The following is a 57,671-nucleotide window of genomic DNA, read 5'->3' as shown; positions in this document are numbered from 1 at the left end:
CCGCCGAGGTCGGTGACGGTGAATTCCGAGCCGGCCGGGGTGAAGTGGAACGAGCCGCAGTTGTTCACCCCGACCGCCCCCACGTTGCGGGCCTTCACATTGGCGAAGGACGCGGAGCCGGCCGTGCGCGCGCTCACCACCGAGGTGCCGGTCCCGTCGACCCGGATGTCGCGGAAGTGCACGTTGTTGATCGAGTACGTGTCCTTCACCGGCCAGTCGCTGACCAGCATGATCGCGTTGTACGTGTTGTCGAGGAAGGCGTCGCCGACCACCTGGATGTCGGCGTCGATGCTGCGGTCCAGCGCGTAGAACCAGATCGCGCCGAGGCCGATGTTCCAGTTCAGCTCGTAGGTGCCGGCGCGGACGGTGGTGTTGTCGGTGATCCACAGGTGCCCGGTGAACGGCTCGGCGCCGAACCGGGAGCCGACCTGGATGGCGCTGCCCTCGCGTACCGGGTCGGCGACCAGGTTGTTGGAGATCGTGTTGTCGGTGCCGCCGTACAGGGCGATGCCGTTTGCCAGGACCGGCGACTGCACGGTGTTGTGGTCGAAGGTGTTGTGCGCGTTGCCGGTCCCCTCCGACCACATGGCCAGGCCGTCGTCGCCCGTGTTGCGGACGAAGGTGTGCGAGACGGAGGAGCGGGTGACGCCGGTGTGGAAGTTGACGCCGTCGGCGATCTGGTCGGCGATGACGGTGTTGGTGACCCGCAGGTCGGTCATCGGCCCGTCGAACCACATCCCGACCTTGGTGTGGTGCAGGTAGAGGCCGTCGATGGTGGAGTGGTTCAGCGCCCCGCCGATGGCGTTGACCTGGTCGGTGTCGATGCGTTCCCGCACGTCGCCCTCGATGGCGAAGCCGGCGAGGTGCACGTTGCTGCTGCCGCCGTCCGCCGCGTCCCGGCCGTAGAAGCCGACGCCGGTGTGCACCGAGCCGTCGGGGGCCGGGGTACGCAGGGTGACCTCGCGACCCCGGACGACGGTGTACCAGCTGCCGGCCCCCGTGATGGTCACGTCGTCGACGATGACGTGCCGGTTCACCTGGTACGTACCGGGCGGCAGGTAGAGCGTGCGGTGTGCCCGGCGGGCGTACGCGACGGCCCGGTCGAAGGCGTCGGCCGACTCCCGCCGCCCGGTCGGGTCGGCGCCGAAGGCGAGCACGTTCACCGCGCCCGGGGCCACCCGTGGTGCGGCGACGAGGTGCGCGTCGAGCAGGTCGATGACCGTCCACGCGGCGCCGCCGCGGGCCGGGGCGGTCAGCCGGACCACCTCGCCGGCCCGGTAGGTGTGGCCCAGCAGCATCCGCTGCTCGTCATAGAAGTGGTGCGGCCGGAAGGGCTTGGCGACGGTCGGCGGCGGGGTGGTGGCGGCCGGCACGCAGGAGCACTCGGTGATCCACCAGTCGGGGTGCAGCAGCCCGGCAGTGGGGTCGTTGGAGAACGGGTACTGGTTGTAGAGCCAGGCGTACTGGGAGGTCAGGGTCATGGTCCGGGTGGGGCCGTGGCCCGCCGTGACCTGCAGGGGCGCGGTGATGCCGCCGCCGCGCGGGGCGTCGGGGATGCTGTAGCGGACGGTGATCGCGTTGGTCGCCCTGGGCAGGGTGAACTCGACGTACTGGCCGGGGGTGAGCCGGACCGCGCGGCGGCCGGACGCCTCCCCGGCGAGGGTGTAGGCGGCCCGGTCCGGTCCGATGACGGTGCCGGTCGTGCGGGCCTGCTCCGCCTCCAACTCGACGAAGTCGACGGTCGCGCCGCGGCCGGCAACCAGTGCCGGGTCGAGGCCGGCCCGGGTCACCACGGGGGCCGGGCCGGCGGGAGTCGACACGCCCACCGCCGCGGCGGCGGTTCCGCCCGGTACGGCGAGTGCGACGGCGGCGACCGTCGCGATGATCCTGGCTATCGGCACGTGCGGGCGCGAGCTTGCCGCGCCGTCGTCCACGCTCCGCTGCATCGGACTACCCACTCTCTGGGGGACGGGGGAGACGGGGTGGTGTCGGCGCGGCTGGACGTGCCCGCCGGAGACCCGGGAGCCACACCCGGCTCCAGGGTGCCTCATGTTATTCCCGTCACTTGTCAATATTCAAGCGCTCCTCTGTTCGAATCTTGCAGAAGGCAACGCGACGGCCGGCGGCGGTGTCGGGGCCAGGGATGCTGTTCGGTCGACCCGCCGGCGTTGCCGTGACCGAGCAGCGGGCGGTTCATTTCTTGCAAGAAGGCGACGTAGGATTGCGGCCGTGACGAAGCGGTTGACGGAGGTGGCCCGCAAGGCGGGCGTCAGTGAGGCGACCGTGAGCCGTGTGCTCAACGGGCGCGGCGGCGTGTCGGAGGCGACCCGGACCGCTGTGCTGACCGCCCTGGACGTGCTGGGCTACGAGCGCCCGACCAAGCTGCGGGGCGAGCGGGCCCGGCTGGTCGGCCTGGTCCTGCCCGAGTTGCAGAACCCGATCTTCCCGGCGCTCGCCGAGGTGGTGACCGGTTCGCTGGCCCAGCGCGGGTTCACCCCCGCGCTCTGCGCCCGCACCATCGGCGGCGTGCCCGAGTCCGACTACGTCGAGATGCTCCTCGACCACCAGGTCTCCGGGGTCATCTTCGCCGGCGGGTCGTACGCCCTCGCCGACGCCTCGCACGAGCACTACCGGCGACTGGTCGATCGGGGGCTGCCCGTGGTGCTGGTCAACGCCGGCGTCGACGAGCTCGGGTTCCCCCGGGTGTCCACCGACGACGCGGTCGCCGTCGAGCAGGCGTACGGGCACCTGCGCTCGCTCGGGCACGACCGGATCGGGATGGTGCTCGGCCCGGAGGGGCACGTGCCGTCCCGGCGCAAGCTGGATGCGATGGTCCAGGCCGCGGGCTGGACCGGCGACACGGAGCGCGTCGAACGCTCCAGCTTCTCCATGGAAGGGGCGCGGGTCGCCGCGACCAAATTGGTCGAGCGGGGCGTGACCGGCATTATCTGCGCCAGCGATGTGCTGGCCCTGGGCACCATCCGGGCGGCCCGGCGGCTCGGTCGGGCGGTGCCGACCGATGTGTCGGTGGTGGGTTTCGACGACTCCGCGTTCATGACCTGCACCGATCCGCCGCTGACCACCGTGCGGCAGCCGATCGAGACGATGGGGCAGGCCGCGGTGGACCTACTGGTCACCCAGATCGAGGGGGCCGGCGTGCTGCATGACGAGTTGCTGTTCGAGCCCGAACTGGTGGTACGCGGCTCCACCGCCCCGGCCCCCAACCGCTGACCGGGCCCAACCGGACAACGCCCCGGCCGCCGACCGCTGCTCGCGGTCGGCGGCCGTTTCGTGTTTGCCGGGTGGCGCGAGCGCGAACGCCGGAAACCGGGACATAGCCGGGCTCTCGTCAAGATACGTCGGCCGAAAGTCGCATCCTTTCAAAACCAGCTCGACATCTTGCCGAAATAAGTCCGCCTCGTTACAGTGACTCCACTCACGCCGGCCCCCGAGGCAGGTTGCGTGGCGGATACAGATCAACAACAGCGCATCCCTGCGGTGGCGATCACGCGATCACCGCAGATCAGCGAAGGCCATGGAGACACCCGTTCCCGAAGGGATGGACAGATGTCCGTACCGCAGTACCGGAAGGCTGCGGCGCTAGCGCTCGTGGCCGGCCTGGGGCTCACCCTTGCGGCTTGCTCCACGAAGAGCGACGACGCGAAGAACGACGCCAGCGGCAAGGTCACCATCACCGTCGACTGCCAGCCGGTCGGCGCCCAGAAAGAGCTGTTGCAGAACTGGAACGAGGACGTCGCCGAGTTCCAGCGGAAGAACCCCGACATCGTCATCAAGAGCGTCAGCGTCGGCGAGCAGTGCAACAACCCGCCGGACTTCACCGCCCGCCTTGCCGGCGGCACCGTGACCGACGTGTTCTACGGATACATGACCGATCTCCAGCAGGTGCTCGACTCCGGTCAGGCGATGGACATCACCCAGTACGCCAACAAGGACACGATCCCCACCTGGGACAGCGTCGACCCGGCACTCAAGGAGGTCTTCACCGACGGCGGCAAGCTCTACGCCGTCCCGGTGAAGAACTACTCGATGGGCCTGGTCTACAACAAGGTCCTGTTCCAGCAGGCCGGGCTCGACGTGAACAACCCGCCCAAGACCTGGCCCGAGGTGCGGGAGGCCGCCAAGAAGATCTCCGCGCTCGGCAACGGCATCGCCGGCTACTCGGAGTACAGCGCCGGCAACACCGGAGGCTGGCACTTCACCTGCCTGCTCTACTCCCAGGGCGGCCAGATCCTCACCGCGGACGGCAAGAAGGCCGACTTCAACAACGCGATGGGCAAGCAGGTCCTGCAGAACCTCAAGGACATGCGGTACGGCGACAACAGCATGGGCGCCCGCCAGCTGCTGCAGTGGGGCGACCTGCTGACCAACGCCGGCGCGGGCAAGGTCGGCATGTTCATCGGCGCGCCGGACGCCACCCAGGCGATCGTGAGCCAGTTCCAGGGCAAGTTCCAGGACTGGGCGATGGGCCCGCTGCCCGGCCAGGACGGCCCGGCGAAGGGGACGCTCGGTGGTGGCGAGGGCTACTTCTTCAAGAAGGGCCTCTCCCCGGAGCAGGTCAAGGCCGGCCTGAAGTGGATCGCCTACCAGAAGCTGACGCCGGGCAAGGGCCAGTTCGACTACGCCCGGGCCAAGCCGCAGAACTACCCGGTGGGCCTGCCCCAGCCGCTGCTCTTCACCTACGGCAGCGACGCCCAGAAGCAGGAACTCGAGCTGCGCAAGGCGAACGCGAACATCGACACCGCCAACTTCGCGGTCTTCGAGGCGAGCCCGGTCCCGATCAAGGGCGAGCCGCGCAACGCGCAGGGGATCTACGCGGTGCTCGACGCCGCGATGTCCGGGGTGCTGACGAACCCGAACGCGAACATCGACGCACTGCTCAAGACGGCCGAGGACAAGGTGAACCAGCTCCTGGCCGCCGGGAGCTGACCCGATGGGGTGGGGGCCGACCCACCGGCCCCCACCCCGCGCGCCGCCACCGTCCGGTCACTGACTTCCGCAGGAGTTGCCTTGGCGATCACCACCGTCCCGGGTGCCACCAGGAAACCGGGTCGCCCCGCGCCGTATCCCGCCGGGTCTCGGCGTACCAGCCTCGGCCGCAAGGTACGGGACAACCTCACCGGGCACACGTTCCTGTTCGGTGCGGTCCTCTGCTTCGCCGTCTTCTCCTGGTACCCGATGATCCGCGGCGTCGTCATGAGCTTCCAGCGCACCCGGCGAGGTGAGACGACCTGGGTCGGCTGGGACAACTACGTCCGCATCCTTCACGAGCCCAGCTTCTGGACCGCCTGGAAGAACACGTTCTACTTCACGATTCTCGCGCTCATCCTCGGGTACGCGGTGCCGTTCTTCGTGGCGATCCTGCTCAACGAGTTCCGCCACGCCAAGGGATACCTGCGGATCCTGGTCTACCTGCCGGTGATGCTGCCGCCCGCGTCGGCGCTGTTCCTCTTCAAGTTCTACGCGTACGACCCCAGCGACGCGGGACTGTTCAACGCCATCCTCAAGGCACTGCACCTGCCGACATCTGAGTGGATGCAGTCGCCCGGGATGACGATGCCGGCGATGGTGCTCGCGTCGACCTGGATGAACATGGGCAGCGCGGTGCTGATCTACCTGGCGGCGCTGCAGAACATCCCCGGCGAACTCTACGAGGCGGCCGAGCTCGACGGCGCCGGGATCTGGCGGCGGATCGTCAACGTGACGATCCCGCAGACCCGGTTGATCCTCGGACTTCTGGCGATGCTGCAGATCGTGGCGACGATGCAACTGTTCATCGAACCACTGATCCTCGCCAACGGAGCGGGCGCGGAGGATGCCGCGACCTCGGTGGCATACCTCATCTACCAGCACGGGTTCTTCCAGAACGACCTCAATGGTGCTGCGGCACTCGGCGTGATCATGCTCGTGGTGCTGGCCGGCTTCTCCGCCGTCTACGTGCGGCTCACCTCGAAACAGGACTAGGACGGGCGAGAAATGGCGCAGGATCCCGGGACCCGGACCCTTATCTCACATGCCCAGCTCCGGCGGGGGCGCGGCCGGATCGTCTACTGGACGCTGCTCGTCGTGGTCGTGCTGGTGTTCACGCTCGTGTTCCTCGGGCCGCTCTACTGGATGGTCACCGGCGCGCTCAAATCCGGGCAGGAAATCGCGCAGACCCCGCCATCGCTGTATCCGAAGAACCCCCAGCTGCAGAACTACGCCGATGCGTGGACCAACCTGGCCCTCGCCAAGCTGCTGTTCAACACGTTCTACTACGCCGCCGGGGCGCTGTTGTTCCAGCTCGTCCTCGACACCGCCGCGGCGTACGCCCTGTCGAAGCTTCGACCGGCGCTCGGCAACGTGATCCTCGGCATGATGCTGGCGACGCTGATGATCCCGGCGATGGTCCTCATCGTCCCGCAGTACGTGACCGTGATCGACCTGCCGATCCTGCACATCAACCTGCTCGACTCGCCGTTCGCGATCTGGCTGCCCCTGGTCGCGAACGCGTTCAACATCTTCCTGCTGAAACGGTTCTTCGACTCGATCCCGGAGGAGCTGATGTCGGCGGCCGTCATGGACGGGGCGACGCCGCTGCGCACGCTGTGGTCGATCATCCTGCCGATGTCGCGCCCCATCCTCGGCGTGGTCTCGATCTTCGCCGTGACCGCGGTCTGGAAGGACTTCCTCTGGCCGAAGTTGGTCATGCCATCGCCGGAGACCCGCACGGTCAGCGTCGGCATCTACGCCTTCGCTGGCGGCACGCCGATGAACGTGGTTATCGCCGCGTCGGTGATCGCCGCGATCCCGACCGTCATCATCTTCCTGATCTTCCAGCGGAACATCATGTCCGGACTGACCGCGGGCAGCCTCAAGGGATAGCCCCGGCCCCCCGACGTCGAACATCGCAGCCGTCTGGCGGGCTCGATGAGCGGCCGACCCCACCTGCGCAACACCAGCGCAACTTACCGCGAACAACGACCGTTCGCGCGACGCACATCCAGGTCCGGCGACCCCGCCGACGTACCGACGCAGAAAGCAGGTGCTCGTGTCCACAGCAGACAATCGTCCGTGGTGGCGTGGAGCGGTGATCTACCAGGTGTACCCACGGAGCTTCGCCGACGGCAACGGCGACGGCATCGGCGACATCGCCGGCATCCGGTCCCGGCTGGACCACCTGTCCGCGCTCGGCGTCGACGCGATCTGGTTCAGCCCCTGGTACCCCTCACCGATGGCCGACGCAGGCTACGACGTTGCCGACTACCGCGACATCGATCCGGTCTTCGGCACCCTGGCCGAGGCGGAGGCGCTGATCGCGGAGGCACGCGCACGCGGCATCCGGACAATCGTCGACGTGGTGCCGAACCACTGCTCTGACGCGCACCCCTGGTTCCAGGCGGCACTCGCCGGCGGACCGGACGCGCCCGAGCGGGAGCTGTTCTGGTTCCGCCCCGGCCGGGGCCCGAACGGCGACCAGCGGCCCACCGACTGGGTCGGCGAGTTCGGCGGCCCGACCTGGACCCGGACCGTGAACCCGGACGGCACCCCCGGCGACTGGTACCTGCACCTGTTCGCCCCCGAGCAGCCGGACTTCAACTGGGACCACCCACGGGTCCGGGCCGAGTTCGAGGACATTCTGCGGTTCTGGTTCGACCGCGGGGTGGACGGCATCCGGATCGACTCGGCCGGGCTGTTGGTCAAGGACGGAACACTGCCCGAGACGCTGCCCGACCGGCCGCACCCGTTCCGCGACCTCGACGGCGTGCACGAGATCTACCGCGACTGGAGGCGGATCGCCGACGAGTACCCCGGCGACCGGGCACTGATCGGCGAGGTGTGGATGCCGGACCGGCGGCGCTTCGCCAACTACCTGCGCCCGGACGAACTGCACGCGGCGTTCAACTTCGACTTCCTCGGCTGCGCCTGGGACCCCTCGGCGCTGCGCGAGAGCATCGACGGGACGCTCAGCGCCCACGCGCCGGTCGGCGCGCCGGCCACCTGGGTGCTGTCCAACCACGACGTCACCCGACAGGTCACCCGCTACGGCCGGGCGGACACCACGTTCAGCTTCGCCGCGAAGCGCGAGGGGATCCCCACCGACCTGGAACTGGGCACCCGTCGAGCCCGGGCCGCCGCGCTGCTCTGCCTCGCGCTGCCCGGCGCGGCCTACGTCTACCAGGGGGAGGAGTTGGGCCTCTGGGAGGTCGAGGACATCCCGTACGAGCTGCGCCAAGACCCGATGTGGGAACGCTCCGGTCGGGTCGACCCCGGCCGGGACGGCTGCCGGGTGCCGCTGCCGTGGACCGGCGACGCATCGCCGTTCGGCTTCAGCCCGGACGGCGCGACGGCCGCACCCTGGCTGCCCCAGCCGGCCGACTGGAAGGACCGCACGGCCCGGGCGCAGACCGGCGACCCGCACTCGATGCTGGAGCTCTACCGGGTCGCCATCGCGCTGCGTCGCAGCGAACCGGCGCTCGGCGACGGCACGTTGACCTGGCTGCCCGCCCCCGACCGGGTGCTCGCCTTCGCCCGTGAACCCGGCTTCGCCTGCCTGGTCAACCTCTCCGACACGCCGGTGCCCCTGCCCGACCACGACCGGCTGCTGCTGTCCAGCGGACCCGTTGACGACCTGCTTCCGCCGGACACCGCCGTCTGGCTGCGAACCCGCTGATCCCTAGCGGTGCCGACGGCCGGGACGGCCGTCGGCACCGCCGCCACGAGGAAGGAGAACCGGAGCGACAGAAGCACGGGGGAACCGGGCCATCTGACGAAAGGGAGCACCCCCCTCATGGCCGAGCAGACCACCCCACACCATCCGAGAAACCGGCTCCGCGCGGGCCTGGCCGCCCTCGCCGCCGCCGCGCTGGCCGCCACCTCCGTCACCGTCGTGGCGCTCACCACCACCGCCACCCCGGCCCGGGCCGCCGGGCTGTCCCCGTTCGACATCGCCGGTCGCGGCGCCACCGTCCCGTTCGTCGAGCAGGAGGCCGAGCGGGCCGCGTACACCGGCACCCGGATCGGCCCCGACCGGCGCTACGGCACCCTGCCGTCAGAGGCGTCCGGCCGGGAAGCGGTCACCCTCAACGCCGTCGGTCAGTACGTCGAGTTCACCCTCACCGCCCCGGCCGACGCGATGACCTTCCGGTACAGCCTGCCGGACAACGCGGCCGGCACCGGCCGGGACGCCACCATCGACCTGCGGGCCAACGGCACCCTGGTCAAGGCCGTCCCGGTCACCTCCCGGTACGGCTGGTTCTACGGCGGGTACCCGTTCAACAACAACCCCGGCGACACCAACCCGCACCACTTCTACGACGAGACCCGCACCCTGTTCGGCACCACCTACCCCGCCGGCACCAAGATCCGCCTGCAGGTCTCCTCGACCGCGCAGTCACCCACCTTCACCATCGACCTGGCCGACTTCGAGCTGGTCGGCGCGCCGATCGCCAAGCCCGCCGGGGTGCTGGACGTGGTGACCGACTTCGGCGCCGACCCGACCGGCGCCACCGACTCCACCGCGAAGTTCCAGTCCGCCGTCGACGCCGGCAAGGCGCAGGGCAAGACGGTGTGGATCCCCACCGGCACCTTCACCCTGTGGGACCACGTGGTGGTCGACGGGGTGACCCTGCGTGGCGCCGGCCCCTGGTACTCGGTGCTCGGCGGCCGACACCCCACCGACCGCAAGCGGGCGGCCGGCATCTACGGCAAGTACGTCGCCGGCGGCGGCTACAGCGGGCAGATCCGGTCGCACGAGGCCGGCGGACCCAGCCGCAACGTCACCCTGCGGGACTTCGCGATCATCGGCGACATCCGGGAACGGGTCGACGAGGACCAGGTCAACGCCCTCGGCGGGGCGATGTCGAACTCGGTGGTCGACAACCTCTGGTTGCAGCACACCAAGGTCGGCGCCTGGATGGACGGGCCGATGGACAACCTGACCATCCGCAACAGCCGGATCCTCGACCAGACCGCCGACGGGGTGAACTTCCACTGGGGCGTCACCAACTCCACGGTCACCAACACGTTCGTCCGCAACACCGGCGACGACGGCCTGGCCATGTGGGCGCAGAGCGTGCCCAACGTCAACAACGCCTTCACCTTCAACACGGTCGGCGTCACCATCCTGGCCAACAACCTGGTCACCTACGGCGGCCGGGACATCCGGATCACCGACAACGTGACCGCCGACTCGGTCACCAACGGCGGCGGCATCCACATCGCCAACCGCTACCCGGGCGTGAACGGCCCGACCGCGGTCGCCGGCACGATCACGGTCGCCCGCAACACCCTGATCCGCAACGGCAACTCCGACTACAACTGGCAGTTCGGGGTCGGCGCGCTCTGGTTCTCCGCGCTCAACGAACCGATCCAGGGCGCCACGATCAACGTCACCGACACCGACATCCTGGACAGCTCGTACGCGGCCCTGCACTGGATCGAGGGGCAGACCAGCGGGATCAACCTGAACAACGTCCGCATCGACGGGGCCGGGACGTTCGCCCTCCAGGTGCAGGCGCCCAGCCAGGTCAGCTTCACCAACGTCCGCGCCACCGGTATCGCCCAGGCCACCCCGATGTACAACTGCGTCGGCGGCAGCTTCCAGATCACCCAGGGCGCCGGCAACTCCGGCTGGTACTCGGCCAACCCGTACTGCGGACCGTGGCCCGAACCGCAGTGGGGCAACGGCCCGTCCACCCCGCCCAGCGCGACGCCGACGAACCCGACCACCAGCCCCACACCGACCGCCAGCCCCACGCCGACCGGGCCGCCGCCGTCGGGCGGCAACCTCGCCCTCGGCCGGCCGGTCACCGCGTCGAGCACCACCCAGACGTACGTGGCGGCCAACGCCGTCGACGGCAACGCCGGCACCTACTGGGAAAGCGCCAACAACTCCTTCCCGCAGACGCTGACCGTGGACCTCGGCACGGCGCGCGCCGTTGATCAGGTGGTGCTGAAACTCCCGCCCGGCTGGGAGCGGCGTACCCAGACCCTGTCCGTGCTCGGCTCCACCGACGGGTCGACGTACGCGACGGTGAAGGCCTCGGCCGGCTACACCTTCGACCCGGCCACCGGCAACACCGTGTCGATCCCGCTGCCGGCGGGGGACCGGCGGTACGTCCGGCTCAGCTTCACCGCCAACACCGGCTGGCCCGCCGGTCAGGTCGCCGAGTTCGAGGTGTACGGCGGGACGACCACCACCCCGACCCCGACTCCGCCGCCGACCACCGCCCCGCCACCCAGCGGGAACCTGGCCGCCGGGCGGCCGGTGACCGAGACCAGCCACGCCGACGTGTACGTGGCGGCCAACGTGGTCGACGGCAACGCCAGCACCTACTGGGAGAGCGCCAACAACGCGTTCCCGCAGTCGCTCACCGTCGACCTCGGCGCGGCCTACCCGGTGTCCCGGATCGTGCTGAAGCTGCCACCGTCGTCGGCCTGGCAGACCCGGACCCAGACCCTCTCCGTGCTCGGCTCCACCGACGGGTCGACGTGGAGCACCGTCAAGGCGTCGGCCGGCTACACCTTCAACCCCGCGACCGGCAACACCGTCACGATCACCTTCTCCGCCACCAGCCAGCGGCACCTGCGGCTGACCTTCACCGGCAACACCGGCTGGCCGGCCGGCCAGCTCAGCGAATTCGAGGCGTACGCCAGCTGACCACCCCGGGGTCCCCGCAACGCGGCGGGGACCCCACCCAACCCCCATCACCCACCTCTCCACCACCCCCGGAAGAAGGTGTTCCTCCACCATGTCCAGATTCCGTACCCGCCTGGTCGCGGTGCTCGCCGCCGTCGGGCTGGCCGTCACGGCCCCACCGCCGTCCCCGGCCGCCGCGGCCGGCGGCCCCAACCTCGCCCTCGGCCGGACCGCCTCGGCCAGCAGCGCCAACGGCCCGTACACGGCGGGCAACCTGACCGACGGCAACGCCGGCAGCTATTGGGAGAGCGCCAACAACAGCTTCCCGCAGTGGGCGCAGGTCGACCTCGGCAGCGCCCAGACCGTCGACCAGGTCGTCCTGAAACTGCCCGCCTCCTGGGAGTCCCGCACCCAGACCCTGTCCGTGCTGGGCAGCACCGACGGCAACAGCTTCACCACCGTCGTCGCCTCGGCCGGCCGCACGTTCAGCCCCGGCAGCGGCAACACCGTCACCCTGTCCTTCACCGCCACCACCACCCGGTACGTCCGCGTCTCGATCACCGCCAACACCGGCTGGTCCGCCGCGCAGCTCGCCGAGCTGGAGGTGTACGGCGTCACCACCTCCACCACCAACCTCGCCCTCGGGCGGCCGATGGCCGAGAGCAGCCACGCCGACGTGTACGGCGCGGGCAACGCCAACGACGGCAACCAGGCCAGCTACTGGGAGAGCGCGAACAACGCCTTCCCGCAGTGGATCCGCGCCGACCTCGGCGGCACCGTGGGGGTCAACAAGCTGGTGCTCAAGCTCCCCGCGAGCTGGGGGGCGCGCACCCAGACGCTCACCGTGGAGGGCAGCACCGACGGCAGCACCTTCAGCACCCTCGTCGCCTCCGCCGGGTACGCGTTCAACCCGACCGGCGGCAACACCGTAACCATCACCTTCGCCACCGCCAGCACCAGGTACGTGCGGTTGTACTTCACCGCCAACTCCGGCTGGCCCGCCGGGCAGCTCAGCGAGCTGGAGATCTACGGCCCGGCCACCGGGGACACCCAGCCGCCCACCGCGCCGGGCAACCTCGCCTTCACCCAGCCGGCCCCCGGCCAGATCAAACTGACCTGGACGGCGTCGACCGACAACGTCGGCGTCACCGCCTACGACATCTACGCCAACGGGACGCTGCGCACCAGCGTCGGCGCCGACACGCTGACCTGGACCGACACCCAGCCGGCCGACGCCACCGTCTCCTACTACGTCCGGGCCCGCGACGCCGCCGGCAACCAGTCCGCCAACAGCAACACCGTCACCCGCACCGGGAGCACCGGCGACACCACCCCGCCCACCGCGCCCGGCAACCTCACGTACACCCAGCCCGGGTCGGGGCAGATCAAACTGACCTGGACGGCGTCGACCGACAACGTCGGCGTCACCGCCTACGACATCTACGCCAACAACGCGCTGCGCGCCACCGTCAACGGGTCGACCCTGACGTACACCGACAGCCAGCCGGACAGCGCCACCGTCTCCTACTACGTCCGCGCCCGGGACGCCGCCGGGAACGTGTCGGCGACCTCCAACACCGTCACCCGCACCGGCAGCACCCCGACCGGCCGGAACCTGGCCGTCGGCAAGCCGATCACCGCCTCCTCGGTGGTGCACATCTTCAACGCCGTCAACGCCAACGACGACGACGTGACGACCTACTGGGAGGGTGCGCCCGGGGCGTACCCGAGCACGCTCACCGTCGCGCTCGGGGCCAACGCCAGCATCACCGCCATCGTGGTCAAGCTGAACCCCGACCCGATCTGGGGACCGCGCACCCAGACCTTCCAGGTGCTCGGGCGGGAGCAGTCCGCGTCGACGTTCACCACCCTGGTCGGCTCGGCGACGTACTCGTTCAACCCGGCCAGCAGCAACACCGTCACCATCCCGGTCACCGCCACCGCGGCGGACGTGCGGCTGCAGTTCACCGCCAACTCCGGCTCGTCCAACGGGCAGGTGGCCGAGTTCCAGGTGATCGGTACGCCCGCGCCGAACCCGGACCTGACCGTCACCAGCCTGACGGCCGCGCCGTCCGCGCCGGTGGAGACCGACCCGATCACCCTGTCCGCCACGGTCCGCAACATCGGCACCGCCGCGTCCACCGCCACCTCGGTCACCTTCTACCTGGGTACGACCAAGGTCGGCACCGCGTCCGTCGGCGCCCTGGCCGCCGGGGCCTCGGCGACCGTCTCCGCGGACATCGGGGTCCGCGACGCCGGCACCTACGAGATCACCGCCGTCGTCGACGAGGCGAACACGGTCATCGAGCAGGACGAGTCGAACAACAGCCTGACCGGCTCGCTGACCGTCAAACCGGTGGCCAGCTCCGACCTGGTCGCCGGGGCGGTCACCTGGTCGCCGAGCACGCCGAGCGCCGGCGTCGCCGTGAGCTTCGCGGTGTCGATCCGTAACCAGGGCACGATCGCCTCGGCCGGCGGCGCGCACGGCATCACCCTCACCCTGCTGTCCGACACCGGCGCGGTGGTACGCACCCTCACCGGCTCGTACACCGGCGTGCTCGCGGCCGGGGCGACCAGCCCGCCGGTCGACCTGGGCAGCTGGACGGCGGCCAACGGGAAGTACACCGTGCGGGTGGCGCTGGCCGTCGATGCCAACGAGCTGCCGGTCAAGCAGCAGAACAACACCAGCGACCGGTCGCTGTTCGTCGGCCGGGGCGCGAACCTGCCCTACGACATGTACGAGGCCGAGGACGGCCGGACCGGCGGCGGCGCGCAGGTGATCGGGCCGAGCCGCGACATCGGCACCCTGGCCGGCGAGGCGTCCGGCCGCCGCGCGGTGACCTTGAACACCACCGGCGCGTACGTGGAGTGGACCACCCGGGCGGCGACCAACACCCTGGTCACCCGCTTTTCCATCCCGGACTCCGCCGGCGGCGGCGGGATCGACTCGACGTTGAACATCTACGTCAACGGCGTCCTGCACAAGCCGATCAACCTGACCTCGAAGCACATCTGGCTCTACGGCGCCGAGGCGAGCCCGAGTGACTCGCCGAGCGCGGGCCCGCCACGGCACCTGTACGACGAGGCCAACGTGATGTTGAACTCGACCGTTCCGGCCGGCAGCACCATCCGGCTGCAGAAGGACGCGGCCAACACCAGCACGTACGCGATCGACTTCATCAACACGGAGCTGGTGTCGCCGCGTGCCAACCCGGACCCGGCCCGCTACAAGGTGCCGAACGGCTTCAGCCACGCCGATGTGCAGAACGCCCTCGACGCCGTCCGGATGGACACCACGGGCAACCTGGTCGGGGTCTACCTGCCGGCCGGCACCTATGACACCGCGCAGAAGTTCCAGGTGTACGGCAAGGCGGTCAAGGTGGTCGGCGCCGGCATGTGGTACACCCGCTTCCAGACGCCGCCGTCGCAGCAGAACACCGACGCCGGCTTCCGGGTGGAGCCCACGGCCAGCGGCTCGACCTTCGCCCACCTGTCCTTCTTCGGCAACTACACCAACCGGATCGACGGGCCGGGCAAGGTGTGGGGCGAGTTGAAGGACGTCAACAACCTCACCCTCGACAGCGTCTGGGTGGAGCACACCGTCTGCGCGTACTGGGGGGTCCACGTCAGTGGCCTGACCATTCGGGACAGCCGGTTCCGCGACACCTTCGCCGACGGGGTGAACATGACCAACGGCAGCACCGGCAACCTGGTCACCAACAGCGAGGGTCGGTCCAACGGGGACGACGCGTTCGCGCTGTTCTCCGCCACCGACCAGGGCGCGTCGAGCGGCAACCACGGCAACGTGTTCGAGAACCTGACCGCCACGCTGACCTGGCGGGCGGCCGGGCTGGCCGTGTACGGCGGCTACGACAACACCTTCCGCAACCTCCACATCGCGGACATGCTGACGTACTCGGGCATCACCATCAGCTCGCTGGACTTCGGCTATCCGTTCATCGGGTTCGGGGCGAGCCCGCCGACCCAGTTCCAGAACATCTCGCTGGTGCGGGCGGGCGGCCACTTCTGGGGCGCGCAGACCTTCCCGGCGATCTGGGTGTTCTCCGCCTCGAAGGAGTTCCGCGGCATCCGGGTGTCCGACGTCGACATCGTCGATCCCACGTATTCGGGGATCATGTTCCAGACGAAGTACACCGGCAGCCAGCCGGAGAACCCGGTCACCGACACGGTCTTCACCAACGTGTCGATCTCCGGGGCGAAGCGCAGCGGTGACGCCTTCGACGCCAAGTCCGGGTTCGGGATCTGGGTCAACGAGATGCCCGAGGCCGGGCAGGGCCCCGCCGTCGGCTCCGCCACCTTCGTCAACCTCCGGCTGTCCGGCAACTACCAGGACATCCGGAACACGACCAGCACGTTCACCATCAACCGGAGCTGACCGGCTCGGGCCGGGCGGCGCCGCCGGGAGGAGGACCTCCTCCCGGCGGCGTCCGCGCTCCCGCTACTACCGTGAGCAGGGGGAGCCGTCGACAGTGCACGACGCGGGGGCCTTGGCGGCGAGCAGATCCCGGTTCCGCACGTCGAACCGGAACGTCGTCGATCCCCCAGGTGGCACGGCGGGCCCGGTGAACGTGACGACCCGCCCGTCTTGCTGCCACTCGGCCCCGCTGACGCCGCTGATCGTGGCCCCCGCGCCCAGCGTCACGACCACCGCCCAGCCCGGCTTCTCCGTGTCGTCCGGGTTGCTCACCAGCACCTCGCCCTGGTAGCCCATCATCCGCTCGGCGACGGTCTGGTAGCGGGCGGCCATGGGGACGGCCAGGTTGGGGCTCGCGCTGGGCGTGGAAGCCGGCGTGGGGGTCGGGGCCGCCGTCGGCGTGGGGGTTGAGGTCGAGGTCGGGGACGGCGCGTCGCTGCTGCGGGCGGCGCTCCGCGCGGTTGGCGACGGGGTGCTGCGGGGGGCAGGGCTGGTGGCGGTCGGCAGCAGCAGCGGAGTCGACTGTGGTGCGGCCTCCGGGATCCGCGGCGCCGGCCGGGTCAGCCACACCGCCGTCCCGGCGGCTAGGGCGAGACACGCCAGGCCCCCGCCGATCACTCCCGCCCGCCGGCGTCCGGCCCGGGTACGGACGTCGCCGAGCAACCGGACCACGGGCAGTTCGGCGGTCAGCCCGCCCTCGGCGCGTCGCAGGTCGACGCGCTGGAACGCCAGCCAGTCGAGGATCGCCGGCAGTCGCACGGTCACCGCCTGCTGATGGTGCTCGGTGCGGCGAGCATGCCGTTCGGCGTCCCACTCGCCGTCCACCAGCACCTCGTGCACGCTCAACCGGCAGCCGTGGCCGGTCGGGACGATGCGGCAGGTCAGCCGGGTACGCGTGGCGCCCTCCCGGCAGTCCAGCACGGACAGCTCCGGGGCACGCCGCTCCACCACCGTCGCCTCGACGTCGGCGTCGAACCCGGGCAGTCCCGCCGTACGCAGCAGCAGCCGCTCCGGTTGCTCCGCCTGCGGCGCGCCCTCGGCGAACCACTTGGCGAGCAGCGCGGGTTCCGTCAACGCGTGCCACACCGTCTCGGACGGGTGGAACAGGTCGACCTCGATGCCGATCTCGATCACGCGCAGACTTTACGGCCGGCGCGCGTGGCCGTTCCGGGCGGGCGATCCCCGCGTCACTGCGTCGGCTGCTCCGGGTTGTCGTCGTGCCAGTGGGCGCGCCACGCGGCCTCGCCCGTCTCGTATCTGACCTTCTCCTCGTACACTGCTCGTCGTAGCGCGTCGCGGGAGTCCGCGAGAACCACCATCTCGACGACGACGAGCGCGACGCAGATGAAGGTCAGCAGGCTGAGCGCGCCGAGCGCTGGCAGCAGCCGGCCGGTGACAATCCCGGCCGCGAGTGCGACGAGCACGCCGACCCGCGTCCACGTCACGGTCCCCAGGGTGCGTAGTTGGAACGCCAGGTCGGCGGCAAAATAGACCGCCACTCCGCCGAACAGCAGCGGCACGGACTCGCCGCGGCCCGGCTCGATGAGACCGCCCACCGGATCGACGATCGTGGCCACCAGCTCCTCCGCGCCGACCGCGAACCCGATCAAGCCGGCGATCATCGGCAGGTAGAGATAGGCGAACGCGTCGCGGGCCATCGTCACCCGTGGCACGCCCTGGGCAGCGTGCAGCGCGATCCGGGCGGCCGGGCCGATCATGTCGAAGTGCGCCCACCACAGTGCCGCCGTGGCGAGGACGCCCAGCATCGCCGCCACGATGCCCGGCCAGGTCACCGGCTTGCCGAGCAGGTTGCCGCCGACGCCGACGGAGATGACCGACTCGCCGAGCGCGATGATGAGGATGAAGTCGTAGCGTTCCGTCCAGTGTTCGGCGGAGGTAACCACCCAGCGCTGGATGCCGCCCAGCAGCCCGCTGGCGTACTGAACGACGACGACGGCGATCCACAGCCCGTCCCGGAGCCACTCCGCGAGCTGCGGATCGGTGATCCTGCTCGGCAGCAGCGCCGCGACCAGCAGCAGAAAGGTCGTGATCGCCACCTCGGGAAGCATCAGCTGGCCCGGGGCGATCGGCTGGCCTCGGCCGAGGTACGCGTACGGCACCAGGTGCACGGCGCGGAACACCAGATAGCTGATCGTGACCAGGACCGGCCCGCCCACCCCCAGATGGCCGCTGCCGAAGGTCTGTGGCACGGCCAGCGAGAAGGTGAACAGCGCGAGCATGCCGGCCACCATCAGCACCGGGACGAATCCCTCGCCGAGCCTCAGCCGGGCGGCGACCATGCTGTGCACCACCCAGCACCACCAGAGCACGGCGAACACCAGTACGGCGTGCAGCAGTTGCCGCCCGGTCACGTTGGTGGCGGTGGCCCGGGTGATGATGAAGAACGACACGACGAAGACGAGGTCGAAGAAGAGCTCGAACTTGTCCACCCGGGCGGCCGGGGCGATCGGGATTGCCGGCCCCAGCCCCCCGCGTCTGCGGTCGTCGTCCACCGGACGAGTCTTTCAGCGCCGGGGCCGGTCGCGCGTCGGAATCGACGCCCTCCCCGGTTGCCCCTCAACCCCGCGGTCGGGCCGGTCGAGCCGCGGCGGTGACCATGCCCGGAGCTCAGCCGCCCAGTCGCTGGCGGGCGAGAAACTTCGGCACCACCATACGCCAGGACTCGGTCACCAGCTCGGTCATCCGATCGTGGTCGAGTCGGTCCAGGTGGCAGCACACCCAGCTGAACCGCAGGTCGGACGGACGGGGGTGGAAGAACACGGCCGGCTCGGTGGCGATCAGGGCGTCCCGTTCCTCCTTGGGGTAGCCGAAGCCCATGGTCCGCTCGTCCTGGCTGAACGCGACGTAGACGATGGCGCCCACTCGGAACTTGATGCGGTCGCGGATCAGGTGCTCGCTGGTGCGGGGGAGGGTCCGGGCCAGGGCGCGGACGTCGTCGACGGTGACCACGGGCACGACGGTAGCGCCGCCCGGCGACATTCGCGTCGGCCGAGCGCGGGATCAGCTCGTGGCTTCGGAGGTCGGAGTCGCGTGGGCGAGCGCGACCCGGAGCGTGTCGATCATCGGGGTGTCGGGGTGCTCGATCCAGTGCTGGGTGGCGACCCGCACGGTGGCGAGCAGGGTCGCGGCCATGATCCGGGCACGCAGCGCCCGGTCCGGGTCGGTGAGTCGCTGGGCGAGTTCGCCGGCCAGTTCACGTTCGATCGCGGTGTACGCGGCGGCCTGGTGCGCGAGCAGGCCCGGGTGCCCGCGCAGCCGACGGCGGCGGTCCAGCCAGGTCAGGACGCCCCCGCCGTCGTCGTACACCTCGGTCGCCAGTTGCAGGGCAGCGCGGCTCAGCGCGGCCCACGGCGAGTCGTCGGGGGGTTGCGCGCGCAGCAGGTCCAGCAGCCGACGGAGCCGTTGGGTGTCGCCGTAGAAGAGGGCCTCCTCCTTACTGGAGAAGTAGTTGGAGAACGTCCGGCGGGAGACGTTCGCGGCGTCGGCGATCGCCTCGACGGTGACCCGGTCCGGCCCCTGCTCGGCGGCAAGGCTCAGCGCCGCCTCGTGCAGGGCGAGGCGGGTCGCCGCCTTCTTACGTTCCCGCAGCCCCGCCGCCTCATCCATGGCCCCAGCCTAAGCGAGACGTGATTCACTTCTCAACGAGCAAACTTGCCTAGTGCGCAAGATTACCCGATGCTTGCTTGAGGCAACCAATGTTGGGTCGGAGGACAAGAGTGGACACCGCCATCCGAGAACTCGGTACGCGGCTGCGCGACCTGCTGACCGGCGTGCGGCTGCTCAAGCAGCGTCGGATAGACGAGCGGCCGGCCGTGCCGCCCGGCCTGGTGGGCCCACTCATGCTCATCGACCGCAGCGCCGGTGGCTGCCACGCCCGGGAACTGGCCGAGCGTGGCCGACTCGACCCGTCGACCGTCAGCCGCGCCGTCGCGGCCCTCGTCGAGCACGGCCTGGTCGACCGGCAGACCGACCCGACCGATCGGCGCGCCAGCCAACTGACCATCACCCCGGCCGGCCGGGCCGTGCTGGCCGACACGAACGACTGGTACGGACAGGTGCTCAACCGGGCACTCGCCGACTGGACACCCGGCGAGGTGGCGGCGCTGTCCACCGCGCTCGGCCGCTTCACCCGCGACCTCGAGGTCGCCCTCGCACACCACGATAACCAGGAGGACGCGCGATGAGCGCACCCACCACAGCGGCCGAAGCCGCACCGATGAGCCGGCGGCAGACGCTCGAAGCACTGAGCGGCCTGCTGCTGGTGCTCTTCGTCGCGATGATCAGCAGCACCGTCGTCTCGATCGCACTGCCGAAGATCATCGGCGCGCTGAACGGCACCCAGACCCAGTACACCTGGGTGGTCACCGCGACCCTGCTCACCGCCACCGCCACCACCCCGATCTGGGGCAAGCTGGCCGACCTGTTCAACAAGAAGCTGCTGATCCAGGTCGCCATCGTGGTGTTCCTGGCCGGCTCGATCGTCGCCGGGTTCTCGCAGAACGCCGGGCAGCTCATCGCCGCCCGCGCGTTCCAGGGCATCGGCGTCGGCGGGCTCCAGGCCCTGGTCCAGGTCGCCATCGCGGCGATGATCCCGCCGCGCGAGCGCGGCCGCTACAACGGCTACCTGGGTGGCGTCATGGCCCTCGCGACGGTCGGTGGCCCGCTGCTGGGCGGCCTCATCGTCGACACGTCCTGGCTCGGCTGGCGCTGGTGCTTCTTCGTGGGCGTGCCGGTCGCCGTTGTCGCGCTGATCCTGCTCCAGGCCACCCTGCACCTGCCCACCGCGCGCCGGGACAACGTGAAGATCGACTACCTCGGCGCGAGCCTGATCGCCGCCGGCGTCAGCGTGCTGCTGATCTGGATCTCGTTCGTCGACTCCTCCTTCGCCTGGCTCTCCTGGCAGACCGCCGCGATGGTCGGCGGCGCAGTGCTCCTGCTCGCCCTGGCGACCTGGGTCGAGTCGCGGGCCGCGGAGCCGGTCGTCCCCTTGAAGATCATCCGCGAGCGCACCACCGCGCTGGCGATCCTCGGCAGCCTCGCGGTCGGCATGGCCATGTTCGGCGGCGCCGTCTTCCTCGGCCAGTACTTCCAGGTCGGTCGCGGCTACACCCCCACCGAGGCCGGTCTGCTCACCATCCCGATGATGGCCGGCGTCCTGCTGTCGTCGATCGTCGTCGGGCGACTGATCACCCGCAGCGGGCGGGTCAAGCCCTACATCGTGGCCGGCTCGATCATCCTGGTCGCCGGGTTCGCCCTGCTCGGCACCGTCGACCACGAGACTCCGCTGCTGCTCCTCGGCACCGCCATGTTCATCGTCGGCACCGGCGTCGGCATGAGCATGCAGAACCTCGTGCTCGCCGTGCAGAACACCGTCGCCCTCAAGGACATCGGCGCGGCCAGCTCCAGCATCGCCTTCTTCCGGTCCCTCGGCGGCACCATCGGCGTCTCCGTGCTCGGCGCCGTCCTCGCCCGCCGGGTCACCGAGCGGATCACCCACGATCTCGCCGCCGCAGGCTTCCCGACCTCCGGCGGTGGCGGCGGCAGCTCGCTCAACCTCGACGCGCTGCCGGAGCCGGTGGTGCACATCGTCCGCGCCGCGTACGGCGACGCCACCGGGCACATCTTCCTCATCTCCGCGGCCATCGCGGTCGTCGGCGTCATCGCCGCGGTGCTGCTCAAGCCGGTCACCCTGCGGTCCAGCCTCGACCTGCCCGACCCCGCGCGGTCGGCCGCCGTCGCGGCGGACGCGGTCGACGGCGCGCCCGCCTTCGACCAGGTGACCGTCGACGCCGCGGGCCCGGAGCAGTCCGTACGCCGCTGACCTGCGTATCCCCGGTCGCCGGGCCGCCACCGTCGCCGGTGGCGGCCCGGCGCCGCTTGGCGGAACAGGCGAATCTCGCCGATTCCGGGTATGGGATCAGCGCCAGCGGGAAGGCATCGCCGGCACCGCACCGCGTATCCCTCGTGCGCCACGACATCGGGAGCAGCATGGGCGCGAGAACCTTCATGGTGGTCGGCGGGACCAGCGGGCTCGGCCTGGCGGTCGCCCGCCTGCTGGTCGAGGAGCATCGGGTGGGCGTGCTCGGCGACCAACCTGACGAGGTCGCCGCCGTGGCCGACGACCTGGAGTGCGCCGGGATCGTCTGCGACGTCTCCTCCTACGAACAGGTGCGGGACGCGTTCGCCGAGGTGGTCGAGCGGTACGGCACCATCGACGGCGTCGCCGTCTGCGCGTCGGTGTGGGCGGGCGGCGACCTGGCGGACCTCTCCCCGCAACGCATCCGCCGGGCGGTGGAGGTCAACGCGCTCGGCACCACCTACGTGTTCAAGGAAGCCCTGCGCCAGCTGGACCGGCAGGGCTTCGGCAACGTGGTGTACGTGGGCGCGATGGCGGTGACGAAGCCCCGTCCGGGCATCCCGGTCTACCGGGCCACCAAGAGCTACGGCAGCAGCCTGGTCGAGTCGCTGGCGGAGGGGAGGCACAGCAACCGGATCAAGGTCATGCAGCTGCACCCGGGGCCGATGCCCACCCGCCTGCAGGAGCGGGTCGGCGACGAGTTCCTCGACGAGGTCTACGCCGGGCCCGAGCAGGTCGCCGTCGAGGTCGTACGGCTGCTCCGCCTCGCCCCCGACGACCTGTACGTCTCCGGCGCGCACATGCTGCGGGCGGACGGCCGGTGGTGACGGAGGCGGTCGGCCGTTCCGACCTTGATTTATAGACAAGGGTCTTTACTGTTAACAAACTTTAATTTATGTTCGTGGCAGCTCCACGTGTCGTCCCCCGAAGGAGTTGCCGTCATGCGCCGAAGAATCACCGTCCCGCTCCTCACGATGGGCGTCGTCGCCGCCACCCTGGCCGTCGCCGCGCCCGCCCAGGCCCACGGTTACGTCTCCTCGCCGCCCAGCCGCCAGGCGCTCTGCGCGCAGAACAAGGTCCCCGACTGCGGCCAGATCAAGTACGAGCCGCAGAGCGTCGAAGGACCGAAGGGCCTGCGCAGCTGCCACGCCGGGCTCGCCCAGTTCGCCGTGCTGAACGACGACAGCCGCAACTGGCCCGCCACCTCGGTCGGCAGCTCGGTCACCTTTACCTGGGTCAACACCGCTCTGCACGCCACCAGCAACTGGGAGTACTGGATCGGCAACACCCGGGTCGCCGTCTTCGACGGCGGGGGCCGCCAGGCCACCGCCACCGTGTCGCACACCGTCAACCTCGGCGGCTTCTCCGGCCGGCAGAAGCTGCTCGCGGTGTGGAACATCGCCGACACGGCCAACGCCTTCTACTCCTGCGTGGACCTGCAGATCGGTGGGAGCGGAGGTAACCCGACGCCCAGTCCGACCCCGACCAGCCCGTCGCCGACGCCGACCGCGAGTCCGACCAGCTCACCCGCGCCCAGCGGCACCTGGACCGCCGGGCGGGCCTACCAGGTCGGGGACCAGGTCACCTACAACGGCCTGACCTACCGTTGCCGCCAGGCGCACACCGCCATTCCCGGTTGGGAACCGCCCAACACCCCGGCGCTGTGGCTGCAGGTCTGACCGTCCGGGTGCGGCCACGCCCGTCGTGCGCCGCACCCGGGACCGGCCTCCGGCACGCGCTCACCGCCGTCCTGGTGGCGGTCCTGCTGGCCGCCACCGGCTGTACGCGACCGTCGGGGTCGCCCGCCGCGCGGCTGACCCCGTCCGGGGCGGTCGTCGACGCGTCGGCCAGCGGAATCGACGTGCTGTTCCTGGCCATGATGGTGGCGCACACCGAGCAGACCCTGCAGATCGTCCGGCTCGGGCTCGAGCGCACCGGGGATCCGGAGATCCGGACGCTGATCGCCGCGATCGAGGTCACCGAGTCCGACGAGCTGTCCACCATGCGTGGCTGGCTGCGCGACGCCGGGCCCTCGGCGATGGCCGCCGTCGCCCGGCACGATCACTCCGGGCACAGCGACGCCGCCGCCGGGCTGGCCCGGCTGCGCGCCGCCCCGACCGCGCAGGTGGACCGGGTGCTGCTCGACGTGCTCGCCGCGCACCAGGCGACGGCGGCGCAGCTCGCCCGCGCGCAGCTGAGCGCCGGCAGCAGCGCCCGGGTGTGTGAGCTGGCCCGGCGGATCGAACAGTCGCGGACCGCCGAGGTCGCGCTCATGGCGAAGTTCGCCTCCGCGTCGCCGTCCGGGCTGTGACGGGTGCCGGAGGCGACGCAGATCACGTCGCCGGGCCGGCCGGTGGGCGGTAATCCGAGGCGAAGTGTCGGTGGCGGTCGGTACGCTGCCCTGCGTTGCCCTCCGCCGTACGCGACCGCCCACGCGCGACACGCGTGGTGCCGCCACCGCCCCCGCAACCATCGGATTCAGGAGACCTTTTGTGACCCAGCAACCTGTCGCGACATCGGACAAGCTCGACGCCGCGGTGCTGAAGGTGGCCGGAGTCGTCGTCCTCGGCGCGATCATGTCGATCCTCGACGTGACGGTCGTCAGCGTCGCGATACCGACGTTCCAGCGAGAGTTCGACGCGACGTACGCCCAGGTGGCGTGGACGATGACCGCCTACACGCTCGCGCTGGCCACGGTGATCCCGCTCAGCGGCTGGGCCGCGGACCGGTTCGGCACCAAGCGCCTCTACATGGTCGCGTTGGCGCTGTTCACGATCGGTTCCGGGCTGTGCGCCACCGCCGACACGATCGGGCAGCTGATCGGCTTCCGCGTCCTGCAGGGTCTCGGCGGCGGCATGCTCATGCCCCTTGGCATGACGATCATGACCCGGGCCGCCGGTCCGCAGCGGATCGGCCGGCTGATGGCCGTCCTCGGCATCCCGATGCTGCTCGGGCCGATCGGCGGTCCGATCCTCGGCGGCTGGCTGATCGACACGGCGAGCTGGCACTGGATCTTCCTGATCAACCTGCCGATCGGCGCCATCGCGCTCGTCTACGCGCTCATGGCGCTGCCGAAGGACAACCCCGAGCCGTCGGAGTCGTTCGACTTCCTCGGCATGCTGATGCTCTCGCCGGGGCTGGCCCTCTTCCTGTACGGCGTCTCGTCGCTGCCCGAGGCCGGCACGATGGCCGAGACCAAGGTGTGGCTGCCCATGCTGGTCGGCGCCGTGCTCGTGGTGAGCTTCATCCGCTACTCCTTCAAGCCCCGGCACCCGCTGGTCGACCTGCGGCTGTTCGCCAACCGCAACCTGACCATCGCGACGGTGACCCTGGTCGTGTTCATCGTCGCGTTCATGGGCGCCGGCCTGCTGTTCCCGAGCTACTTCCTGCAGGTCCGTGGCGAGTCGACCCTGACCGCGGGCCTGCTGATGGCGCCGCAGGGCATCGGCGCGATGCTCACCATGCCGATCGCCGGAATGCTGGCCGACCGGATGCCCGTCGGCCGGACGGTGCCGTTCGCGCTGGTGCTCATCGCCGCCGGGTTCTTCACCTTCACGCAGGTCGACCCGCACACCTCGTACTGGCTGCTGTGCGGCTCGCTGTTCGTGATGGGCCTGGGCATGGGCGCGACAATGATGCCGATCATGACGTCGGCGCTGAAGACCCTGCACGCCCAGGAGGTGGCCCGCGGCTCCACGCTGGTCAACATCGTCCAGCAGATCGGCGGCTCGGTCGGTGCCGCGCTGATGTCGGTGATCCTCACCAGCGAGCTGAACGGCTCCCGGCCGATCCCCGGCGTGACCGATCCGAGCGGCAAGCCGATCACCGAGGCCGGGCTGGCCATCGCCACGCAGCAGCAGCCGGAGCTCCTTGAGCAGTTCCCGGTGCCGGCGTCGCTCATCGAGCGCGGCCTCGACTTCGTGGCCGGCTCCTTCGCCCACACGTTCTGGGTCGCGTTCGCGCTGGTGCTGCTCACGTTCATCCCGGCCGCGCTCCTGCCGCGCCGGCGTAAGCCGTCCGACCTGCTCGACGGCCAGCAGGGGGAGCAGCCGTCGACCCCCGTGGTCATCCACTGAGTCGCCGGTCGGGCCGTCCGGCACCTGCCGGACGGCCCGACCTTTTCGTTGGTAATGGGAAGCCCCGCCCCCTCCTCGCTGCGGCGTTAGAGTGACGCCATGACAGCGGCGCTGCCGGCCGCGGCAGCAGCGCTCCCGGCAGCGACCCGTTCGGGGGGGCCGCCTTATGCGGTGGATCGCGGGCGTGGCCGGCCTGGCCGTCCTGGTGATCACGGTGGGCAGCGTCCTGCGCAACCTGGTGGTGCCGCGCGGGCTGGGGTCGGCGCTGGTCCGGGTGTTGTGGCGGCTCACCCGGTGGGTGCTGCGGCGGGTGTCGACGCCCCTGCACGGCTACGAGGCACGCGACCGTTTCCTCGCCTGGTTGGCGCCGATCGTGCTGGTCGCGATGCTGTGGTCCTGGCTGGCCGGGCTGCTGGCCGGGTACGGGCTGCTCATGCATGCGTTCTCCGGGCTTTCCTGGGCGGACTCCTTCCGCGAGGCGGGATCCAGCCTGTTCACCCTCGGGTTCGCGTCCAACGTCCGTAGCCGGCTCAACGCGCTGGACTTCGTCGCCGCCGCGAGCGGACCGGTGGCCATCGCGCTGCAGATCGCGTACCTGCCGACGCTGTACGGCGCCTACAACCGACGGGAACTGGAGGTCACCCTGCTGGAGTCCCGGGTCTCCTCGCCCGCGTGGGGGCCGGAACTCCTGGCCCGGCAGGCCCTCGTCGGCACGGTTGACGAGTTGCAGGGGCTGTACGAGAACTGGGAGCGGCTGGCCGCGGACATCGGCGAGACCCATAGCAACTATCCGGTGCTGCTCGCCTTCCGTTCGCCTCGCCCACACCGCAGTTGGGTCGTCGCCATGATCGCGGTGATGGACGCCGCCGCGATGCACATCTCCCTGGCCCCGACGGCGGCGACCGTACCCGCCGCGCGGCTGATGCTACGTTCCGGCTACACCGCGCTGCGCGACATCGCCCGAATCGTCCACATCCCGTTCGACCCCGATCCCAGCCCGGACGACCCGCTCCGGCTCACCTTCGAGGAGTACGCCGAGGCGGTGGCGCACGTGCGACAGGCCGGCTTCCCCCTGGAACGCTCGGCCGAGCAGTCGTGGCCGCACTTTCGCGGCTGGCGGGTCAACTACGAGAACATCGCCTACGCGTTGGCCCACAGCACCGACGCGGTGCCCGCGCTGTGGAGCGGCGGCCGCGATTACCCCAGCACGCCCCTGGCACCCAGGCGGCCGACCGACCGCCGGCCCCAACCGCCCGCGCGGTGATCGGCGGCCCGTCCGCCGCGGCCAGTCCCCGATGAGAAGTTAGGTCGGCCGTCCGCGGGGAATCCGCGCCCCACACGCCCGCGCGGACAACTGACGGATGAATGATTGCTGATGGCTGTGCGTGATGCTCCCGCACCGGCTCGCCTGGGGCTACCCGCGCGCTCGCCGGTACCCCGTTGCCGGTTGCTCGGCATGCTCGGTTCGGCCGTGATCGCGGTGGGCGGACTGCTGTCGGGCGTGACGCCCCTCGGCGAGATCGCGATCGACCTGCCGCTCCTGCACGACCTGCGAGCGTCGACGACGCTGTCGGTGTCCGTGGTCTACGTCGGCCTCGCGCTGCTCCTGCGGGCATGGTGGCGCGTCGGCGTGACGATACGCGCCGCCGACGGCCCGTCCCTGCGGGAGTTGGCGGTGACGGCGGCGTGGTGGGCCGCGCCGTTCGCTCTCATCACCCCCATCTTCAGCGGTGACGTGCACAGCTACCTCGCGCAGGGCGCGGTGACGATGGCCGGCCTGGACGCGTACCGCGTGGGGCCGTCCGCCCTGGGCGGCCCGCTCACCGTCAACGTGCCCGACATCTGGCAGCACACCCCGGCACCGTACGGTCCGGTCTTCCTCCAACTCGCTGCGGCGGTGACCGCGCTGACCGACGGCGGCGTCTGGGCCGGCGTCATCGGAATGCGGGTGCTGGCGCTGCTGGGCGTGGGCCTGCTGGCCTGGTCGGTGCCCCGGCTGGCCGGCCTGTGCGGGGTGCGGCCGGTGGCCGCGCTGTGGCTGGGCGTGCTCAATCCCCTCGTGCTGCTGCACCTGGTCGGCGACGCCCACAACGAGGCGGTGATGCTGGGCCTCATGTGCGTCGGGTTGCTCCTGGCGCTCCGGCGACGGCCCGTGATCGGCGTCGTGGTGATCACGCTTGCCGCCCTCGTCAAGGCCCCGGCGGTGGTGGCGATCGCCTTCGTCGTCCCCATCTGGGCGCGGCACCTGATCGGCCGCCGCAGGCGGCTGCGGGCGGCCCGCCGGATCGTCCTCGTCACCGCCGTCACCAGCCTGGCCGTGACCGCCGCGACCCGGAGCGGCTTCGGCTGGATCCGCGCTCTGGGCACGCCCACCCATGCCCACACCTGGATGTCGGTCACCACGGACGTCGGTTGGGCGGCCGGGACGCTGCTGCATCGGCTGGGTGGCCTCGCGGTCGAGCACACCATCCGGGCCTTCTGGTTGGGTGGGCTCGTCCTCGCCGCGGCGGTCAGCCTGATCCTGTGGCGACGCGCGGCCCGGATCGGACCGGTGGCCGCGCTCGGCCTGTGTCTGGCGATGGTGGTCCTCGCCGGCCCGGTGGTGCACCCGTGGTATCTGCTGTGGGCGCTCGTGCCCCTCGCGGCGGCCGCCCGCGGCGCCGTGCTGAGGCGGGCGGTGGCCATCGGCTCGGTCGTCCTCGTCCTGGCGGTCCTGCCCGGCGGCGTCCAGCCCGGCCTGCCCGCGTTCCTCGGTGCGGCGCTGGGCTTGTCGGCGGTGCTGGTCGCCGCGGCAGCGTCCGCGCTTCGGGTCCGCCGGCCGGTGTGGAGCCGGCTGGCGGACGACCCGCTCCAGTCCGCCGCGCCAGTTCGACCCACCCGCTGAGCGTGGACCGTGTGGCGGCTTGGCACGCATGCCACGGCCTTTCCAGGGTAGCCAGGCGGGAAGCATACGAGGAGGGGGAAGCCCCGATGGGTGACGCCGTCGCGAATCAGCCCGCCGGGCCGGGCCCACCGGCCAGCCCGGCCGATCGCCTGGCCGAGGACGTGGCCGAGGTGGTCCGGTCGGAGGTTCGTGCGGTGCGCGGCCAGCTGGCGGACGCCGCCCGCCCGGCCGGGCTCGGCGTGGCCCTGCTCGCCGCAGCCGGCGGCTGTCTGGTGCTGGGCGCGGGAGCGGCTTCGACGACCGTGCTGCGCATGTTGGAGGCGTTCCTGCCGCGCCGGTTGGCCGCAGCCGGACTCACCGCCGGCTATCTGGCGACGACGTTGGTGCTGGGCCGGCTGGGGCTGAACCAGCTGCGGGCGGCCGGGGGCGGTTCCGCCCGGCTCGCGGACGAGGTCCGGGGTGCTGTCTCCGCCACCGCCGGGCGGGTGGTGCCGGCCGGGTCCACCGCCGTTCGGAGCGCGCTCAGACGCTGAGCCGCCACGATGACCACCGTTGCCGGCGCAGAGGAGGGCGGGGACACCACCGCCCGGGCCCGGAAGCGGTGACGACCGACCGGGCCGCGGGCACCGGCGGACGCGGACCGATGAGGAAGGTGGCGGAGGATGAAGGGTCGGCTCGGTGACCTGGCGGTGGGCACGGCCGGCGACATCGCCGGGACGGTCGTCGACCCCCGCCAGGGGCTCGGCAAGCTCCGGTCGGTGGTCACCGTCCGGGCCCTCGTCGCCGGCGCGGCGGGTCTGGCCGTCGGCTTCCTGCTGGCCCGGTCCGTTCGGCGCGGCTGACGGCCGGCCCACTCAGGAGCCGGCCGACAGCAGCCGGCTGATCTCCGCGGCGGCCGGGTGCTCCGGGGCGACGGCCAGGAACCGGCGCAAGGTGCCCGCCGCCTCCGCCGAATGCTCGCCGCGCTGCGCCAGCCCCAGCACGAGCAGGCCGTCCGGCGCGTCCGGCGCCTGGGTGAGCACCTCCCGCGCCGCCTGCTCGGCCGCGGCGGTGTCGCCGCCCCGGAGCAGGGCGAAGGCGAGCCGCAGCCGGATCGTGTCGTCCGGCCGGTCCTGCAGCGCTTCCCGGTAGAGCTGGGCCGCAGCCGCGTACCGGTCCTGGCTCTCCAGGTCGCGGGCCAGTTGCACGGTGACCGCGACCGGGTCGACCGGGGGCTGCTGCGCCGGCCGGTCCAGACGGTCGGCGGCGATCGCGACCGCGGCCACCAGGGACACCAGCCCGGTCGCGCCCGCCCACCAGGCCCGGCGGGTGGCCCGGCCACCCGGCACCGGCCGTACCGCGCCGGCCGCCGGGGCCCGGCGGGGGCGCAGCGTACGCAGGGCGGCGTAGCCGGCGCCCAGCAGGGTCAGCGCGGGTACGGCCCAGAGCAGCACGGTCGCCCCGTGGGCGGGTGGTTCGGTCAGCACGTCCGGCCCGTACCGCTGGACGAACCACCGGCGGATCTCGGCCCGGTTCCGCCCCTGCGCGAGCTGGTCGGCCACCACCTGCCGCATCGCGGCCGCGATCGGTGACCGGGAATCGGCCACCGACTCGCCCTGGCAGGCGGGGCAGCGCAGCCCGGCGGCCACCTCGCGGACCCGGTCCTCCCCACCGGTGTCCCCGGCCGAGCGCAGCAGCCCCACCGCGGCGCCGGCGACCAGCGCGGTGAGCAGGAGCGCGGCCGGCACCGCCCGCCACCTCATCAGCCGGACAGCAGCGGCGCCACCCGCTGCTCCAGCCAGGCCTGTGTCACCACGCCCCGCTGCCGCTCGACGATCCGGCCGTCCCGGTCCACCACGAAGGTCTCCGGCACACCCCGTACGCCCCACTCGACCGATCGGCTGCCGTCCGGGTCGGGCAGCACGGTCAGCCCGGTCGCGCGGGTCTCGTCGAGCAGGGCCCGGACGGCCTCGGCGCCGTCCCGGAGGTTCAGCCCGACCAGGCGCAGCCCGTGCGGCGACCACCGGCGCTCGGCGTCGACCAGCAGCGGCAGCTCGTCACGGCAGGGGCCGCACCACGAGGCGAAGACATTGACCAACACCACCTGCCCCCGGGCGGTGGCCAGGTCGAACCGTCCACCGTCCAGCGTGTCGCCGAACAGGGCGGGGGCGGGCGCCGGGGTCGACGGGCCGCTGTCGGTGCTCGTCGACGTGCCCGGCACGCGCAGGCCGAGGGCGAGCAGGGCGCCGACGGCGACGGTGACGGCGAGCACCACCGCCGGTCCGGGGCGCAGCCCGGCCGGCAGGCGCGGTGTCCGGCGGCTCATCCGGGGACTCCCGGGCCGGCTGGCACGGGCGGCGGTCGCCGGTCGGCGGCCTGCTCGGATGGCCGTCGCCGGTCGGCGGCCGGTGGTGACGGCCGTCGCCGGGCGCGGGCGGCGACGACCGCCGCGACGAGCCCGCCGGTGGCGGTGAGTGCCCCGCCGGCCCAGAGCAGCCCGACGAGCGGGTTCACCGCGAGTCGTACGGTCGCGCTGCCGCTGTCGGCGGCGACCGCGATCAGGGTGACGTACGTGTCCCGCAGCGGCCCGGTCTCGATCGCCGGCACGGTCACCGTCGCGTCCCGCGCCGGGTGGTAGCGCAGCGCCGGGGTGACCGTCCGCTGCGCGCCGTCCGCCTCGGTGAGCCGGAGCCGGGCGCGTACCGTCATGCCGCCGCCGCCGTCGGCGGCCCGGTCCACACCGTCCAGGCGTACGCTCACCCCGGCCACCCGCAGGGTCTCGCCGGTGTGGACGGTCCCCTCGGTGTCCCGGCCGTACGCCGAGGACCCGGCGACGCCCACGGCGACCAGGGCGATCCCCGCGTGCGCGACGAGCCCGGCGACGCCGACCAGCCGGTTGCCGGCCCGCAGCCGGTCGACCAGTTGCCCGGCCAGGCCGGCGAGCACGAACGCCGCGGCGCCGAACGCGGTGAGCGCGGGCAGCCCCGGCCGGCTGAACAGGCCCACCAGCGCCACCGTGGCCAGGGCGGCCCCGCCGGGCACGGCGAGTCGGCGTAGTCCCCGCGCCCGGTCGCGCAGCGCCGGCACCACCCCGGCGAGCAGCAGCACCACGATCGCCAGCGGCACCGCGGTGCGCTGGTAGTAGGCGGGTCCGACGGCGGCGCGTACGCCGAGCGGCGCGGACAGCAGCGGGAAGACCGTGCCGACCAGCACCACCGCCGCGATGGTCACCAGCAGCACGCCGTTGACCAGCACGGCCGTCGGTCGGGACAGCACCGGGGCGGCCCGGCGGGCCGGTCGGGCGGTACGCCGTCCGGTGGCCACGGTCGACACCACCACGGTCAGCAGGACGAAGCCGAGCAGCATCGGCCCCAGCGGCGAGTCGGTGAAGGCGTGCACGCTGGTCACCGCGCCGGAGCGGGTGAGGAAGGTGCCGACCAGCACCAGGATGAAGCTCGCGGTGGCCAGCGTGGTGTTCCAGGCCGTCCGACCGGCGGCCCGCCTGAGGGCGGTGTGCAGGAACGCGGTGGCGGTCAGCCAGGGCAGCAGGGAGGCGTTCTCCACCGGGTCCCACGCCCAGTAGCCGCCCCAGCCCAGCACCGCGTACGACCACCAGGCGCCCAGCCCGATGCCGGCGGTCAGCGCCGCCCAGGCCGCCAGCGCCCACGGGCGGGCCAGCCGGAGCCAGCCGCGACCCTCCGGCCCGGCCAGCGGGGCGGCGAGCGCGAGGGCGAACGGCACGACCAGGCCGAGGTAGCCGGCGTAGAGCAGGGGCGGGTGCACCCCCATCGCGGGATGCTGCTGCAACAGCGGGTTCGGTCCGGGGCCGTCGGCGGGCACCGGGTCGACCGGTCGGAACGGGTTCGCGGCGAACCGGGACAGCGCGAAGAAGAACATGGTGACCGCGCTGACCACCACCATCGCGTACGCGTGCAGCCGGGCCGGGTACCGCCGCCGGGCCAGCAGCGCCCCGTAGCCGCCGAGCACCAGCAGCCAGAGCAGCAGGGAGCCGTCCAGCGCAGACCAGAGGCTGGTCACCGCGTAGTACAGCGGCACCTGACGCCCGCCGTTCTGGGCCACGAACCAGACGCTGAAGTCGTGCCGAAGCAGGGCCGTCTCCAGCACGGCGCAGCAGGCGACGGCCGCTGCCAGGGTCGCCGTGGCGCCGAGGCGGGCCGGCCGGGCGGGCGCGGCGAACATCGCCACCCGCAGCCAGAGCAGGGCGGTCAGGGTGGCGCAGGCCAGGCCGGCCGCGAGGCTGGCGGTGCCGAGCTCACCGAGCATCGACCGGTCCCGTCGGGCCGGTGGACGGGCGGTACTCGTTGCCGTGCCGAACCAGCACGTGGTCGGAGTGGAACACGCCGTCCGACGTCAGGGTGCCTTCGACGACCGCCCCTTCCCCCTCGCGGAACGTCTCCGGCGGCACGCCGCGTTGCCGTACGGTGATCTCGTGGCCGCCGGCGGCGAGGCGGAACACCACCAGATCGCCGTCGTGGCGTAGGGACCCGGGCACCACGTCACCGCCGAGGCGGATCCGCTGCCCGGCGGCGGCCGGGTCCTCGAGCACCTCGGCCGGGGTGCGGTAGTAGGTAAGGGTGTCGCGCAGCGCCCCGGTGACCAGCAGCCCACCGGCGGCGAGCAGCACGGCGACGAGGGCGGTCCGGCCCGCCCGACGACGGATCATCCGACCCGTGCCGGCGCGCGCTCGGGGGTGGCGGCGACGGCCAGCCGCCGCTCCAGCCGGACCACCCGGTGCAGCACGACGCAGAAGGCGACCAGGGTGGCGGCGACGACGGCGAGCAGCAGCGCGGCGCCCATCCGCGCGTCGATCGGCGGGCGTTGCGGGGCGAGCACGGTCGCCTGTTGGTGCAGCGAGCGCCACCAGAGTACCGAGAAGTGCACCACCGGGACGAGCAGGAAGCCGGCCGCGCCCACCACCGCCGCCGGCCGTGCCACCCGGTGGTCGCCGCCGTCGCGCGCCCCGGTCCGCTCGCTGACCGTCCGGCGCAGGGCCAGGTAACTGGCGTACGCGAACAGCAGCAGGGCCGTGCTGACCAGCCGAGGATCCCACGCCCACCAGGTGCCCCACACCAGCCGTCCCCAGAGCGACCCGGTGCCGATGGCGACGGCGGTGAGTACCACCCCCACCTCGGCGGCGGCCCGGGCGAACCGGTCCCAGCGCAGGTCGCCCCCGATCCGGTACGCGCAGCTGGCGGCCAGCACGACGGCGAACGCGACGTACGCCACCCACGCGGCGGGGACGTGCAGGTACATGAGCCGTTGCGCCTGGCCCTGCACGGCGTCCGGGGGTGCCAGCCAGCCGCCGGCGACCGTGGCGGCGGCGCTCAGCCCGCCGGCCAGCCAGACCGTCGTACGGCGTGCGGCGGCGGCTCGGGCGGTGTCCGCGACCAGGTCCACCGTGGATTGCATGATCTCCCTGTCCGCGCCCGAAGGCGCTTGCCGGAGGAGCGGAACTGCGGGCTCCACCATAAGGGGCAAACCCGGCTTTAGTCCTATATCCCCTCAAAAGGCGGGTAAGCGGCTGGATCCGGTCTACTGTCCGTTCCGATGGAGCCGACAGTGCAGACGACCCCGAGCGCGAACCGGCGGCGCGTGCGACCGCGTCCGGTCGGCGCCGCGCTGTTGAGCCTGTGCCTGCTCACCGGCTGCGCCGGCGACTCCCCGTCGGCGCTGAACCCGGGCGGCGCCGGGGCAACCCGGATCAGCGGCCTGTGGTGGCTGCTGTTCTGGATCTCGGTGGCCGTGTTCGTCGAGGTCATGGCGCTGATGACCTGGGCGCTGGTGTTCCGGCGGGGGGCCGTGCGGGTGCGGCACAGCCAGCCCATGCGGTTCGTCGCCGTCGCCGGGGCCGGGCTGCCCTTCGTCATCCTGGTCACCGTCTACGGGTTCGGCCTGCACGACCTCGCCGCGCTCGGCAAGAGCCCGGGCCGCGACGCGCCGACCATCGAGGTGATCGGCCACCGGTGGTGGTGGGAGGTGCGCTACCAGGGGGCCTCCGGGGTGACCGCCAACGAGCTGCACATCCCGGTCGGCGAGCGGGTGCGGGTGCGGCTGCGCACCGACGACGTACTGCACAGCTTCTGGGTCCCCCAGCTCATGCCGAAGACCGACCTCATCGCCGGCCAGGAACGCCAGACCTGGCTGCAGGCCGAGCGGGCGGGCAGCTACCGCGGCCAGTGCGCGGAATACTGCGGCACCCAGCACGCCCACATGGCCTTCATGGTGGTGGCGGAGCCCCGGGCGGACTTCGACGCCTGGGTGGGCCGGCTGGACGCGCCGGCTCGGGCCCCCGAGACCGACGCCGAACGCCGTGGGCAACAGGCGTTCGTGCAGGGCACCTGCGCGGCCTGCCACTCGATCCGGGGTACGGACGCACAGGGGAAGGTCGGTCCGGACCTGTCGGACGTCGGCTCGCGCTGGAGCATCGGCGCCGGCGCCGTGCCGAACGATCCCGGCCACCTGGGCGGCTGGATCGCCAACTCGCAGACCGTCAAGCCCGGCAACTACATGCCGCCGCAGCCGGTGAGCGCCGACCAACTGCCCGAGCTCATCGCCTACCTGCAGTCACTGAAGTAGGCCGGGGGAGTGAGGATGTCCACGACGACCGGGAAACCGCCCGGTGCCAGCCAGGAGGAACTGTCGCGGCTGGAGGAGCACTGGGGCGAGCGACCCTCGCTGCGGGCCTGGTTCAGCACCGTCGACCACAAGAAGATCGGTCGCCGCTACATCGTCACCGCCGCTCTGTTCTTCCTGTTCGCCGGGATCAGCGCCCTGCTGATGCGGACCCAGCTCGCCACGCCGGAGTCGGGCATCCTCTCGCCGCAGGAGTACAACCAGCTGTTCACCATGCACGGCACGTCGATGATCTTCCTGTTCGCCACCCCGATGTTCTTCGGTCTCGGCAACTTCCTCGTGCCGCTGATGATCGGCTCGCGGGACATGGCGTTCCCCCGGCTCAACGCGTTCGGCTACTGGGTTTTCCTGTTCGCCGGGCTGTTCATGTGGGTGAGCGTGCCGTTCGGTTCAGCGCCCAGCGCCGGCTGGTTCAACTACGCGCCGCTGACGAATCTGAAGTTCGAACCCGGCCTCGCCATCGACGTCTACAACCTCGGGCTGCTCTTCCTCGGCATCTCCACCACCGTCGGCGCGATCAACTTCATCGTCACCGCACTCAAGCTGCGGGCCCCGGGGATGTCGCTCAACCGGGTGCCCCTGTTCGTCTGGGCCATCGTGGCCACCTCGTTCATGGTGGTCTTCGCGCTGCCCGCGCTGAACCTGGACAACCTGCTGCTCTTCCTCGACCGCCGGTTCGACACCCACTTCTTCGACCCGTCCGCCGGGGGCAACGTGCTGCTCTGGCAGCATCTGTTCTGGATCTTCGGGCACCCCGACGTCTACATCATCGTGATGCCGGGGCTGGGCATCGTGTCCGCGGTCCTGCCCGCGTTCACCCGGCGCGGCGTCGTCGCGTACCCGCTGGTCGTGCTGGCCATCGTGTCCATCTCGATCCTCTCGTTCGGCGTCTGGGCGCACCACATGTTCGCCACCGGCCTGCCCCAGCTGTCCTACAGCTTCTTCAGCGCGGCCAGCACGATCATCACCATCCCGTCCGGCATCCAGTTCTTCGCCTGGCTGTCGACCATGGCGCTCGGCCGTCTGGTGATCAAGGTGCCGCTGCTGTTCCTCATCGGGTTCCTGGTCACCTTCCTGATCGGCGGCCTCACCGGCGCGATGTTCGCGCTGACCGCGTTCGACCAGCAGGTCACCGACTCGTACTTCGTGGTGGCGCACTTCCACTACGTACTCCTCGGCGGCGCGGTCTTCCCCATGCTGGCCGGCCTCTACTACTGGCTGCCCAAGGTGACCGGCAGGATGTACCACGAGGGGCTCGGCCGCTGGGCCTTCTGGCTGGTGCTGGCCGGCATGCAGCTCACCTTCTTCCCGATGCACCTGTACGGGCTGTTCGGCATGCCACGACGGGTCTACACCTACCGCGGCGACCTCGGCTGGGACGCGGGGAACCTGATCGCCACCATCGGGGCGTACGTGCTGGCGACGGGGCTGCTGCTGGTGCTCATCGGGGTGGTGCACGCCATCCGTCGGGGGCGGCCGGCACCGAACGACCCGTGGGGCGGCGACACCCTGGAGTGGACGACAGCGTCGCCGCCCGAGTCGTACAACTTCCCCGTGCTGCCGCAGGTGCACAGCCTGCATCCCACCTGGGACGAACGGACCGCCGAGAGCACCGGCGCGCGGGCGAGCCAGGACCGGATCCTCAGCGAGGGCCGGCGGACGCTGTTCACCAGCGAGCTGGACGCCCGGTACGAGCGCGCGGTGGAGATGGCCGAGTCCAGCCTCATCCCGCTCGTCCTCGCCTTCTGGCTGCTGATCTTCTTCATCTCGATGCTCTTCTCCTGGTGGCTGGTGGCGGGCGTCGCCGCGGCGGCCGTGGTGGTGACGATGGGTGTCTGGCTCTGGCCGTCGCGTCGGCCGGCGGAGAGAGCGGGGTGACGCGATGACCGACCGGGGCGGCATCGTGGCGGCGGCCACCGGTGCCGAGGCGCTGAGCACCGAGGAGCCGGTGGGCCGCTCCACGGGCTGGTGGGGCATGGTGCTGTTCGTCGCCACCGAGAGCACCTTCTTCGCCTGCCTGCTGGGCAGCTACTACTACCTGCGTTTCCAGGTCGGGCCGCGGTGGCCACCGGACGGGATCGGAAATCCGGAGCTGGTGCGGCCGCTCATCATGACGGGACTGCTGCTGTTCAGCAGCGTCCCGCTGTTCTGGGGCGTACGCGGCATCCGGTACGGCCGCCGTTGGCGGCTGCGCGCCGGGCTGCTGGCCACGATGGTGCTCGTGGTGACCTTTCTGACCGTGCAGGCCACCGAGTACGTGGACGACCTCAGGACCCTCACGCCGACCACCGACGTCTACGGTTCGTTGTACTACCTGATCACCGGGTTCCACTCGGTGCACGTCCTGGGCGGGCTGGCCTTCGTCGGCTGGCTGCTCGCCGCCTCCCTGGGCAACCGCTTCGATCCCCAGCACTACGACCGGGTCCGCAACGCCGGCATCTTCTGGGTCTTCCTCGACGTGGTGTGGGTCGCCGTCCTGTTCACCATCTACCTCAGTCCGCGGTTGTGATGGGCACCCAGGTCGGTCCCCGCGCCCGCCTGTTCGGCGGCCTGTTGCTGTGGTACGGCGTGCTCGGTGGCGCCGTCGCCTGGGCGGTGCACCTGATGGCGGCGTGGAGCATGGACGAACTGGCCTGCGCCGCCGGGTCGGCGGAGATCTCCGCCCTGCCACTGTGGCAGGCGGTCGGGCTGGCGGTGATCATCCCGGCACTGGCCGCCGCCGGGGCGCTGGCCGTCGCCGTGCTCGCCTGGACCCGGATGGGGCAGGCCCAGCGGTCCGGGGCCTCGGACAACGCGTACGGGCGCACCCGGCTGCTCGCCGCGGTCGGCATCTGGGCCAACCTGTTCTTCCTGTCGATCATCGTGCTCGGCGGGGTCGCCCTCCTGGTGCTGCCGGTATGTCAGCGGTGAGCGCCGCCGGGGCGGCCGGCGGAGTCGTCGAGGGCCTGCTCACCATGGCGTCCATGGTGCTGGTCTGCCTGCTGGTGGCCGGCTACGGACGCGGCGTGCAGGAACTCTGGCGGCGGGGGGCGGTGCGCCTGGTCCCGCCCTGGCGGGTGGCCGCCTTCGGGGCCGGTCTGCTCACCGTGCTGGCCGCGGAGCACGGGCCGATGCACGCACTCGCCGAGGGCTCCTTCGCCGGGCACATGACCCAGCACATGATGTTCCTGCTCGGGTCGGGGCCGCTGCTCGCCGCCGGGGCCGCCGGGCTGCCGCTGAGCCTCGCCACCCCGCTGGCCCTGCGCCGCCGGCTGGCCCGGTGGCGGGTCGGCCCGGGCCTGCGCTGGACCCGCCGGCCGGTCGCGGGCGCGCTGGTCGCCGGGGCCGGACAGGCCGTCGTGCTGTGGTTCTGGCACCTGCCCGGGGCGTACGTCGCCGCGGTCGACCACCCGGTCCTGCACGCCGCCGAACACCTCTGCTTCGCCGCGCTGTCCTGGTCGTTCTGGTCCCCGATGCTCGGTGCGGCCCGGCACCGGCCGCCGGTGCCGGTGGCGGTGCTGCTGCTGGCGGGCACCATGCTGCCGGCCTCCGCGCTGGGCGCGGTGCTGACCTTCGCCCCGCAACCGGTCTACCCGCTGCGGGTCTTCGGCGCCGACCCGCTGGCCGACCAGCAGCTCGCCGGCCTGCTCATGTGGGCGCCGATGGACGTGGTCGTGATCCTCGTGTCGCTCGGTCTGTTCCTGCGCTGGCTGATCCGCCTCGACCAGACCCGGCCCGACGGCCGCCGGCCGGTTCCGGCGGGACGGGCCGGCGCTCCGCTGGATGCCGAAAGGGAAGGGGCGCTCTGATGAGACGTCGACGGATCTCGGCAGCGGCCCTGGCGGTGCTGGCGCTGGTCACGGCGGGTGGTTGTGCCTCGTCCCCGCCACCACCGCCGCCGCAGTCCCGGGCCGGCCACCCCGAGCGGGGGGCCGAGCTGATCGCCCGGTACGGCTGCGGTTCGTGCCACACCATTCCCGGCATCGACCGGGCCGACGGCCTGGTGGGACCGCCGCTCACCCGCTTCGGAGCCCGGTCCTACATCGCCGGGAAGCTGCCGAACAACGACGACAACCTTCGTCGGTGGATCTCCGACCCACAGGCCGTCGTGCCCGGTAACGCCATGCCGAACCTGGGCGTCGACGCGATCGACGCCCAGGACATCGCCGCCTACCTGCACAGCCTGGACTGACCGTGGCACGACGAGGAGACGGACCCCTGCCCGGTAGGCGATTGGACCCGCGGCCGCGCCGGGTGTTGGCGCTCGGCGCGACGCTACTGCTGGGCGCGGGTCCGGCGGCGCTCGCGCCCGGCGGCACACCATCGCCCACGCCCACCCCCAGCGCCAGTGGCGCCGCGCCCGGGGCGGCGGACCGGGGCGCTCAGCTCTACCTGGCCAACTGCGCCAGCTGCCACGGGCGGCAGGGCGAGGGGTCGCAGCGCGGGCCATCTCTGATCGGAGTCGGAGCCGCCTCGGTCGACTTCCAGCTCTCCACCGGCCGGATGCCCGCGGTGCAGACCGAGCCGCAGCCGCCGCGCCGGTCTCGGCCGGTGTTCTCGCCCGAGGAGATCGCCGCGCTGGTCGACCAGGTGACCAGTTTCGGTGGCGGCGGACCGCAGATCCCCCACCCGGCGGGAGGAGACCTGAACCGCGGCCGGGACCTGTTCGCGGCCAACTGCGCACCCTGCCACAGCGCCACCGGTGCCGGCGCGGTGCTGACCAACGGGTGGACCGCCCCACCGCTGTACGACGCGACACCCGTCCAGGTCGCCGAGGCGATCCGGGTCGGCCCCGGGCTGATGCCGGTCTTCCCGAGCCAGGTGCTCACCGATGCGCAGGTGAACGACCTGACCACCTACGTGGGGCGGCTGCGCAGCGAGCGGCTTGACCGGGGCGGCTACCCGCTCGGGCGGCTCGGTCCGCTCGCCGAAGGACTGGTGGCCTGGCTGGTGACGCTGGTGCTGCTGGTCGGCGCCATCCGGTGGCTGGGGCGGAGGGCGGGGCAGTGAGCGCCCGGCGTCCCCCGGCGGCCGAACGCGCGGCCGGCCGCCGCATCGTCACCGCTTTCCTGGCCAGCGCGGCCGGAGCGGTCGGCTTCGCGGTGGTGTACGCCCTGAATGCCGGCCCCCAGTGGGAGGGGGTCAGCCTGGCGGTGGCCTTCGCCGGCCTGGCCGTCGGGCTCGCCCAGTGGGGGCGGCACCTCGTGCCGGTCGGCGGGTACGTCGAGGAGCACGAGGGCTTCACCCCGCCGCCGGACGAGCAGGCGATGACCGCCGCCGTGCTCACCGCGCCGGACAGCCCGATCCGACGGCGCGGCCTGCTGGCGGCACTCGGACTGGCCGTGACCGCGATCGGCATCGCGGTGCTGTTCCCGCTGCGCTCGCTGCTGCCGTGGAACCGTCTGCGCCCGGCCGTAGCGTTCTCCCGCACCCCGTGGGGCGCGGGGGTCAGGCTGGTCGACCAGCAGGGCCGCCCGCTGCGGCCCGAGGACGTGCCGGCGGGCACGCTGGTCGGGGTCTTCCCGGAGGGCTCTGTCGACTCCGGCGACGCGCCCGCCTTCGCGGTCCGGCTGGAGCCGCAACGCTTCACCCGGCCGCCCTCCGGCGGTCACGTCGGCGGCCTGGTGGTCTGGTCGATGCTCTGCACCCACGCCGGCTGCCCGGTCCGGCTTTATCTCAAGGGCACCGGGCGGGTGCTCTGCCCCTGCCATCAGTCCTCGTTCGACCTGCTCGCCGACGCGCACCCGATCGCCGGCCCGGCCGCGCGACCGTTGCCCGGCCTGCCGATCGAGGTCGGCCCGGACGGCTTCCTGCGCGCCACCGGCGGCTTCACCGGCCCGCCCGGCGCTGGCTTCTGGAGGCGGCAGTGATCATTGACCGGTTGGCCCGGGCGTTGGACGACCGGCTGCGACTCTCCCCGATCACGCGGCGTGCGCTGGCGAAGGTCTTCCCCGACCACTGGACGTTCATGTTGGGCGAGATCGCGCTCTACTCGTTCGTGGCGCTTATCGCCACCGGGGTCTACCTCACCTTCTTCTTCGATGCCAGCTCCGCCGACCGGGTCTACCGGGGCGACTACGCCCCGCTGGACGGCGCCACCACCTCCGCCGCGTACGTCTCGACGGTCCAACTGAGCTGGGACGTGCGGGCCGGGTTGCTGATCCGGCAGACCCACCACTGGGCGGCGCTGGTCTTCGTGGCGGCGATCCTGCTGCACCTGACGAGGATCTTCTTCACCGGGGCGTTCCGGAAACCGCGCGAACTGAACTGGCTGATTGGCGTCACCATGTTCCTGCTCGCCCTGGCCAACGGGTTCACCGGCTACTCCATGCCGGACGACCTGCTCTCCGGCCTGGGCCTGCGGATCCTCGTCTCGGTCGTGGAGTCGATTCCCCTGGTCGGGACGTGGCTGGCGGCGCTGGCCCTCGGCGGCGAGTTCCCCTCCGCCGACCTGATCCCGCGGCTGTTCATCACCCACGTGCTGCTGGTCCCCGCGCTGCTGGTCGCCCTCGTGTCGCTGCACCTGGGCATCCTGGTCCGGCAGAAGCACAGCCAGTTCCCGGCCCCCGGGCGGACCGAGCACAACGTGGTGGGATCCCGGTTGTGGCCGAGCTACACGCTGCGCTCGCTCGCTCTGTTCGCCTGGGTGCTGGCGGTGCTGTTCGCGCTCGGTGGCCTGGTGCAGATCAACCCGGTCTGGCTCTACGGACCGTTCGAGCCGTCCCAGTCCAGCTCGCCGGCCCAACCGGATTGGTACATCGTCTGGGGCGACGGGGCGCTGCGCCTCTTTCCGCCGTGGGAGTTCCGGATCGCCGGGTACCTCGTGCCGGCACCGTTCTGGCCGGGCGTGGTGCTCGGCGGAGTCACCTTCCTCGCCCTCTACGCCTGGCCGTTCTTCGAACGCTGGCGCACCGGCGAGCATCGGCCGCATCAGCTGCTCGACCGGCCCCGTGAACACCCGATCCGGCTGGCCGTGGGCGTCGGCGCGTTGACGTTCTTCGCGGTGCTCGTGTTCGCCGGCGGGGACGACATTCTCGCCCGGTTGCTGGGGGTGCCCGTCTACGACCTGCTCGGGCTGTTCCGGGTGCTGGCGCTCGTGCTGCCGTTCCTGGCCGGGCTGGTCGCCTACCTGTTCGCGCGGGCGCTGCGGCGCGGCGACGCGGCCAGTCTCGGCGAGCTGACCCGGGCGGACCTGCGGCGGGCCGCCGGCCCCGCCCCGGTCCAGCGCGGGGACGAGGGCGGACTCGAGACACCCGCCCCGGACCGGCCGGGGGAGCGGATCGAGTTGTGGCCGGAGGGCGGGCTGTGGCGGTGGCGCTACCGCGACGAGGCCGGGCACGTCGTGCTCACCGGCAACCGCGCGGTGTGCTCGGAAGAGGAGGCGGTGGAGGCGTCCCGGCTCGCGTACCCCGGGGTCGACCGGGTGGTGGTGCCTGGCCCGCCGCCGCCCCCGCCACCCGGCCGGGTCCGGACCGCCCTGCGGCGCTGGGGCCGCGCCGCCGCTGCCGGATCGCTGCTGGTCGGCCTCCTCCTCGACCGCCGGCGGCGCGGCGGCGATCGCGGGCCGCAGCCGCCGGAACCGGCGGAATCCGACTCGCCGCCGGCGGACGAGCCGGCCACGCCGGGCGGACGGACGTGACCGCGTTGATCGGGCACCCGCCCGAGCGAGATCGGAGGTTTGCCGGCAACGGACGCGGGTAGCTGGCGGGACATCGGGACGTCCGACGCCCGGCTCTGCCCGCCACCCCGGTGCCCGCCGCCGGCGGGCAGCGGGACAGCCCAGATCAGGAGGCACAAGGTGGAGGAGATCGTAGGCGACATCTTGGCCCGACGACTGGTGGAGTGGGGGGTCGACACCGTCTTCGGCCTGCCCGGCGATGGCATCAACGGCCTGATGGAGGGCTTTCGCCGGCAGCGGGAGAAGCTGCGGTTCGTCCTGGTGCACCACGAGGAGGCGGCGGCCTTCATGGCTACCGGCTACGCCAAGGCCACCGGCCGGATCGGCGTCTGTGCCGCCACCTCCGGGCCGGGCGCCATCCACCTGCTCAACGGGCTGTACGACGCCAAGCTCGACCACATGCCGGTGCTGGCCATCACCGGCATGCAGGAGACCTCGGTGCTCGGCGCCCACTACCAGCAGGAGGTGCACACCGAGCTGCTCTACCAGGACGTGGCGGCCTACAACCTGATGGTTACCAACCCGCAGCAGGTGCCCGGGGTGGTGGACATCGCCATCCGCCACGCCCTGGCCATGCGGACGGTGGCCCACCTGACCTTCCCGAACGACGTGCAGGTCGCCGTGGCCGGCGAGGACCCGTACCGGAGCGTCAGCCCGGGGAAACCGCCGATGAGCAGTCCCCTGGCGTCGCAGCCGGCGGTGCCGGCGGCCCAGGCCGACCTGGCCCGGGCGGCGGAGGTGCTCAACGCCGGCAGGAAGGTGGCCATGCTGGTCGGCATCGGCGCCCGGCACGCCCGCGACGAGATCATCGCCGTTGCGGAGGCGCTGGGAAGCCCGATCGTCAAGACACTGTCCGGCAAGATGGTGGTGCCCGACGATCACCCCCTCACCACCGGCGGCCTCGGCCTGCTCGGCACCAGGCCGAGCGAGGAGCTGATGGAGGAGTGCGACACCCTGCTGATGGTCGGCACCTCCTTCCCCTACGCGAAGTACCTGCCGAAGCCGGGGCAGGCCCGCGTGGTGCAGATCGACATCGACGCCAGCCTGATCGGCATGCGGCTGCCGGTGGACGCACCGGTCACCGCCGACGCCCGGCTGGCGTTGCAGCAGTTGCTGCCGATGCTCCAGCGCCGCTCCGACCGGTCCTTCCTGACGAAGTACCAGCGGGAGCGGGACGCGTGGCGCTCGGACATGGTCGCCCTGCAGGACCCGTCCCGCGACCCGATCGCCCCGCAGTACCTGATCAGCTGCGTCGACGAGGCGGCCACCTCCGACGCGATCCTGACGTGCGACTCCGGCACCATCGCCACCTGGGCCGCCCGGCACTGGACCATCCGCGGCAACCGGGAGTTCTACCTGTCGGGCAACCTGGCCACGATGGCGCCGGGCCTGCCGTACGCGGTCGCCATGCAGCACGCGTACCCGGGCCGGCAGGTGATCGCCTTCGTCGGCGACGGCGGGTTCGCCATGCTGATGGCCGAGTTCCTCACCGCCGTCCGGCACGAGCTGCCGATCAAGGTGATCATCAACAACAACAACGCGTACGGGCAGATCCTCTGGGAGCAGATCATCCTCGGCTACCCCGAGTACGCGGTGCGGCACCAGCAGCCGGAGGCGGACTTCGGCGCCTGGGCCCGGGCCTGCGGCGGCTACGGCGCGAAGGTCACCGACCCGAAGGCGTTGCCCGGGGTGATCCGGGAGGCCCTCGCCCATCCGGGTCCGGCGCTGGTCGACTGCGACGTCAACCCGAACGAGCCGCCGATGCCCGGGAAGGTCCAGTACGACCAGGCGAAGCACTTCACCGAGGCGTTCCTGCGCGGCCAGCCGCACAAGGTGGCCACCGTGGCCACCGTCGCCCGCGACAAGATCAACGAGCTGCGGTCATGACCCGGGTCGCCGCTCGTCCGATCGCGCTGCCCGACCCCGTGGTCCGGGCACCCGCGCCCGTCACCGACGTGGACCTCGATGCTCTGGCGGCGGCGCTGCGCCCGGTGGTCGAAGGCGAGGTCCGGTTCGACGCCGGCTCGCGCGGCGCCTACTCCACGGACGGCTCCAACTACCGGCAGGTGCCGCTCGGCGTGGTCGTGCCGCGTACCGTCGAGGCCGCCGTCGCCGCGCTCGGCGTGTGCCGCCGGATGGGCGTCCCCGTGCTCTCCCGCGGCGGCGGCACGAGCCTGGCCGGCGAGTGCACCAACACCGCCGTCGTGATCGACTGGTCGAAGTACTGCAACCGGCTGATCGAGGTGGACGCCGAGGCGAGGACCTGCCTGGTGGAGCCGGGCATCGTGCTGGACACGCTCAACGAGTTGCTGGCCCCGTACCGGCTGGAATTCAGCCCCAAGCCGTCGACCCACACCCACTGCACCATCGGCGGGATGATCGGCAACAACTCCTGCGGGTCGACGGCGCAGCGCGCCGGCAAGACTGTCGACAACCTCGTCGAGATGGAGGTGCTGCTCTACGACGGCACCCGGATGTGGGTCGGCCAGACCAGCGACGACGAGTACGCCGCCATCCAGCGCCGGGGCGGCCGCCAGGCCGAGATCTACCGCCAGTTGCGGGCCCTGCGCGACGAGTACGCCAGCGACATCCGTACCCGCTACCCGGACATTCCGCGCCGGGTCTCCGGCTACGGTCTCGACAGCCTGCTGCCGGAGAAGGGCTTCCACGTGGCGCAGGCCCTGGCCGGCTCCGAAAACACGTTGGTCACCGTGCTGCGGGCCCGGCTGAAGCTGGTCCCGGTGGTGCCGGCCAAGGCGATGGTCTTCCTCGGCTACCCGGACATCGCCACCGCCGCCGACGACGTGCCACGGATCCTGCCGTACGACCCGATCGCCCTCGAGGGCCTCGACGACAAGCTGATCAGCTTCGAGAAGCGTAAGCACCTGCACGCCGCCGCCGTGCACCTGCTGCCGCAGGGCGGCGGCTGGCTGATGGTCCAGATGGGCGGCCACACGCCGGAGGAGGCGGAGGCGGCCCTCGCCCGGATGCTCGCCGCGTTGCGGCGCGAGGACGGGCCGACCGTGCACCGCTTCGACGACGAGGCCCACGAGGAACAGATGTGGGGGGTCCGCGAGGCCGGCCTCGGCGCCACCGCCCGGGTGCCCGGCGAGGCCGACACCTGGGAGGGCTGGGAGGACTCGGCCGTGCCGCCGGAGCGGCTCGGCGACTACCTGCGCGATCTCGCCGCGCTCTACCGGGAGTGCGGCTACGAGCAGGCGTCCCTGTACGGGCACTTCGGGCAGGGGTGCGTGCACACCCGGATCCCGTTCAAGCTGACCACCGCCGAGGGCGTACGCCAGTTCCGATCGTTCATCGAGCGCGCCGCCGACCTGGTGGTGTCGTACGGCGGCTCCTTCTCGGGCGAACACGGCGACGGGCAGGCCCGGGGCGAACTGCTGCCGAAAATGTTCGGCGACCGGCTGATCCGCGCCTTCGGGCAGGTCAAAGCCATCTTCGACCCGGACAACCTGATGAACCCGGGCAAGGCGGTCGCCCCCTACCCGCTGGACAGTCACCTCCGCCTCGGCGTCGACTACAACCACGGCGGCTGGGAGACCCACTTCCGCTACCCCGACGACGGGAGCTTCGACCGCGCCGTGCTGCGCTGCGTCGGCGTCGGCGATTGTCGGCGGCCGCACGGCGGGGTGATGTGCCCGTCGTACATGGTCACCCGGGAGGAGGAGCACTCGACGCGGGGCCGGGCCCGGCTGCTGTTCGAGATGCTCGACGGCACCGCCCGGGGCGGGGCCATCGGCGACGGCTGGCGCTCCGACGCCGTCCGGGACGCCCTCGACCTCTGCCTGGCCTGCAAGGGTTGCAAGGCGGACTGCCCGGTCAACGTGGACATGGCCACCTACAAGGCGGAGTTCCTGTCGCACCACTACGCGGGCCGGCTGCGCCCCCGGTCGCACTATTCGATGGGCTGGCTGCCGGTGGTCGCCGCGCTTGGCGGGGCCGCGCCCCGGGCAGCGAACGCGCTGGCGCAGGCTCCCGGTCTGGGCCGGCTCGCCAAGGCGGCCGGCGGGATCGACCAGCGCCGCGATATCCCGCTCTTCGCCCCGGAGTCGTTCCAACGCTGGTTCGCCCGCCGGGCACCCCACGGGGACGGCTCCCGCGGCGAGGTGCTGCTCTGGCCGGACACCTTCACCAACCAATTCCAGCCGGGCATCGGGCAGGCCGCAGTCGAGGTGCTGGAGGCCGCCGGCTGGCGAGTACGCGTGCCGGACCGGCCGGTCTGCTGCGGCCTGACCTGGATCTCCACCGGCCAGCTCGGCATCGCCAAACGGGTACTCCAGCGGACCGTGGACGTGCTGCGCCCGCACCTGCGCGCTGGCACCCGGGTGGTCGGCCTGGAGCCGAGCTGCGCCGCCGTGTTCCGCAGCGACGCCCACGAGCTGTTCCCCGCCGACCAGGACGTCGCCAAGCTGCGCCAGCAGACCGTCACCCTGGCCGAGCTGCTGCACGACCACAGCCCGGGTTGGCGACCGCCCCGGCTGCCGGCGCACGCGCTGATCCAGACCCACTGCCACCAGCACGCGATCCTGGGCACCGCCGCCGACCAGGCGGTGCTCACCGAGGCCGGGGTACGCGCCGACTTCCTCGACTCCGGCTGCTGCGGCCTGGCCGGCAACTTCGGCTTCGAGCAGGGGCACTACGAGGTCTCCGAGGCGTGCGCCGAACGGGTGCTGCTGCCCGCCGTACGCGACGCCGCCGACACCGACGTCATCCTCGCCGACGGCTTCAGCTGCCGTACCCAGGTCCAGCAGAGCGCGGCGGCCGGCCGCCGCGCGATCCACCTGGCCGAGCTGCTCCGCGCCGGCCTGCACGGCGGGTCGGTCCCGCCGCGGCCCGAGCACAGCTGGGCCACCCGGCCCGCGCCCCCGCCGAGGGCCGCCCGGTGGGCCGCCCTCGGGCTGGTCGGCCTGGCCGCATTGGCCCCGGTGGCCGCGCTCGCCGCCTGGGCGGCCCGGCGGGGACGGTGACCGGGTGCGGCTGAGCGCGGCGGCGTACCGGGTGCCCACCGACGCCCCGGAGGGCGACGGCACCCTCGCCTGGTCCGGTACCACCCTGGCACTGGTCCGGGCGGAGGCCGACGGACACACCGGCCTCGGCTGGACCTACGGCCCGGCGGCCGTGGTGCCGGTGGTGACCGAGCTGCTCGCCCCGGTGGTGGCCGACCTGGACCCCGACGACGTGCCGGCCGTCTGGGCGGCCATGCAGCATCAGCTGCGCAACGCCGGGCGGCCCGGGGTGGCCGGGCTGGCGCTGTCCGCCGCCGACTGCGCGGTCTGGGACCTCAAGGCCCGCCGGCACGGCCTGCCGCTGGCCCGGCTGCTCGGCACCGCCCGCCGCACGGTGCCGGTCTACGGCAGCGGCGGCTTCACCACCTACGACGACGAGCGGCAGCGCCGCCAGCTCGCCGGCTGGGTGCACGACCAGGGCATCCCCCGGGTGAAGATCAAGATAGCGGAGTCCTGGGGCACCGACGTGCCGCGCGACCTGGCCCGGATGACCGCCGCCCGGCGGGTCATCGGCGACGAGACCGAGCTGTACGTCGACGCGAACGGCGGCTACCAGCGCAAGCAGGCGGTCCGGGTGATGCGGGCCGCCGCCGACCTGGACGTGCGCTGGTACGAGGAGCCGGTCAGCTCCGACGACCTGGCCGGCCTCGGGCTGGTCCGCGACCAGGTCCGGCCGGACGTGGCAGCCGGGGAGTACGGCTTCGACCTGGTCTACTTCCACCGCATGGCCCCGTACGTCGACTGCCTCCAGATCGACGTCACCCGCTGCGGCGGCATCACCGAGTTCCTGCGGGCGGCGGCGGTGGCCGCCGCGGCCGGCCTGCAGGTGTCGGCGCACTGCGCGCCGCACCAGCACCTGGCGGTCACCGCCGCCGTGCCGAACCTGCGCCACCTCGAGTGGTTCCACGACCACGTACGGATCGAGTCGATGCTCTTCGACGGGGCGGTGTCGGCCACCGGAGGCGTCGCCGAGGTACCCCTGGACCGGCCCGGCAACGGGCTCGAACTGCGGGCCGCCGAGGCGGAGCAGCACCGGGTGGCGTGAGCCGAGGGAAGGAGCGGCGATGGACCCGAGGGCCCCGGCGCCGGTGTGGCAGACCAGCGGCTTCGCCCGGCTGGCCTGGGGTGCGACCCTGGTCGTGGCGCCGCGCCGGGTGCTGAGCCGCTGGGGCCACCCGAGCGGGCTCGCGGTGGGGACGCTGCGCGTGCTCGGCGTGCGGCACCTGGCCCAGGCGGCGATGACCCTGCGCCGGCCGGTCCCGGCGGTACTCGTCGCCGGGGCCGCCGCGGACCTGCTGCACGCGACGAGCGCGCTGGCGCTCGCCGCCGTCGACCGCCGGCAGCGCCGGCTCGCCCTGCTCGACAGCGCGATCGCCGGCAGCTGGATCGTGCTGGACCTGTGCGCGGCCCGGCGTTCGCCGCGAGCCCGCGCGACCGGCGGCCGCCCGCGGCCCGAGTGAGGCGCGGCCGACGGACGGTCGAGGATGCGGGCCTCGTCAGTGCGGGGCCGGGCAGGCCTCGGCCTGGCCGAGGGCCACCGCGGTCTCCAGCATCAACGCGTGCACGAAGGCCTGCGGGAAGTTGCCACGCAACTGCCGCTGCTGCACGTCGTACTCCTCGGTGAAGAGCCCCGGTGAGCCGCACGCGGCCCGGTTGCGCTCGAACCACCGGGTGGCGCCCACCGCGTCGCCGGCCTGCCAGGTGGCGAGCGCCGCGGCGAACCCGCAGAGCAGGAAGGCGCCCTCCGCGTCGCCGAGCGGGCGGCTGTCCGGACGGAACCGGTACAGGTAGCCCTCGCGTCCCAGCTCGGCCAGGACCGCCCGGCGGGTCACCTCGGTACGCGGATCCCCCGCCGGCAGCGCCCCCCGGATAGCGGGGAACAGCAGCGCCGCGTCGACCCGCTCGTCGTCGTACGCCCGCTGCCACCGTCCCGACCGGTGCAGGCCGTGAGCCCCGGCGTGAGCGAGGATCGTGTCGGCGAGCGCCTCCCACCGCCCCGCCAACCCGGGCGGTGCGATCCGGGTGGCCGCCCGCAGCCCGGCCACGCAGATCAGCTTCGAATGCGTCCACTGCCGGGCCGGCAGCTCCCAGACGCCCGAATCGGGCTCCTGCCAGCGTTCCCCGATGCTCCGCGCGGCCAACTCCATCGCCCGCCAGGAGGCGTCGTCCAACCGGTCGTGCCGTCCGGCGGCCGCGAGCATCAGCAGGGTCTCGCCGAAGACGTCGAGCTGGAACTGCTCCCGCACCCAGTTGCCGACCCGGGGCGACGCCCCCGGATAGCCGGGCAGGAACTCCAGGCCGTGCTGCGGCGGCACCGGCTTGCCGTCGACGGTGTAGGCGGGGGCGAGCCGGTCGCCGTCGGCGAGCACCCGTTGGGTGAGGAAGGCGACCGCGTCGTCCAGCAGCTCATACCGACCGACAAGGGCGGCGGCCTGGCCCGCGAAGGCCTGGTCCCGCACCCAGGCGTAGCGGTAGTCGTAGTTGTGGCCGGCGAGCGCCCGCTCGGGCAGCGCCATGGTCGCCGCCGCCACCGTGCCGCCACCCGGCCGGGTCAGGCCACGTAGCACGGCGTACGCGAACACCGCGTCCCGCTGGGCGGGCCCGCCGGCGAGCGGCGGCACGGACACCCCCCAGGTGTGCTCGGTGGTCCGCCACAATTCGTCCGGCCGGGGTGGCTCGGCGTCGAGCGGCCGCGTCGCGATCTCCAGCAGCAGGTCGTGCCGCCCGCCGGCCGGGATGGTCAGCTCGCCGCAGAGCAGTCCGTCGGCGGTGGGCCGCAGCCGCTCCCCACCGCTGTGCCGCAGGTACAGGTCGCCGGTACGGGCCCGCCAGCACGCCCCGTCCCGGCGCACCTCGCGCACCGGCTCGCGGCCGAAATCGGCGCGGGGATCGAGCCGGACGTGGACGACCGCCTCCCGGTCCACCGCGTGGATCTGGCGCAGCAGCACCACCCGCCGCTCCTCGCCGGGGAACAGCAGGGCCTCGCGGGACTCGATGATCGCGTCCGTGGTCACCCAGCGGCTCACCCACACCAGCGAGCCCGGCTCGTAGTAGCCGCCCCAGACGAACCGCCGGTTCGCCGGTGTCACGAGGTAGTCGCCCCGACCGCCGAGCAGACTGCTGAACACGGGCGGATCCGCCCACCCGGGCGCGCAGAGCCAGGTCACGTTACCGTCCGGCCCGACGAGGGCGCCCCGGTGACCGTCGGCGAGCAGGGCGTACTCGCGTAGCACGGTCGGCTCGTGGGCGTCCCGGGTCGTCGACCCGGGCGACCGCTCGTCCCGTCCCACCGGCACCACCTCCCGCCGCGCCTACCCCGTCGCCGGCCGGCCCACACCTGCCCGGAGCCCGAACGCTTCCGGTTCGACCAGCCCGTGCCCGGGTACAGCCCCTGCACGGGACGGACGACGTCGGGGGATGAGATGAGCCGGAACCGACAGAACGCACAGGTGGCGGTGATCACCGGGGCCAGCGCCGGGGTCGGACGGGCCACCGCCCGCCTGCTCGCCCGACGCGGGATCGCCATCGCGCTGCTGGCCCGGGGACGCACCGGCCTCGACGCCGTAGCCGAGGAGGTACGGGCAGCCGGCAGTCGCGCCCTGCCCGTCGAGGTGGACATGGCCGACTACGACCAGGTGGTGGCCGCCGGCCAACGGATCGAGGCCGAACTCGGGCCGATCGACCTGTGGATCAACAACGCGTTCAGTTCGGTCTTCGCCCCGTTCCAGCAGGTTCGACCGGAGGAGTTCCGCCGGGCCACGGAGGTCACCTACCTCGGCTACGTGCACGGCACCCGGGTGGCCCTGCACCACATGGTGCCCCGGGACCGGGGGACCATCGTCCAGGTCGGGTCGGCGCTGGCGTACCGGGGCATCCCGTTGCAGGCCGTGTACTGCGGGGCCAAACACGCCATCGTCGGGTTCACCGAGGCGCTGCGCTGCGAGCTGATGCACGACAAGAGCAACGTCAAGGTGACCATGGCGCACCTGCCCGCGGTCAACACCCCGCAGTTCGACTGGCTGCTGTCCCGGCTGCCCCGGCACGCCCAACCGGTGCCGCCGATCTACGAGCCGGAGGTCGCCGCCCGGGCCATCGTCGGCGCCGCCGACCGGCCCGGACGCCGGGAGTACTGGGTGGGCGTCGCGACCGTGCTGACCATCCTCGGCAACCGGATCGTCCCCGGCCTGCTCGACCGCTACCTCGGCCGGACCGGTTACCGGTCCCAGCAGACCGACCGGCCGGCCGACCACGACCGGGCGGTCAACCTGTGGCAGCCGGCGGACGGCCCGCAGGGCCGGGACTACGGCGCGCGGGGCAGCTTCACCGGCCGGGCGCACCAGCACAGCCCTCAGGCCTGGCTGTCCCGGCACCGGCTGGTCACCGCCGCCGGCCTCACCGGTGCCGGCCTGACCACCGCGGCGGTCGGCGTCCTGGCCCGCCGCCGCCACTGACCCCCGATCACGGGCCGGTCAGGGAGCACAGCAGCGGCACGACCAGCGGCAGCCGGAGGAGTTCCGGGCAGGCGCTTCGCGCCGGCGGTGCCGGGCTGGGTGCCGTGCTCGGGGCGGGTTCCGTGGTCGGTGGGTCCGTCGCGGGTGGCGGTGTCGCGGTGGACCCGGACGGAGCGGTCGGCGCGGGCGCGGTGGGTGTCGCGGTCGGCCCGGACGGAGCGGTCGGCGCGGGCGTGGTGGCCGTGCCGGGTGTCGCCGGAACGGCGCCTCGACCGGTCACGGGCTGGGTGACCGGCTCACCCGCGGCGGCCCTGGCCACGGGCCGGATCGCGGTGGTGGCCGGCGCCGGCCGCGACCCCGGACCGTCCGGCGGGTCGGTGGGCGGGCTCGGGTCAGCGCTGCCGGTGGCCCGGTCGGTGTTCGGGGGCGCGGCGCTCCCGCCCGTCGACGCCTGCGCCCGGTACGGCAGGTCGGCCGGAGCTGCCGGGACCGGGCCGGTGGTCAGCGCCGCCAACAGCACCACGACGAGGACGGCGGCGGCTGCCGTCACCCGCCCGGGACGTGGCAGGGGGAGTGGAGCCTGCTCCGGCGTCACCGCCGGCGGTGGCGTCGGCCGGGCGGCGCGGTGGGCCGCCAGCAACGCGTCGAGCTGCGAGACGATGGCCGCGCGGGCCCCGGTGGCGGTGGCGAACGCGAGAGTGAGGTAGAAGCGGGTGTTCACCGCGGTGGCCGCCGGGATCCGCAACCCGGCCGGTCGGCGGCCCTGCGCGCCGTGCAGCAGGGTGATCGGAAGGTCGGGGTGGTGCCCCGGGCCCAACATGCCGGCGTACGTCCACTCGCGTCGGCCGTCTCGCCCGGCGAAGACGACGCGACGGTCGGTCACGACGGCCATGCCGGCGTCGACGACCCGTAGGCCCGCCGGCAGCGCCCGCCCCGGCTCCGCGACGGTGGCCACCGCGACGGTCAGCCCCGGCGCGGGTAACCCGGTGAGGTGCCGGGCCGCGGCCTCGACCAGCTCCGCGGCCGGGAGTATGCGGTAGACGACCTCGTCGTGGTCGAGTTCGGTCGGCAGGCCGGCCCGTGGCTGCGTGCACCCGAGGAACCCGGTGGCCTCGATTCGTAGCCGGACGAGATGGTCCTCGTGCCGGCGCCAGGCCTCGGCCTGCGCGGCGTACGCCCGCCGCCGTCGGTCGTTTTCGCGTCGGGCCCACTCGACCTGCCGTCGGGCGGGTCCTGCCGTGGGGCTCGTCGCGACGGCGGATCCTTTCGCCTGCACGTTCCGTACAACGGGCGCCGTCCGAGAAGGACACGCGGACCGGGCTGGCGCGGCGCGTCCGAGGCCGGGGCCGGCCTGGTGGTCCGCCGGCGTCCACCGCGCGCGCCGGATCAGCCGGCCTGCGCGCCGGCGCCGTCCGGCGTGGTGACCCCGGCCGGGGTTGCCGCCCGGTCCGTACCCCGGCGACCGCGTCGCGCCCACAGGCCGACGCCCAGCAGGACGACGATGCCCATCGCCTCCAGGGTGAGCAGCAGCCACTGGGGGATTCGGGCGCCGGCCTCGTCGGGCTTACCCAGCCAGCGCAGCTGGCCGGTGATGGCGAACGGCTGCCCGCCGGCCGTCGCGTGCACCGTCCAGTCGCCGACCGGGTGCGGGTGTCCCGGGTCCGCCTCGACCGCCGGTGGCCGTGCCTGCCCCATCCAGTGGATGCGGTGGTCGTGCCAGCGGGCGGTGCCCTTGGCGCCGATGGTCTTCCAGGCCGGCGCGAGCGCACCCGGATCCTGCCCCGCCGGCAGGGCGTCGGCGAACAGACTGCGGTTGAGGTACGTCGTCTGCGACAGCTGGTTCTCCTGCACCGTCGTCGCGGTGATCCGCAGGTACGGCTCCCGGCTGTAGCCGAGCACGATCACCTCGTCCGACCCGGAGTTGGTGATCTCGATCCACTCACCGCCCCGGTCGACGCCTACCCGAATACCCGCCGGTTGCGGGGTGACGGCGCCGAGATCGGCCCGGTAGTAGGCCGCGTCGGGGATCTGCTGGCCGCCACCGTGCGCCGCAGCCGGGGCCGGACCGGCCGCCACGGTGATGACAGCACCCAGCATTGCTACGGCTCTGCGTGACCATCCGCTCACGGCTGCGATTCTGGTCGGCGTCGCGTGTCCGTGGTCCGTTGATGAACGGAATGTCATCGACCGGCCCGCATCCCTGCCGACGGCGGGCCGTCGGTACGGTGGTGCCGGCTGGGCGGCAACCGGGGAGGGCTGCGATGGGAGAGGACCGGTCCGGGCCGCTGCGCGGGATCCTCGTCGCCGACTTCTCCCGGATCCTCGCCGGCCCGTACGCGACGATGCTCCTCGCCGATCTCGGCGCCGACGTCATCAAGGTGGAGGGGCCGGGCGGCGACGACACCCGCACCTGGATGCCGCCGGTCCGCGACGGGATCGCCACCTACTACCTCGGCGTGAACCGCAACAAGCGCTCGGTGGTCCTGGACCTCACCGACCCCGGCGACCTGGCGCTGGCTCACCGGCTCGCCCGGCGCGCCGACGTCCTGGTCCAGAACTTCCGGCCGGGCGCGCTGCGCCGCTTCGGCCTCGACCACGACACCGTCGCCGCCACCAACGCCGGCATCGTCTACGCCTCGATCAGCGGCTTCGGGACGGCGGCCGGCGCGGACCTGCCCGGGTACGACCTGATGGTCCAGGCGGCGGCGGGGCTGATGAGCCTGACCGGCGAACCGGACGGGCCGCCGTACAAGGCGGGGGTCGCCGTGTTCGACGTGCTGGCCGGGCTGCACGCGGCCGTCGGGATCCTCGCCGCCCTGCACCACCGGCAGCAGTCCGGCGTCGGCCAGCACGTCGAGGTCAACCTGCTCTCCTCGGCCCTGTCCGGCCTGGTAAACCACAGCAGCGCCCAGGTCGCCGCCGGCACGGTGCCGTTCCGGATGGGCAACGCCCACCCGAGCATCTTCCCGTACGAGCCGCTGCCCACCGCCGACGGCGAACTCGTCGTGATCGCCGGCAACGACGGGCAGTTCCGCACCCTGTGCCAGGTCCTCGGCCTGCCGGGGCTGGCCGACGACCCGCGCTTCCGCCGCAACCAGGACCGCACCGCCAACCGCGAGCTGCTGCGTCCGCTCCTGGTGGCGCGGCTGCGCGGGCGGTCCAGCGACGAGTGGTTCCACGACCTGCGCGCGGCGGGTGTGCCGTGCAGCCCGATCAACACGGTCGACGGCGGCGTCGCCCTGGCCGGCGAACTGGGGCTCGAACCCGTCGTCACCGTCGACGGCGTGCCCGGGGTACGCAACCCGATCGGCCTGTCCGCGACCCCGCCGCGCTACGACCTGCCGCCACCCGGGCTGGACGAACACGGCGCGGAGATCCGCGCCTGGCTGGCGGGCTGACCCTCCGTGCGCGTGCCGGCGGCGCTGCGCGTGATCCCACCGCTGTGACCCGGCCCACAGGGGCCCGTCCGGAGTAGTGGCATTACCTGGCGGGCCGTCCCGTGTGTGGCCGGATGCGGGGCCTGGGCAGCCGCCCTACCAGGCAGTTCACAGCCGGCGACCTGTCCGCCGGATCGCGGCCGACATAGCCTGGAGCGACTTGTGTTCCCCCGGTTACTCAAAGGAGTCACGTGTCGTACGCCAGCACGACTGTCTCTGAGCCGAGCGACGGGCCGGCAGGATCCCGGCGGCCGGCCCGTCGGCCGTGGCCCCGCTGGGCCCGGTGGTGCGTGGCCGTCGGCGCCACGCTGGCGACGCTCAGCGCCGTGGCGCTGGGTGGCAGCGCGTTCCTGCTGCACAGCGCGACCAGCAAGATCACCCGGCAGGACCTGCTCGGCGCCGCCGCGGCCTCACGTCAGCACCAGACGATCACGGGGGCGAAGAACATTCTGCTCGTCGGGGTGGACGCCCGCCCCAACCAGGACGCCAGCGAGCTCGTCCGGTCCGACTCGATCATCCTGTTGCACATTCCGGCGGACCACAGCCAGGCGTACCTGGTCTCGCTGCCGCGGGACTCGCTGGTCACCATCCCCGCCTACGACAACGGCGCGACGTCGTACGGCGGCGGGCAGAACAAGATCAACGCTGCCTTCGCGTTCGGTGGCCGGGGGCTCACCGGCGCGTCGGCGACGTCGCACGGTTTCGAGCTGCTGGCGCTGACCGTTCGCGACCTCACCGGAATCACTCCGGACGCCGGCGCGATCATCGACTTCCAGGGCTTCAAGAAGATCGTCCAGGTCCTCGGTCAGGTCTGCATGTACGTCGACGAGACCACGACCTCGATCCACGTGGGGCATGACGACAAGACCGGCGAGCGGGCGGCGCCGTACAAGATCAACCCCGACGGCACGGTGAACCAGCGCATCCCCGGGGTCACCCCGAACGTCTACGCCAAGGGCAACCAGTGCCTGGACCCGACGCAGGCGCTGGACTTCGTCCGGCAGCGGGACCTGCTGGCGAACAAGGACTTCGACTACGGCCGGCAGCGCCACCAGCAGCAGTTCATCAAGGCGGTGCTGCGCCAGGTGGTGACCGAGGGCCTCAACTCGCCGACCAAGCTGCCGGGGCTGCTGTCGGCGGTCGGCCAGGCCATGACCGTCGACGACGGCGGCCTCCCGCTGGAGGACTGGGCCTTCGCCATGTCGGGGATCCGCCCCGACTCGATCACCACGATCAAGACCAACAACGGCACGTTCAACAGCCGTACCGTGCCGGGCGTGGGCAGCGCCGAGATTCTCAGCCCGACCAGCCTGCAACTGCTGCAGGCGGTCCGGGACGACACCGTCGACGCGTTCGTCGCCGCCCATCCGGACTGGGTGACCGACTCCGGGCCGGCGGTGCCCGCTCACTAGACGGTGTTCGGTCAGCACCACGATCGGTGGGCCGCGACGCCGACCTCGGCGCGCCGACGTACCCACCTTGCGGTGCATCTCCGCGTATCCCTGCGGGTCCCGCCAGCGCAGGTCGGCGTCGATGGTGTCGCTGACCAGATCGTGCA

Annotated in this window: 46 protein-coding genes (1 of these 46 running past the window's edge); 33 read left to right on the top strand and 13 right to left on the bottom strand. The window is 72.3% G+C overall.

Annotated elements, in window-relative coordinates; all coding sequences use genetic code 11:
- Positions 1–1,946, bottom strand: partial view of a glycosyl hydrolase family 28-related protein gene (locus AB0C02_RS26005; RefSeq protein ID WP_357551559.1) — the 5' portion only. The gene continues 100 nt to the left of window position 1, outside the view; 1,946 of the gene's 2,046 nt are visible here — the first part of the coding sequence; the start codon lies at positions 1,944–1,946; its stop codon lies beyond the left edge, outside the window.
- 283 nt (positions 1,947–2,229) lie between these two features.
- Here AB0C02_RS26005 and AB0C02_RS26000 point away from each other — a divergent pair, with 283 nt between their 5' ends.
- The 7 genes from AB0C02_RS26000 (at position 2,230) to AB0C02_RS25970 (ending at position 16,034) form a co-directional block, all read left to right on the top strand.
- Complete coding sequence (locus AB0C02_RS26000) at positions 2,230–3,231, top strand: LacI family DNA-binding transcriptional regulator (protein ID WP_357551558.1); 1,002 nt, start codon at positions 2,230–2,232, stop codon at positions 3,229–3,231.
- 336 nt (positions 3,232–3,567) lie between these two features.
- Positions 3,568–4,947 (top strand): extracellular solute-binding protein, encoded by a 1,380-nt coding sequence (locus tag AB0C02_RS25995; protein ID WP_357551557.1) that lies wholly within the window; start codon positions 3,568–3,570, stop codon positions 4,945–4,947.
- 81 nt (positions 4,948–5,028) lie between these two features.
- Complete coding sequence (locus AB0C02_RS25990; RefSeq protein WP_357551556.1) at positions 5,029–5,982, top strand: sugar ABC transporter permease; 954 nt, start codon at positions 5,029–5,031, stop codon at positions 5,980–5,982.
- Between the two features lie 12 nt (positions 5,983–5,994).
- Positions 5,995–6,882 carry a carbohydrate ABC transporter permease gene (locus AB0C02_RS25985; RefSeq protein ID WP_357551555.1) on the top strand — a complete coding sequence of 296 codons (888 nt, stop codon included), beginning with the start codon at positions 5,995–5,997 and terminating at the stop codon, positions 6,880–6,882.
- 166 nt (positions 6,883–7,048) lie between these two features.
- Positions 7,049–8,671 carry a glycoside hydrolase family 13 protein gene (locus AB0C02_RS25980; RefSeq protein WP_357551554.1) on the top strand — a complete coding sequence of 541 codons (1,623 nt, stop codon included), beginning with the start codon at positions 7,049–7,051 and terminating at the stop codon, positions 8,669–8,671.
- A 117-nt stretch (positions 8,672–8,788) separates the two neighbouring features.
- Complete coding sequence (locus tag AB0C02_RS25975; protein WP_357551553.1) at positions 8,789–11,659, top strand: discoidin domain-containing protein; 2,871 nt, start codon at positions 8,789–8,791, stop codon at positions 11,657–11,659.
- Between the two features lie 91 nt (positions 11,660–11,750).
- Positions 11,751–16,034 (top strand): discoidin domain-containing protein, encoded by a 4,284-nt coding sequence (locus AB0C02_RS25970; protein WP_357551552.1) that lies wholly within the window; start codon positions 11,751–11,753, stop codon positions 16,032–16,034.
- A gap of 66 nt (positions 16,035–16,100) precedes the next feature.
- On the opposite strand, the gene AB0C02_RS25965 is transcribed toward AB0C02_RS25970, so the two are convergent.
- The 4 genes from AB0C02_RS25965 to AB0C02_RS25950 form a co-directional block, all read right to left on the bottom strand.
- A complete protein-coding gene (locus AB0C02_RS25965) occupies positions 16,101–17,207 on the bottom strand; it encodes a cellulose binding domain-containing protein (protein WP_357551551.1) in 1,107 nt (368 codons plus the stop codon).
- A gap of 53 nt (positions 17,208–17,260) precedes the next feature.
- Complete coding sequence (locus AB0C02_RS25960; protein ID WP_357551550.1) at positions 17,261–18,586, bottom strand: low temperature requirement protein A; 1,326 nt, start codon at positions 18,584–18,586, stop codon at positions 17,261–17,263.
- Positions 18,587–18,701: 115 nt separating this feature from the next.
- A complete protein-coding gene (locus tag AB0C02_RS25955) occupies positions 18,702–19,043 on the bottom strand; it encodes an MmcQ/YjbR family DNA-binding protein (protein ID WP_357551549.1) in 342 nt (113 codons plus the stop codon).
- Positions 19,044–19,094: 51 nt separating this feature from the next.
- Positions 19,095–19,700 (bottom strand): TetR family transcriptional regulator, encoded by a 606-nt coding sequence (locus AB0C02_RS25950; RefSeq protein ID WP_357551548.1) that lies wholly within the window; start codon positions 19,698–19,700, stop codon positions 19,095–19,097.
- 110 nt (positions 19,701–19,810) lie between these two features.
- On the opposite strand from AB0C02_RS25950, the gene AB0C02_RS25945 reads away from it, so the two are divergent.
- The 10 genes from AB0C02_RS25945 to AB0C02_RS25900 all read left to right on the top strand — a co-directional run bounded on the left by AB0C02_RS25945 (position 19,811) and on the right by AB0C02_RS25900 (position 29,753).
- Positions 19,811–20,278, top strand: a complete 468-nt coding sequence (locus AB0C02_RS25945; RefSeq protein ID WP_357551547.1) for a MarR family transcriptional regulator — start codon at positions 19,811–19,813, stop codon at positions 20,276–20,278.
- Entirely contained in the window at positions 20,275–21,915 is a 1,641-nt protein-coding gene (locus AB0C02_RS25940; protein ID WP_357551546.1) for an MDR family MFS transporter, read from the top strand. The genes AB0C02_RS25945 and AB0C02_RS25940 overlap by 4 nt, the downstream gene beginning before the upstream one ends.
- A gap of 167 nt (positions 21,916–22,082) precedes the next feature.
- Positions 22,083–22,778, top strand: coding sequence for an SDR family oxidoreductase (locus AB0C02_RS25935; protein ID WP_357551545.1), 696 nt, complete (start codon positions 22,083–22,085; stop codon positions 22,776–22,778).
- 114 nt (positions 22,779–22,892) lie between these two features.
- Positions 22,893–23,630, top strand: coding sequence for a lytic polysaccharide monooxygenase (locus AB0C02_RS25930; protein ID WP_357551544.1), 738 nt, complete (start codon positions 22,893–22,895; stop codon positions 23,628–23,630).
- The gene (locus AB0C02_RS25925; RefSeq protein WP_357551543.1) at positions 23,615–24,262 is read left to right on the top strand and encodes a DUF305 domain-containing protein; all 648 of its coding nucleotides are present in this window, start codon (positions 23,615–23,617) and stop codon (positions 24,260–24,262) included. Before AB0C02_RS25930 ends, AB0C02_RS25925 begins: the two co-directional genes overlap by 16 nt.
- Positions 24,263–24,443: 181 nt before the next feature.
- Positions 24,444–26,027, top strand: coding sequence for a DHA2 family efflux MFS transporter permease subunit (locus AB0C02_RS25920; RefSeq protein ID WP_357551542.1), 1,584 nt, complete (start codon positions 24,444–24,446; stop codon positions 26,025–26,027).
- A 166-nt stretch (positions 26,028–26,193) separates the two neighbouring features.
- Positions 26,194–27,291, top strand: a complete 1,098-nt coding sequence (locus AB0C02_RS25915) for a hypothetical protein (protein ID WP_357551541.1) — start codon at positions 26,194–26,196, stop codon at positions 27,289–27,291.
- Positions 27,292–27,402: 111 nt separating this feature from the next.
- Positions 27,403–28,911 carry a polyprenol phosphomannose-dependent alpha 1,6 mannosyltransferase MptB gene (gene mptB / locus AB0C02_RS25910; RefSeq protein ID WP_357551540.1) on the top strand — a complete coding sequence of 503 codons (1,509 nt, stop codon included), beginning with the start codon at positions 27,403–27,405 and terminating at the stop codon, positions 28,909–28,911.
- 86 nt (positions 28,912–28,997) lie between these two features.
- The gene (locus AB0C02_RS25905; RefSeq protein ID WP_357551539.1) at positions 28,998–29,444 is read left to right on the top strand and encodes a phage holin family protein; all 447 of its coding nucleotides are present in this window, start codon (positions 28,998–29,000) and stop codon (positions 29,442–29,444) included.
- 129 nt (positions 29,445–29,573) lie between these two features.
- On the top strand, positions 29,574–29,753 hold the full coding sequence (locus tag AB0C02_RS25900) for a hypothetical protein (protein ID WP_357551538.1): 180 nt from the start codon (positions 29,574–29,576) through the stop codon (positions 29,751–29,753).
- A gap of 12 nt (positions 29,754–29,765) precedes the next feature.
- Here the strand turns inward: AB0C02_RS25900 and AB0C02_RS25895 are convergent, their stop codons facing one another.
- The 5 genes from AB0C02_RS25895 to ccsA are packed head-to-tail and all read right to left on the bottom strand — an operon-like array spanning position 29,766 to position 34,320.
- A complete protein-coding gene (locus AB0C02_RS25895; protein WP_357551537.1) occupies positions 29,766–30,638 on the bottom strand; it encodes a cytochrome c-type biogenesis protein CcmH in 873 nt (290 codons plus the stop codon).
- Between the two features lie 14 nt (positions 30,639–30,652).
- Positions 30,653–31,216, bottom strand: a complete 564-nt coding sequence (locus AB0C02_RS25890; protein WP_357551536.1) for a TlpA disulfide reductase family protein — start codon at positions 31,214–31,216, stop codon at positions 30,653–30,655.
- Positions 31,213–33,174: a cytochrome c-type biogenesis CcmF C-terminal domain-containing protein gene (locus AB0C02_RS25885; RefSeq protein ID WP_357551535.1), complete on the bottom strand. Its 1,962-nt coding sequence runs from the start codon at positions 33,172–33,174 to the stop codon at positions 31,213–31,215. The genes AB0C02_RS25890 and AB0C02_RS25885 overlap by 4 nt, the downstream gene beginning before the upstream one ends.
- Positions 33,164–33,574 carry a cytochrome c maturation protein CcmE gene (locus AB0C02_RS25880; protein WP_357551534.1) on the bottom strand — a complete coding sequence of 137 codons (411 nt, stop codon included), beginning with the start codon at positions 33,572–33,574 and terminating at the stop codon, positions 33,164–33,166. The genes AB0C02_RS25885 and AB0C02_RS25880 overlap by 11 nt, the downstream gene beginning before the upstream one ends.
- Complete coding sequence (ccsA, locus tag AB0C02_RS25875) at positions 33,571–34,320, bottom strand: cytochrome c biogenesis protein CcsA (protein ID WP_357551533.1); 750 nt, start codon at positions 34,318–34,320, stop codon at positions 33,571–33,573. The genes AB0C02_RS25880 and ccsA overlap by 4 nt, the downstream gene beginning before the upstream one ends.
- 150 nt (positions 34,321–34,470) lie before the next feature.
- Between ccsA and coxB the strand changes: the two genes are divergently transcribed.
- The 13 genes from coxB to AB0C02_RS25810 all read left to right on the top strand — a co-directional run bounded on the left by coxB (position 34,471) and on the right by AB0C02_RS25810 (position 49,685).
- Complete coding sequence (coxB, locus tag AB0C02_RS25870; RefSeq protein WP_357551532.1) at positions 34,471–35,487, top strand: cytochrome c oxidase subunit II; 1,017 nt, start codon at positions 34,471–34,473, stop codon at positions 35,485–35,487.
- Positions 35,488–35,502: 15 nt separating this feature from the next.
- Positions 35,503–37,422: a cytochrome c oxidase subunit I gene (gene ctaD, locus AB0C02_RS25865; protein ID WP_357551531.1), complete on the top strand. Its 1,920-nt coding sequence runs from the start codon at positions 35,503–35,505 to the stop codon at positions 37,420–37,422.
- Between the two features lie 4 nt (positions 37,423–37,426).
- On the top strand, positions 37,427–38,053 hold the full coding sequence (locus AB0C02_RS25860; protein ID WP_357551530.1) for a heme-copper oxidase subunit III: 627 nt from the start codon (positions 37,427–37,429) through the stop codon (positions 38,051–38,053).
- Complete coding sequence (locus AB0C02_RS25855; RefSeq protein WP_357551529.1) at positions 38,053–38,454, top strand: hypothetical protein; 402 nt, start codon at positions 38,053–38,055, stop codon at positions 38,452–38,454. The genes AB0C02_RS25860 and AB0C02_RS25855 overlap by 1 nt, the downstream gene beginning before the upstream one ends.
- Positions 38,442–39,332: a cytochrome c oxidase assembly protein gene (locus AB0C02_RS25850; protein ID WP_357551528.1), complete on the top strand. Its 891-nt coding sequence runs from the start codon at positions 38,442–38,444 to the stop codon at positions 39,330–39,332. The genes AB0C02_RS25855 and AB0C02_RS25850 overlap by 13 nt, the downstream gene beginning before the upstream one ends.
- On the top strand, positions 39,332–39,715 hold the full coding sequence (locus AB0C02_RS25845; RefSeq protein ID WP_357551527.1) for a c-type cytochrome: 384 nt from the start codon (positions 39,332–39,334) through the stop codon (positions 39,713–39,715). The genes AB0C02_RS25850 and AB0C02_RS25845 overlap by 1 nt, the downstream gene beginning before the upstream one ends.
- Before the next feature lie 41 nt (positions 39,716–39,756).
- Positions 39,757–40,533: a c-type cytochrome gene (locus AB0C02_RS25840; RefSeq protein ID WP_357551526.1), complete on the top strand. Its 777-nt coding sequence runs from the start codon at positions 39,757–39,759 to the stop codon at positions 40,531–40,533.
- Entirely contained in the window at positions 40,530–41,393 is an 864-nt protein-coding gene (locus tag AB0C02_RS25835; protein ID WP_357551525.1) for a Rieske 2Fe-2S domain-containing protein, read from the top strand. The genes AB0C02_RS25840 and AB0C02_RS25835 overlap by 4 nt, the downstream gene beginning before the upstream one ends.
- Positions 41,390–43,162 carry a cytochrome bc complex cytochrome b subunit gene (locus tag AB0C02_RS25830; protein WP_357551524.1) on the top strand — a complete coding sequence of 591 codons (1,773 nt, stop codon included), beginning with the start codon at positions 41,390–41,392 and terminating at the stop codon, positions 43,160–43,162. Before AB0C02_RS25835 ends, AB0C02_RS25830 begins: the two co-directional genes overlap by 4 nt.
- A gap of 159 nt (positions 43,163–43,321) precedes the next feature.
- Positions 43,322–45,088 carry a thiamine pyrophosphate-dependent enzyme gene (locus AB0C02_RS25825; protein WP_357551523.1) on the top strand — a complete coding sequence of 589 codons (1,767 nt, stop codon included), beginning with the start codon at positions 43,322–43,324 and terminating at the stop codon, positions 45,086–45,088.
- Entirely contained in the window at positions 45,085–48,186 is a 3,102-nt protein-coding gene (locus AB0C02_RS25820) for an FAD-binding and (Fe-S)-binding domain-containing protein (RefSeq protein ID WP_357551522.1), read from the top strand. Before AB0C02_RS25825 ends, AB0C02_RS25820 begins: the two co-directional genes overlap by 4 nt.
- A 4-nt stretch (positions 48,187–48,190) precedes the next feature.
- Positions 48,191–49,270 (top strand): enolase C-terminal domain-like protein, encoded by a 1,080-nt coding sequence (locus AB0C02_RS25815; RefSeq protein WP_357551521.1) that lies wholly within the window; start codon positions 48,191–48,193, stop codon positions 49,268–49,270.
- A gap of 19 nt (positions 49,271–49,289) precedes the next feature.
- Positions 49,290–49,685 carry a hypothetical protein gene (locus AB0C02_RS25810; protein ID WP_357551520.1) on the top strand — a complete coding sequence of 132 codons (396 nt, stop codon included), beginning with the start codon at positions 49,290–49,292 and terminating at the stop codon, positions 49,683–49,685.
- A gap of 36 nt (positions 49,686–49,721) precedes the next feature.
- On the opposite strand, the gene AB0C02_RS25805 is transcribed toward AB0C02_RS25810, so the two are convergent.
- Positions 49,722–51,515: a glycoside hydrolase family 15 protein gene (locus AB0C02_RS25805; protein WP_357551519.1), complete on the bottom strand. Its 1,794-nt coding sequence runs from the start codon at positions 51,513–51,515 to the stop codon at positions 49,722–49,724.
- A gap of 132 nt (positions 51,516–51,647) precedes the next feature.
- On the opposite strand from AB0C02_RS25805, the gene AB0C02_RS25800 reads away from it, so the two are divergent.
- Entirely contained in the window at positions 51,648–52,676 is a 1,029-nt protein-coding gene (locus tag AB0C02_RS25800; RefSeq protein WP_357551518.1) for an SDR family oxidoreductase, read from the top strand.
- Between the two features lie 7 nt (positions 52,677–52,683).
- On the opposite strand, the gene AB0C02_RS25795 is transcribed toward AB0C02_RS25800, so the two are convergent.
- Both AB0C02_RS25795 and AB0C02_RS25790 read right to left on the bottom strand, forming a co-directional pair.
- Positions 52,684–53,952: a hypothetical protein gene (locus AB0C02_RS25795; protein ID WP_357551517.1), complete on the bottom strand. Its 1,269-nt coding sequence runs from the start codon at positions 53,950–53,952 to the stop codon at positions 52,684–52,686.
- Between the two features lie 110 nt (positions 53,953–54,062).
- The gene (locus AB0C02_RS25790; RefSeq protein ID WP_357551516.1) at positions 54,063–54,773 is read right to left on the bottom strand and encodes a hypothetical protein; all 711 of its coding nucleotides are present in this window, start codon (positions 54,771–54,773) and stop codon (positions 54,063–54,065) included.
- Positions 54,774–54,937: 164 nt separating this feature from the next.
- On the opposite strand from AB0C02_RS25790, the gene AB0C02_RS25785 reads away from it, so the two are divergent.
- Together AB0C02_RS25785 and AB0C02_RS25780 are read left to right on the top strand one after the other, a co-directional pair.
- Positions 54,938–56,074 (top strand): CoA transferase, encoded by a 1,137-nt coding sequence (locus AB0C02_RS25785; RefSeq protein ID WP_357551515.1) that lies wholly within the window; start codon positions 54,938–54,940, stop codon positions 56,072–56,074.
- 230 nt (positions 56,075–56,304) lie between these two features.
- Entirely contained in the window at positions 56,305–57,525 is a 1,221-nt protein-coding gene (locus tag AB0C02_RS25780) for an LCP family protein (RefSeq protein WP_357551514.1), read from the top strand.
- Positions 57,526–57,671 lie beyond the last annotated feature (146 nt).

The sequence above is a fragment of the Micromonospora sp. NPDC048999 genome, from assembly GCF_040649295.1.
In the GTDB taxonomy this organism is placed as follows: Bacteria; Actinomycetota; Actinomycetes; order Mycobacteriales; family Micromonosporaceae; genus Micromonospora.
This window is presented reverse-complemented; position numbering and strand designations above follow the sequence as displayed.

Excerpts from the sequence above, each read along its gene's own strand:
- AB0C02_RS25810 (WP_357551520.1), top strand. The coding sequence starts at position 49,290 with ATGGACCCGAGGGCCCCGGCGCCGGTGTGGCAGACCAGCGGCTTCGCC.
- AB0C02_RS25845 (WP_357551527.1), top strand. The coding sequence starts at position 39,332 with ATGAGACGTCGACGGATCTCGGCAGCGGCCCTGGCGGTGCTGGCGCTG.
- AB0C02_RS25905 (WP_357551539.1), top strand. The coding sequence starts at position 28,998 with ATGGGTGACGCCGTCGCGAATCAGCCCGCCGGGCCGGGCCCACCGGCC.
- AB0C02_RS25885 (WP_357551535.1), bottom strand. The coding sequence starts at position 33,174 with ATGCTCGGTGAGCTCGGCACCGCCAGCCTCGCGGCCGGCCTGGCCTGC.
- AB0C02_RS25935 (WP_357551545.1), top strand. The coding sequence starts at position 22,083 with ATGGGCGCGAGAACCTTCATGGTGGTCGGCGGGACCAGCGGGCTCGGC.
- AB0C02_RS25790 (WP_357551516.1), bottom strand. The coding sequence starts at position 54,773 with ATGCTGGGTGCTGTCATCACCGTGGCGGCCGGTCCGGCCCCGGCTGCG.
- ccsA (WP_357551533.1), bottom strand. The coding sequence starts at position 34,320 with ATGCAATCCACGGTGGACCTGGTCGCGGACACCGCCCGAGCCGCCGCC.
- ctaD (WP_357551531.1), top strand. The coding sequence starts at position 35,503 with ATGTCCACGACGACCGGGAAACCGCCCGGTGCCAGCCAGGAGGAACTG.
- AB0C02_RS25785 (WP_357551515.1), top strand. The coding sequence starts at position 54,938 with ATGGGAGAGGACCGGTCCGGGCCGCTGCGCGGGATCCTCGTCGCCGAC.
- AB0C02_RS25880 (WP_357551534.1), bottom strand. The coding sequence starts at position 33,574 with ATGATCCGTCGTCGGGCGGGCCGGACCGCCCTCGTCGCCGTGCTGCTC.
- AB0C02_RS25950 (WP_357551548.1), bottom strand. The coding sequence starts at position 19,700 with ATGGATGAGGCGGCGGGGCTGCGGGAACGTAAGAAGGCGGCGACCCGC.
- AB0C02_RS25930 (WP_357551544.1), top strand. The coding sequence starts at position 22,893 with ATGCGCCGAAGAATCACCGTCCCGCTCCTCACGATGGGCGTCGTCGCC.
- AB0C02_RS25995 (WP_357551557.1), top strand. The coding sequence starts at position 3,568 with ATGTCCGTACCGCAGTACCGGAAGGCTGCGGCGCTAGCGCTCGTGGCC.
- AB0C02_RS25800 (WP_357551518.1), top strand. The coding sequence starts at position 51,648 with ATGAGCCGGAACCGACAGAACGCACAGGTGGCGGTGATCACCGGGGCC.
- AB0C02_RS25975 (WP_357551553.1), top strand. The coding sequence starts at position 8,789 with ATGGCCGAGCAGACCACCCCACACCATCCGAGAAACCGGCTCCGCGCG.
- AB0C02_RS25855 (WP_357551529.1), top strand. The coding sequence starts at position 38,053 with ATGGGCACCCAGGTCGGTCCCCGCGCCCGCCTGTTCGGCGGCCTGTTG.
- AB0C02_RS25820 (WP_357551522.1), top strand. The coding sequence starts at position 45,085 with ATGACCCGGGTCGCCGCTCGTCCGATCGCGCTGCCCGACCCCGTGGTC.
- AB0C02_RS25850 (WP_357551528.1), top strand. The coding sequence starts at position 38,442 with ATGTCAGCGGTGAGCGCCGCCGGGGCGGCCGGCGGAGTCGTCGAGGGC.
- AB0C02_RS25915 (WP_357551541.1), top strand. The coding sequence starts at position 26,194 with ATGCGGTGGATCGCGGGCGTGGCCGGCCTGGCCGTCCTGGTGATCACG.
- AB0C02_RS25940 (WP_357551546.1), top strand. The coding sequence starts at position 20,275 with ATGAGCGCACCCACCACAGCGGCCGAAGCCGCACCGATGAGCCGGCGG.
- AB0C02_RS25985 (WP_357551555.1), top strand. The coding sequence starts at position 5,995 with ATGGCGCAGGATCCCGGGACCCGGACCCTTATCTCACATGCCCAGCTC.
- AB0C02_RS25860 (WP_357551530.1), top strand. The coding sequence starts at position 37,427 with ATGACCGACCGGGGCGGCATCGTGGCGGCGGCCACCGGTGCCGAGGCG.
- AB0C02_RS25900 (WP_357551538.1), top strand. The coding sequence starts at position 29,574 with ATGAAGGGTCGGCTCGGTGACCTGGCGGTGGGCACGGCCGGCGACATC.
- mptB (WP_357551540.1), top strand. The coding sequence starts at position 27,403 with ATGGCTGTGCGTGATGCTCCCGCACCGGCTCGCCTGGGGCTACCCGCG.
- AB0C02_RS25970 (WP_357551552.1), top strand. The coding sequence starts at position 11,751 with ATGTCCAGATTCCGTACCCGCCTGGTCGCGGTGCTCGCCGCCGTCGGG.
- AB0C02_RS25890 (WP_357551536.1), bottom strand. The coding sequence starts at position 31,216 with ATGAGCCGCCGGACACCGCGCCTGCCGGCCGGGCTGCGCCCCGGACCG.